50 protein-coding genes and 1 tRNA gene are annotated in these 56522 nt (G+C 64.9%); 32 read left to right on the forward strand and 19 right to left on the reverse strand.

The window, feature by feature from the left end:
• Nucleotides 1-1093, forward strand: a 1093-nt coding sequence (locus ACQRAG_RS06190) for a hypothetical protein (protein ID WP_427805289.1), incomplete at its 5' end; no start/stop codon positions are given.
• 282 nt (nucleotides 1094-1375) lie between these two features.
• Here ACQRAG_RS06190 and pyrE read toward each other — a convergent pair.
• From pyrE to ACQRAG_RS06205, 3 genes are read right to left on the reverse strand one after another with little or no spacing between them, the layout of a single operon-like run.
• A complete protein-coding gene (gene pyrE / locus ACQRAG_RS06195; RefSeq protein WP_040369879.1) occupies nucleotides 1376-1936 on the reverse strand; it encodes an orotate phosphoribosyltransferase in 561 nt (186 codons plus the stop codon).
• 21 nt (nucleotides 1937-1957) lie between these two features.
• Nucleotides 1958-3253: an adenylosuccinate lyase gene (purB, locus tag ACQRAG_RS06200; protein WP_168934734.1), complete on the reverse strand. Its 1296-nt coding sequence runs from the start codon at nucleotides 3251-3253 to the stop codon at nucleotides 1958-1960.
• Nucleotides 3254-3260: 7 nt separating this feature from the next.
• On the reverse strand, nucleotides 3261-3590 hold the full coding sequence (locus ACQRAG_RS06205) for an FmdB family zinc ribbon protein (RefSeq protein WP_168934733.1): 330 nt from the start codon (nucleotides 3588-3590) through the stop codon (nucleotides 3261-3263).
• A 720-nt stretch (nucleotides 3591-4310) separates the two neighbouring features.
• On the opposite strand from ACQRAG_RS06205, the gene rnhA reads away from it, so the two are divergent.
• Nucleotides 4311-4790: a ribonuclease HI gene (rnhA, locus tag ACQRAG_RS06210; RefSeq protein WP_168934732.1), complete on the forward strand. Its 480-nt coding sequence runs from the start codon at nucleotides 4311-4313 to the stop codon at nucleotides 4788-4790.
• A gap of 15 nt (nucleotides 4791-4805) precedes the next feature.
• The gene (locus ACQRAG_RS06215) at nucleotides 4806-5792 is read left to right on the forward strand and encodes a hypothetical protein (RefSeq protein ID WP_204625504.1); all 987 of its coding nucleotides are present in this window, start codon (nucleotides 4806-4808) and stop codon (nucleotides 5790-5792) included.
• 331 nt (nucleotides 5793-6123) lie between these two features.
• Here ACQRAG_RS06215 and ACQRAG_RS06220 read toward each other — a convergent pair whose 3' ends face one another.
• A complete protein-coding gene (locus ACQRAG_RS06220) occupies nucleotides 6124-6444 on the reverse strand; it encodes a hypothetical protein (RefSeq protein WP_006007205.1) in 321 nt (106 codons plus the stop codon).
• Between the two features lie 81 nt (nucleotides 6445-6525).
• Here ACQRAG_RS06220 and ACQRAG_RS06225 point away from each other — a divergent pair, with 81 nt between their 5' ends.
• The 3 genes from ACQRAG_RS06225 to ACQRAG_RS06235 are packed head-to-tail and all read left to right on the forward strand — an operon-like array spanning nucleotide 6526 to nucleotide 9468.
• The gene (locus ACQRAG_RS06225; RefSeq protein ID WP_204625503.1) at nucleotides 6526-7461 is read left to right on the forward strand and encodes an ABC transporter ATP-binding protein; all 936 of its coding nucleotides are present in this window, start codon (nucleotides 6526-6528) and stop codon (nucleotides 7459-7461) included.
• A gap of 4 nt (nucleotides 7462-7465) precedes the next feature.
• The gene (locus ACQRAG_RS06230; protein ID WP_427803793.1) at nucleotides 7466-8146 is read left to right on the forward strand and encodes a hypothetical protein; all 681 of its coding nucleotides are present in this window, start codon (nucleotides 7466-7468) and stop codon (nucleotides 8144-8146) included.
• Complete coding sequence (locus tag ACQRAG_RS06235; RefSeq protein ID WP_427803794.1) at nucleotides 8143-9468, forward strand: DUF4857 domain-containing protein; 1326 nt, start codon at nucleotides 8143-8145, stop codon at nucleotides 9466-9468. Before ACQRAG_RS06230 ends, ACQRAG_RS06235 begins: the two co-directional genes overlap by 4 nt.
• A 438-nt stretch (nucleotides 9469-9906) precedes the next feature.
• Here the strand turns inward: ACQRAG_RS06235 and ACQRAG_RS06240 are convergent, their stop codons facing one another.
• The 4 genes from ACQRAG_RS06240 to ACQRAG_RS06255 are packed head-to-tail and all read right to left on the reverse strand — an operon-like array spanning nucleotide 9907 to nucleotide 13842.
• On the reverse strand, nucleotides 9907-10734 hold the full coding sequence (locus ACQRAG_RS06240; RefSeq protein WP_006007198.1) for a DUF4198 domain-containing protein: 828 nt from the start codon (nucleotides 10732-10734) through the stop codon (nucleotides 9907-9909).
• Between the two features lie 36 nt (nucleotides 10735-10770).
• Nucleotides 10771-11088, reverse strand: coding sequence for a hypothetical protein (locus ACQRAG_RS06245; RefSeq protein ID WP_006007196.1), 318 nt, complete (start codon nucleotides 11086-11088; stop codon nucleotides 10771-10773).
• Between the two features lie 34 nt (nucleotides 11089-11122).
• Nucleotides 11123-13588, reverse strand: coding sequence for a ferrous iron transport protein B (gene feoB / locus ACQRAG_RS06250; protein WP_297158225.1), 2466 nt, complete (start codon nucleotides 13586-13588; stop codon nucleotides 11123-11125).
• Nucleotides 13589-13599: 11 nt separating this feature from the next.
• Complete coding sequence (locus ACQRAG_RS06255) at nucleotides 13600-13842, reverse strand: FeoA family protein (RefSeq protein WP_300705507.1); 243 nt, start codon at nucleotides 13840-13842, stop codon at nucleotides 13600-13602.
• Between the two features lie 402 nt (nucleotides 13843-14244).
• On the opposite strand from ACQRAG_RS06255, the gene ACQRAG_RS06260 reads away from it, so the two are divergent.
• The 7 genes from ACQRAG_RS06260 to ACQRAG_RS06290 all read left to right on the forward strand — a co-directional run bounded on the left by ACQRAG_RS06260 (nucleotide 14245) and on the right by ACQRAG_RS06290 (nucleotide 18416).
• Nucleotides 14245-14496: a hypothetical protein gene (locus ACQRAG_RS06260; RefSeq protein WP_050760298.1), complete on the forward strand. Its 252-nt coding sequence runs from the start codon at nucleotides 14245-14247 to the stop codon at nucleotides 14494-14496.
• A 17-nt stretch (nucleotides 14497-14513) separates the two neighbouring features.
• The gene (locus tag ACQRAG_RS06265) at nucleotides 14514-14915 is read left to right on the forward strand and encodes an MmcQ/YjbR family DNA-binding protein (protein ID WP_412625975.1); all 402 of its coding nucleotides are present in this window, start codon (nucleotides 14514-14516) and stop codon (nucleotides 14913-14915) included.
• 80 nt (nucleotides 14916-14995) lie between these two features.
• Nucleotides 14996-15658: a site-2 protease family protein gene (locus ACQRAG_RS06270; RefSeq protein ID WP_168936427.1), complete on the forward strand. Its 663-nt coding sequence runs from the start codon at nucleotides 14996-14998 to the stop codon at nucleotides 15656-15658.
• A gap of 28 nt (nucleotides 15659-15686) precedes the next feature.
• Nucleotides 15687-16679: a tryptophan--tRNA ligase gene (trpS, locus tag ACQRAG_RS06275; RefSeq protein WP_427803795.1), complete on the forward strand. Its 993-nt coding sequence runs from the start codon at nucleotides 15687-15689 to the stop codon at nucleotides 16677-16679.
• 5 nt (nucleotides 16680-16684) lie between these two features.
• A complete protein-coding gene (gene ruvX, locus ACQRAG_RS06280; RefSeq protein WP_006007180.1) occupies nucleotides 16685-17122 on the forward strand; it encodes a Holliday junction resolvase RuvX in 438 nt (145 codons plus the stop codon).
• Nucleotides 17119-18165, forward strand: a complete 1047-nt coding sequence (gene mltG, locus ACQRAG_RS06285; protein ID WP_427803796.1) for an endolytic transglycosylase MltG — start codon at nucleotides 17119-17121, stop codon at nucleotides 18163-18165. The genes ruvX and mltG overlap by 4 nt, the downstream gene beginning before the upstream one ends.
• Nucleotides 18166-18179: 14 nt before the next feature.
• On the forward strand, nucleotides 18180-18416 hold the full coding sequence (locus ACQRAG_RS06290) for a hypothetical protein (protein WP_006007176.1): 237 nt from the start codon (nucleotides 18180-18182) through the stop codon (nucleotides 18414-18416).
• Nucleotides 18417-18837: 421 nt separating this feature from the next.
• Here ACQRAG_RS06290 and ACQRAG_RS06295 read toward each other — a convergent pair whose 3' ends face one another.
• From ACQRAG_RS06295 to hisH, 3 genes are read right to left on the reverse strand one after another with little or no spacing between them, the layout of a single operon-like run.
• Complete coding sequence (locus tag ACQRAG_RS06295) at nucleotides 18838-19614, reverse strand: PP-loop family protein (protein ID WP_427803797.1); 777 nt, start codon at nucleotides 19612-19614, stop codon at nucleotides 18838-18840.
• Nucleotides 19608-20387, reverse strand: a complete 780-nt coding sequence (gene hisF / locus ACQRAG_RS06300) for an imidazole glycerol phosphate synthase subunit HisF (RefSeq protein ID WP_168936431.1) — start codon at nucleotides 20385-20387, stop codon at nucleotides 19608-19610. Before hisF ends, ACQRAG_RS06295 begins: the two co-directional genes overlap by 7 nt.
• Nucleotides 20380-21018, reverse strand: a complete 639-nt coding sequence (gene hisH, locus ACQRAG_RS06305; protein WP_006007168.1) for an imidazole glycerol phosphate synthase subunit HisH — start codon at nucleotides 21016-21018, stop codon at nucleotides 20380-20382. The genes hisF and hisH overlap by 8 nt, the downstream gene beginning before the upstream one ends.
• A 314-nt stretch (nucleotides 21019-21332) precedes the next feature.
• On the opposite strand from hisH, the gene ACQRAG_RS06310 reads away from it, so the two are divergent.
• The 5 genes from ACQRAG_RS06310 to ACQRAG_RS06330 all read left to right on the forward strand — a co-directional run bounded on the left by ACQRAG_RS06310 (nucleotide 21333) and on the right by ACQRAG_RS06330 (nucleotide 24886).
• Complete coding sequence (locus ACQRAG_RS06310) at nucleotides 21333-22211, forward strand: sulfite exporter TauE/SafE family protein (protein ID WP_297138788.1); 879 nt, start codon at nucleotides 21333-21335, stop codon at nucleotides 22209-22211.
• A 292-nt stretch (nucleotides 22212-22503) separates the two neighbouring features.
• Nucleotides 22504-23334: a glutamate racemase gene (gene murI / locus ACQRAG_RS06315; RefSeq protein WP_204625495.1), complete on the forward strand. Its 831-nt coding sequence runs from the start codon at nucleotides 22504-22506 to the stop codon at nucleotides 23332-23334.
• A gap of 189 nt (nucleotides 23335-23523) precedes the next feature.
• Nucleotides 23524-23799 (forward strand): HU family DNA-binding protein, encoded by a 276-nt coding sequence (locus ACQRAG_RS06320; RefSeq protein WP_006007160.1) that lies wholly within the window; start codon nucleotides 23524-23526, stop codon nucleotides 23797-23799.
• A 239-nt stretch (nucleotides 23800-24038) separates the two neighbouring features.
• Nucleotides 24039-24128, forward strand: a tRNA-Ser gene (locus tag ACQRAG_RS06325).
• Between the two features lie 137 nt (nucleotides 24129-24265).
• The gene (locus tag ACQRAG_RS06330) at nucleotides 24266-24886 is read left to right on the forward strand and encodes a DUF4125 family protein (protein ID WP_204626362.1); all 621 of its coding nucleotides are present in this window, start codon (nucleotides 24266-24268) and stop codon (nucleotides 24884-24886) included.
• A gap of 328 nt (nucleotides 24887-25214) precedes the next feature.
• On the opposite strand, the gene ACQRAG_RS06335 is transcribed toward ACQRAG_RS06330, so the two are convergent.
• Entirely contained in the window at nucleotides 25215-25586 is a 372-nt protein-coding gene (locus ACQRAG_RS06335) for a hypothetical protein (protein WP_168935577.1), read from the reverse strand.
• Between the two features lie 130 nt (nucleotides 25587-25716).
• Nucleotides 25717-26445 carry a DUF721 domain-containing protein gene (locus tag ACQRAG_RS06340; protein ID WP_297139432.1) on the reverse strand — a complete coding sequence of 243 codons (729 nt, stop codon included), beginning with the start codon at nucleotides 26443-26445 and terminating at the stop codon, nucleotides 25717-25719.
• 2065 nt (nucleotides 26446-28510) lie between these two features.
• On the opposite strand from ACQRAG_RS06340, the gene ACQRAG_RS06345 reads away from it, so the two are divergent.
• Both ACQRAG_RS06345 and ahcY read left to right on the forward strand, forming a co-directional pair.
• Entirely contained in the window at nucleotides 28511-29437 is a 927-nt protein-coding gene (locus ACQRAG_RS06345) for an ArsR/SmtB family transcription factor (RefSeq protein WP_204626364.1), read from the forward strand.
• 247 nt (nucleotides 29438-29684) lie between these two features.
• Complete coding sequence (ahcY, locus tag ACQRAG_RS06350; protein WP_427803798.1) at nucleotides 29685-31106, forward strand: adenosylhomocysteinase; 1422 nt, start codon at nucleotides 29685-29687, stop codon at nucleotides 31104-31106.
• Nucleotides 31107-31352: 246 nt separating this feature from the next.
• On the opposite strand, the gene ACQRAG_RS06355 is transcribed toward ahcY, so the two are convergent.
• The gene (locus tag ACQRAG_RS06355) at nucleotides 31353-32360 is read right to left on the reverse strand and encodes a hypothetical protein (protein WP_168935581.1); all 1008 of its coding nucleotides are present in this window, start codon (nucleotides 32358-32360) and stop codon (nucleotides 31353-31355) included.
• Between the two features lie 94 nt (nucleotides 32361-32454).
• On the opposite strand from ACQRAG_RS06355, the gene ACQRAG_RS06360 reads away from it, so the two are divergent.
• From ACQRAG_RS06360 to ACQRAG_RS06375, 4 genes are all read left to right on the forward strand, one after another.
• Nucleotides 32455-33462 carry an NAD-dependent epimerase gene (locus tag ACQRAG_RS06360; protein ID WP_204626365.1) on the forward strand — a complete coding sequence of 336 codons (1008 nt, stop codon included), beginning with the start codon at nucleotides 32455-32457 and terminating at the stop codon, nucleotides 33460-33462.
• Nucleotides 33459-35630 (forward strand): peptidase U32 family protein, encoded by a 2172-nt coding sequence (locus ACQRAG_RS06365; RefSeq protein WP_168935583.1) that lies wholly within the window; start codon nucleotides 33459-33461, stop codon nucleotides 35628-35630. Before ACQRAG_RS06360 ends, ACQRAG_RS06365 begins: the two co-directional genes overlap by 4 nt.
• Before the next feature lie 473 nt (nucleotides 35631-36103).
• Nucleotides 36104-37084, forward strand: a complete 981-nt coding sequence (locus ACQRAG_RS06370) for a methyltransferase (protein ID WP_427803799.1) — start codon at nucleotides 36104-36106, stop codon at nucleotides 37082-37084.
• Nucleotides 37085-37295: 211 nt separating this feature from the next.
• On the forward strand, nucleotides 37296-40889 hold the full coding sequence (locus ACQRAG_RS06375) for a UvrD-helicase domain-containing protein (RefSeq protein ID WP_427803800.1): 3594 nt from the start codon (nucleotides 37296-37298) through the stop codon (nucleotides 40887-40889).
• Between the two features lie 414 nt (nucleotides 40890-41303).
• On the opposite strand, the gene ACQRAG_RS06380 is transcribed toward ACQRAG_RS06375, so the two are convergent.
• From ACQRAG_RS06380 to ACQRAG_RS06390, 3 genes are read right to left on the reverse strand one after another with little or no spacing between them, the layout of a single operon-like run.
• Nucleotides 41304-42044 carry a septal ring lytic transglycosylase RlpA family protein gene (locus tag ACQRAG_RS06380; RefSeq protein ID WP_239465126.1) on the reverse strand — a complete coding sequence of 247 codons (741 nt, stop codon included), beginning with the start codon at nucleotides 42042-42044 and terminating at the stop codon, nucleotides 41304-41306.
• On the reverse strand, nucleotides 42041-42874 hold the full coding sequence (locus ACQRAG_RS06385) for a hypothetical protein (RefSeq protein ID WP_006007091.1): 834 nt from the start codon (nucleotides 42872-42874) through the stop codon (nucleotides 42041-42043). The genes ACQRAG_RS06380 and ACQRAG_RS06385 overlap by 4 nt, the downstream gene beginning before the upstream one ends.
• Nucleotides 42871-43140, reverse strand: a complete 270-nt coding sequence (locus tag ACQRAG_RS06390) for a hypothetical protein (RefSeq protein ID WP_168935309.1) — start codon at nucleotides 43138-43140, stop codon at nucleotides 42871-42873. The genes ACQRAG_RS06385 and ACQRAG_RS06390 overlap by 4 nt, the downstream gene beginning before the upstream one ends.
• Before the next feature lie 592 nt (nucleotides 43141-43732).
• Here ACQRAG_RS06390 and dsrA (ACQRAG_RS06395) point away from each other — a divergent pair.
• From dsrA (ACQRAG_RS06395) to amrA, 8 genes are all read left to right on the forward strand, one after another.
• Nucleotides 43733-45046, forward strand: a complete 1314-nt coding sequence (dsrA, locus tag ACQRAG_RS06395; protein ID WP_289615891.1) for a dissimilatory-type sulfite reductase subunit alpha — start codon at nucleotides 43733-43735, stop codon at nucleotides 45044-45046.
• A gap of 18 nt (nucleotides 45047-45064) precedes the next feature.
• Complete coding sequence (dsrB, locus tag ACQRAG_RS06400; protein ID WP_168935311.1) at nucleotides 45065-46210, forward strand: dissimilatory-type sulfite reductase subunit beta; 1146 nt, start codon at nucleotides 45065-45067, stop codon at nucleotides 46208-46210.
• A gap of 60 nt (nucleotides 46211-46270) precedes the next feature.
• On the forward strand, nucleotides 46271-46507 hold the full coding sequence (locus tag ACQRAG_RS06405; RefSeq protein WP_168935312.1) for a dissimilatory sulfite reductase D family protein: 237 nt from the start codon (nucleotides 46271-46273) through the stop codon (nucleotides 46505-46507).
• Between the two features lie 642 nt (nucleotides 46508-47149).
• Nucleotides 47150-48796 carry a sigma 54-interacting transcriptional regulator gene (locus tag ACQRAG_RS06410; protein ID WP_427803801.1) on the forward strand — a complete coding sequence of 549 codons (1647 nt, stop codon included), beginning with the start codon at nucleotides 47150-47152 and terminating at the stop codon, nucleotides 48794-48796.
• Between the two features lie 377 nt (nucleotides 48797-49173).
• Complete coding sequence (gene dsrA, locus ACQRAG_RS06415) at nucleotides 49174-50487, forward strand: dissimilatory-type sulfite reductase subunit alpha (protein ID WP_204674657.1); 1314 nt, start codon at nucleotides 49174-49176, stop codon at nucleotides 50485-50487.
• Nucleotides 50488-50504: 17 nt separating this feature from the next.
• On the forward strand, nucleotides 50505-51650 hold the full coding sequence (gene dsrB, locus ACQRAG_RS06420) for a dissimilatory-type sulfite reductase subunit beta (RefSeq protein WP_168935315.1): 1146 nt from the start codon (nucleotides 50505-50507) through the stop codon (nucleotides 51648-51650).
• Nucleotides 51651-51710: 60 nt separating this feature from the next.
• Nucleotides 51711-51947 (forward strand): dissimilatory sulfite reductase D family protein, encoded by a 237-nt coding sequence (locus ACQRAG_RS06425; RefSeq protein ID WP_006007064.1) that lies wholly within the window; start codon nucleotides 51711-51713, stop codon nucleotides 51945-51947.
• A 610-nt stretch (nucleotides 51948-52557) separates the two neighbouring features.
• Nucleotides 52558-53124, forward strand: a complete 567-nt coding sequence (amrA, locus tag ACQRAG_RS06430; protein WP_204625835.1) for an AmmeMemoRadiSam system protein A — start codon at nucleotides 52558-52560, stop codon at nucleotides 53122-53124.
• A 535-nt stretch (nucleotides 53125-53659) separates the two neighbouring features.
• Here amrA and ACQRAG_RS06435 read toward each other — a convergent pair.
• Nucleotides 53660-54235 (reverse strand): hypothetical protein, encoded by a 576-nt coding sequence (locus ACQRAG_RS06435; RefSeq protein ID WP_300706338.1) that lies wholly within the window; start codon nucleotides 54233-54235, stop codon nucleotides 53660-53662.
• 340 nt (nucleotides 54236-54575) lie between these two features.
• Nucleotides 54576-56483, reverse strand: coding sequence for a TIGR04326 family surface carbohydrate biosynthesis protein (locus ACQRAG_RS06440; RefSeq protein WP_297139736.1), 1908 nt, complete (start codon nucleotides 56481-56483; stop codon nucleotides 54576-54578).
• Nucleotides 56484-56522 lie beyond the last annotated feature (39 nt).

The raw sequence follows: 56522 nt of genomic DNA on the forward strand, positions 1-56522 counted from the left end.
TTATAATTACTTTCCAAATGGTTATGTATGGGGAGAAGTCTTTATCAAATATACTGACGGACTCGTACGCAGAGGGCTGACAGGTTACCTGCTGTATCATGTCGCGGATTTTTTGAATATCCATATCGTGTGGACAGCCTTCATATCGCTTGTGTATATCCTGTTTTTCATAAAGTCATATGCTTTCATCAGAAAAAATGTAAGCTATTTCTTTACGATAATTCTATTCTTCTCCCCAGCCCTGCTGGCATTCCTCGTTAAAGACCCTGACCTCTACGGCCGCAAGGACATCCTCTTTCTGACCCTGCTGGTCATCATCATGGCAAAGGCCGGTGCCATCATCATCTCGCCGGAAAAACAGGGGAAGGCTTGGCTGGCCATTACTTTGTGCTATCTTGTGGCCTTTCTTATCCACGAGATAACACTGTTCTTTTCCCTGCTGCCAGCCCTGCTCGTCCTGCGCGCCAATGAAAGACACAAGCTGCTTACGACGGCAACTATCGGCATCGTTTTTTTATTGAGCGTCCTTTTTGCCATCCATTTCCAAGGGACAGCCGCCATGCGCGAAGCCATGTTCCACGACTGGCAGACACTCATCCCGGATTTCACCACACAAGGGGGCATGCGCTTCATCGGCAAAGATCTTTCTTCCCATGCCACGCCCTTCCCCTGGCTCCAGAACCATAGCTTGCGCCATTCCTACATTATTGCCTGGCTGCTGGCTCTGCTCCCTCTGGGCCTACTCATGTACGTCTACCGCTTCCATACGGTCTGCACGGATGTCCTTGGCCGGAGCATGACCTGGCTTGCCTATGGATGCGCCATCTTCCCTGCCGTGATCCTGACCTTCATGATCAACGACTTTGGCCGAACGATCTCATACAGCTGTCTGATGTTCCTGTTCTTTGCCCTGCATATCCTGCGCATCTATCGTGACTGCCACGGGGATCTGCCGGTCCGCCCCTGTTTCACGCAGCTGCATTTTGCGAATGCGCCTGTCCTCATCGGCAGCCTGTATTACCTGCTTTGCTGGAAGCTCTATCATTATGTCCCGTTGAGCATGGAGCCCCGGATCATCTCCCTATCATTCTGATTATCTTCCCGGGAATCACGGGAAGGCGTACCACGCGACGACATTGCGGTATGGTAAAGGGAGGACTCTTCCCCGACATCCGGCATCCCCCCGAGCCAGGAGCGGATCTTTCTCCGAAAATCCCTGCCTACACAGGGAAAACATACAAAAAAGGGCAGCCCGAAGGCTGCCCTTTGACAATCAGTGTATCCCCGGTCCGGGACGAATCTGGAGCGGGAACCATGGTGGGCGTCATCCCCGCCATGCCCCGGATCATGCCGGGAACGCTCCAGCGAAAAAGCCCTAGGAGCGGGCCATCTCCACCAGTTCCTTGCGGGTGAAGAGGGAGTGCAGTTCGTAACCGGCTTCCTTCAGCTTTTCGCGGCCGCCTTCTTCACGGTCCAGGATGCAGCACACGGCCACGATGTCCAGACCGGCGGCGCGCACGCGGTCACAGGCCTTGAGCAGGGAGCCGCCGGTGGTCACCACGTCTTCCAGCATGGCCACTTTGTCGCCGGGTTTGAAGTTGCCCAGGCCTTCCACGAACTGGCCGGTGCCGTGGTCCTTGGCTTCCTTGCGCACCAGCAGGCCGTTGAGGGGACGACCCAGTTCATGCGAGATGGCGGTGGTGGCGGAGACCAGCGGGTCGGCGCCCATGGTCATGCCGCCCACGCCCACCACGGGCACGTCCTTGAGCAGGTCGTTGAACAGCGTACCGATGAGCCAGGAACCTTCGGCATGCAGGGCGGTCACGCGGCAATCGAAGTAATAGTCGCTGCGACGGCCGGAAGCCAGGACGAAGTCGCCTTCACGGTAGGACTTTTCCACCAGCAGGCGGGCCAGACGACGCTTGATCTCCAGGATGGACTGCTGCACGGGAGCCTCCTAATTGCCGAAGACGCGCTTGTAGATGACGTCTTCGTATTTAAGATAGTAGGTGGGATCGAAAAGTTCGGCCAGCTGGGCATCGCCCAGACGTTCATGCATGTCGGGATCGGCGCACACCAGCTCGGGGAAGGGCTTGCGGGTCTCCCAGCTCTGCATGGCCAGGCGCTGCACGGCCTCATAAGCCTTCTGGCGCGGCAGGCCGGTGGCGATGAGGGCGGTGAGCACGCGCTGGGAGAAGTACAGGCCGTAGGAACGCTCCATGTTCTCCTTCATGCGCTCGGGCTTGACCACCAGGCCGTCCAGCAGGCGGCACAGGCGGTTGAGCACGTAGTCGGCCAGGATGGTGGAGTCGGGCATGATGACGCGCTCCACGGACGAATGACTGATGTCGCGCTCGTGCCACAGGGCCTGGTTCTCCATGGAAGCCACGGCATTGCTGCGGATCAGGCGGGCAAGGCCGGCCATGTTCTCGGCGGAGATGGGGTTCTTCTTGTGCGGCATGGCCGAGGAGCCCTTCTGGCCCTTGGCGAAGCCTTCTTCCACTTCCAGCACCTCGGTGCGCTGCAGATGGCGCAGCTCCACGCACAGGCGTTCGATGCCGCCGGCCAGGATGGCCAGGGAGGTGAAGAAATGGGCATAGCGGTCACGCTGCACGATCTGGGTGGAGTGCGGGTCCACGGCCAGGCCCAGACGGGTCAGGGCCTTTTCCTCCAGTTCGGGAGAAAGGAAGGCGTAGGTGCCCACGGCGCCGGAGATCTTGCCCACGCGCACGCTCTCGATACCGGCCTTGACGCGCTCCAGATGGCGCTGGAACTCGGCGTGGAAGCCGGTCATCTTGAGGCCGAAGCTGGTGGGTTCGGCATGGATGCCGTGGGTGCGGCCCATGCAGAGCACGCCCTTGTGCTTGCGGGCCAGGGCTTCCAGAGAAGCCAGCACCTTTTCGATGTCTTCCACGATGAGCTTGCCGGCCTGCATGAACAGATAGCCGTTGGCGGTGTCCACGATGTCGGAAGACGTACAGCCCAGATGGATGTAGCGGGCGTCGGGGCCCACCTTTTCTTCCAGCGAAGTAAGGAAGGCGATGACGTCGTGACGGGTGGTCTGCTCGATCTCGAGGATGCGGTCCACGTCGATGTCGGCCTTTTCCCGGATGGTCTTCACGGCCTCGGCGGGCACGCGGCCCAGTTCGGCCCAGGCCTCGCACACGGCCACTTCCACAGCCAGCCAGGCGCGGTAACGGTTCTCCAGGGTCCAGATGCGGCCCATGGCGGGCCGGGTGTAGCGCTCAATCATAGGTACCTCACGCGGAAGGGGTCGACGAAGAGGAGGTGGAAGAACCCGAGCCTCCGGAAGTGCTGCTGGCAGTGCTGCCGGAAGAAGTGGAACTTGTCGACGAGGAGGCGGAAGAAGAAGGGGTGGACGTGCTGTTCTCGTCCTTGATGCCCTTGCGGTAGCCGTAATCGCTGACATACCAGCCGCCGCCCTTGAGCACGAAAGACGTGTGCGACATGACCCGCGGCGAGGGGGTGCCGCAATCAGGGCAGGGCTCCTGTGCCTGCATGTCGGTCACATGGGTCCATTCTTCAAAGACTTTCTGACAGTTGGGACACTGATATTCGTAGATGGGCATAGCTATAACGCAAGAACGGCCACGACAGCCCCTTTTTTTGTCCGGGGCCATCGGCCGTTGTGCTGAAATTCGCGGCTCCCCGCAGGGAACCGGCAATGAACTGTCCGCGGAAACTAGGCCTTGGCGGCCTTGGCTTCACGCACGCGCTGCTTCAGACGTTCAGCGCGACGATGACGGCGGCGATCCAGTTCCTTTTTACGCTCAATTTTCTTGTGAGCCATGATGTCCTCCACGGGGGTGATGCCCCCATTAATTTTTGGTAGAAAAGCATATCCCAAAGGTTCCGCAAAGTCCAGCCTGCAGAACGAAGACCACGGCCCCGCCCGCGCCATCCCTGCCTTGCTGCTCCCGCTGTGCGCGCGGGCACACCCGGGGAGGCCCCGTTGCCAGCGCCCCGCTTCTTTCCTACACTGCGCGGTCATGTTGCAATCCACAGTCGCCCCATCCGCCGAATGAGCTTTAGCCGTTGCGACGCAGGAAGCTACGGATAAAGACAGCAATGTGTTACGCGGCAAGACAGCCCATGAAAGCGCTGTCGCTATCCGTAAGCCCGCTGGTGCGGGCAACGGCTACCGCCTCCGCGACCGGCGGATAGGGGGCGTGCGGATCGCCCCTCCCTGAAGGGAGAAGTTACGGAAAAGGATTTCATCGGCTTCGCCGTCTTGTCAAATTCCCTTTTCCCCCTGAAGGGGGAGGTCTCAAACCACAAAGGAATTCTTGATGAAGAAAGTCATCATCTATACGGACGGTTCCTGCCTGGGCAATCCCGGCCGGGGCGGCTGGGCCGCCATCCTCTGCCTGGTGGGCAGCACGGCCCGCCGCGAGCTGGTGGGCGGCGCCCGCCTGACCACCAACAACCGCATGGAACTGGGCGGCGTCATCGCGGCCCTCTCCGCCCTGCGCGAAGCCTGCGAGGTGGACCTCTACACCGATTCCAAATACGTCTGTGACGCCGTGGAAAAAGGCTGGCTGGCCGGCTGGCAAAAGCGCAACTGGATCAAGAGCGACAAGAAGCCCGTGCTCAACGTGGACCTCTGGAAGCAGCTCCTGCCCCTGCTGCGCACCCACAAGGTCACCTTCCACTGGCTGCGCGGCCATGCCGGGCACCGCGAGAACGAACGCTGCGACGAACTGGCCCGCGCCTTCGCCGCCGGTCCCGACCTGCCCGAGGACACGGGCTTCACGGCCGCCCAGGCCTGATCCCGCGCCCTGCCCATGAACGATATCCTTTCCCCTGACACTCTGCATTCCCTGGCCCTGCTCTGGAAAGGCCTGCTCTGGCCCCTGCTGCGTCTGCTGCTGGGCCTGTGCGTGGGCCTGCTGCTGGCCAATCTGCTGGAGGCCCTGCGCTGGACGCGCCATCTGGCCCGTCTGGCCACCCCGCTGGCCCGGGCCGCCCATCTGCGCGACGTGGCGGGCGCGGCCTTCTCCCTGGCCTTCGTCTCCCCGGCAGCGGCCAACGGCCTGCTTTCCGAAAGCCACCAGAAAGGCGAGATCGACGGCCGGGAACTCATGCTGGCCAATCTGTTCAACAGCTTCCCGGCCTATCTGGTCCACACGCCCACCATCTTCCTGCTCACCTGGCCCGTGCTGGGCTGGCCCGCCGTGGTCTATGTGGGCCTGACCCTGCTGGCCGCCGTGGGCCGTACCGGCCTGACCATCGCCTTTTCCCGCCGCCTGCTGCCCGCACCGCCGCAGGGCTGCCTGGCCTGCACGGCCGCCGCCGACGGCGAGACCGGCTGGCGCGCCGCCGCCCGCAAGGCCTGGAAGCGCTTCCGCCGCCGAGTGCCCAAGCTGGTCTGCTTCACGGTGCCCGTCTACATCATCATGTATCTGTTGCAGCGCTACGGCCTGTTCACCGCCGCCGAGGAGTGGCTGGCCATGCACATGGAATGGCTGGCCTTCCTCAAGCCCCAGGCCATGGGCATCATCGTGCTGCATCTGGCCGCCGAGCTGGGCGCGGCCCTGGGCGCCGCAGGCAGCGTGCTCCAGACCGGCGGCCTCGAGGCCCGCGACGTGGTGCTTGCCCTGATGGTGGGCAACATATTGTCCACGCCCATGCGGGCCATCCGCCACCAGCTGCCCGCCTACGCCGGTTTCTACCGCCCGGCCCTGGCCCTGCGCCTGATCCTGGCCAACCAGGGCCTGCGCGCCGTCAGCATGGCCGTGGTCACCCTGCTGTACTGGTGGGTGGCGTTTTAGTAAGGAACAGACGAGGGGGAGAGGGAGAACCGTTTTGGAAAACGGTTCTCCCTCTCCCCCTCGCGCTCCCCCTTTCCCTTCCCAAAACTTTCAGCAGGGGCAAGAGAGGAGAAAGACAGCCTGCCTTTCCTTCATACCGAGACAGGTATTGTCTGCTCTCCGGGCTCCGGAAAGACACCAGCGCGCATATGACTCAAGGCATCGCCCGCCCGGCATTCTTTGCCATAGTGGCCGGACTGTGCCGCCAGGGGCTCTCGGTATGCCCTGTCCTTCCTGCCGTCCTTCACATCCTGCCTGCCGGAGAGCCGGATGACAGGGCGGAGTCCCCCTTCTAACGCACAAGAGAATCGCCGCGTACCTCTACGGAATGACCGGCCCCACCGTCGAACAATACCGAAAAATCCCCCTGTGGCCTGTTCAGGGTCACCTCACTGTTGGAGTCCAGACGGGCCTCTTGCAAAACAACGCCGCTGCTGTCCCGCACCACGATCCTGATACCCGTTGCCGACGAACCGTCCGAGTAACCGCCCTGGCAGGTGAACGTCCCATCAGCGTTGTCAAAACAGTTCAGCAGGGCACTGTGCGCTGCCGCAGGCGATGCCTGTGCCCCCAACAGGGCCGCTACTGCCAGAATGAAGAGAAGATTCTTCATTGTTCCTCCTCCTATGCTTGCATTATTGACATTGAATTTCTTTTTCATATAGACCTGTCAAAAAAAGAGCAAGGAGGAGGTATGCGATTTCCCCCGGTCTGCGTGGACCATCTCCGGCACGCCTATGGAAAGCACAAGGTCTATGAAGATCTGTCGCTCTCTTTTGAGATGGGCAAGATTTACGGTCTGCTGGGCAAGAACGGCGTCGGCAAAACGACGCTGATCAAGATAATCATGGGCTTTCTCAAGCCGCTGGGCGGCAGCTGCCGTATCTTCGGGGACCCCGCCCATGCCATACGGCCCGCTACCCGGGAGAGGGTAGGCCTGCTTTTTGAGCGCCACCTTGCCTATGATTTCTTCACCATTGCCCAGGTCGAACGCTTTATGGCGGCTTTTTATCCCCGCTGGAAAGCGGAACGTTATCATGCCCTTGTGGATGTCCTGGGCCTGCCCTCCACGCATCGCATCGCCCATATGAGCGAAGGGCAGCGCTCACAGGTCGTTTTGGGGCTCATGCTGGCCCAGGATCCGGACCTACTGGTACTGGACGACTACTCACTGGGCCTTGATGCCGGTTACCGGCGTCTCTTTGTGGACTGCCTGTGCGAATTTTTGCGTGACGGGCGGCATACGGTCATCCTTACGTCCCATGTCATCCAGGACATGGACCGATTTGTGGATGAAGCCATCTTTCTCCGGCGCGGCGGCGATGCCCTGAAACTGCCCCTTCGGGATTTCATGGACACGTTCCGCTGCTATCGCCTGCAGCACCGGGACGTTCCTGACGCCACTGCCCGTGACCGGCTGGACGCCCTGGCCTGCGGCAGGCATCCCCTGCCCGATGGTCTCATCAATGCAGAAGCCCACAGTGACCATTATGAACTGTTCGGCTTCGTCACGGCCTCCGGCATGGCCGAGGCCCTGGCCCGCACTGGCCTGTCCCTGTCCCCGGCAACCATGATCCCGACAGCCATGAACCTCGAAGATGCCTTCATCGGCTATACCGGCAGGAGGTAGCGGGATGATAGTTTTGCTGCGAAGCATCTTTTTCAAGGAATTTCTCAAGACCCGCGCGGGCATGGCCCTGCTGTGCGCGGGAAATCTGGCCTTCATGACCTGGCTTTGGCTGGCCATCCGCCGTCTTTTCCTGCAGGACCATCCCGAAATCGTCTGGTACAGGGTGCTGGACCTGGGTCAGATCCCCTACGCGCCTCTGGCCTACCTTCCCCTGTGCAGCGCCCTTGTCTTCTGCTGCTTCCAGTTCCTGCCGGAAATGCGTGACGAGCGCTTCCGCATCTCCCTGCATCTTCCCTGCGGCATGGCTCCCCTGATACTGGCCCATCTGCTGTTCGGGCTCCTTTTTCTGACGCTGCTCTATGGCCTCGATGCCCTCATTCTCGTCCTCCTCTGCCATAGTGCGTTCCCGCCTGAGGCGGCCCGCCTGGCCCTGCTGACGACTGCCCCCTGGTTCCTCGCGGGCCTGTATGCCTATCTGTGCCTTGCCTTCTGCCTTCTGGAACCCCAACGCAAGGCCCGGCTCCTCGGCGTGATGCTGGCGGCGGGCATCTGCCCTCTCCTGCTTGCCCGGGCAGCTCCCGGAGCCTTCGCCCCCAGCCTGCCCTTCTTCGCAGCGGGCCTGCCTGTCCTGGCCGCGGGCCTGCTGCTGCCCGCCCTGAACTACCGGCACAGGAGAATCGAATGATGCGTGCCGCAGCCCTGCTCTGCCTTACCCTAATGTCCGCTCTTATCCTGTCCTGGGGCCTGCCACAGCTCTATGACATGGCCCTGCTCAAATCGCTGGACAAAACACATGCCTTCTTCAGTCCCGTGCTGAAAAAATTCATTTATACGGAACAGGTCCACGGCGAGGACGAAAAAGCCGCCCAAAAATCCGACGGACACCATGCCGATATCGTCTACAAGGACGAAGACGGCGGTTACCATGACCGGCTGGAATTCGAGGCGGCCCTGCCCTTCATCTATTTCCGCAACATGGAGGCCCGCGGGCTGCTCCCCGTCCGCCTTGAAGGCAGGATCCTGCAACGTGAGGATATCGAGCGCTCACGACGGGTCCTGGAACTGCCCGCACGCCAGCTTGACGGCAAGGGGCCTGCACGGGAATATCTGCCCCTGCTGGAAGCCGATCCTGGACAGGTGGCGCTGGTCTACCCGGACGACCGCTTCCGCCTGACGGCAACAGGGATGCAGTTCCTCAACGCCGACAGCAACACACCGGACCAGGGCCTGAGCAGGCGTTTTACCGACGCTCTGCTCGCGGCGGGATTCCGTTTTCCCGCCCGACATGTAGGGGGGAACTTCACCACCTTCAAGCCATATGAGGGGGGCGTCTTTCTGGTGGACGGGACAGGGGCGCTCTTCCACCTGCTGCGATACCATGACCAGCCGCGAGTGACGGCCGTGCCATTACCGTCCGGCGTCACGCCCCGCCACGTTCTGGTATCCGAAAGCCGGGAACGTCGCTGGCTGGGACTGATGCTGGATGATGAGAAGACCGTCTGGCTCATGAAGGAGCGCGGAGCCGGACTGCCGCCGGCATTGCTGCCGCTGTCCATACCGCATTACGAGCCTGACAGCATGGATTGCAAGCTCATCTTCGATCCCCTCTACCTCACGGCCGTCGTATCGGACGCGACACACCTGCATGCCGCTGTCTACAGGCTGCCGCAGGCACTGACGGACACGCCGCTTCTCCCGTTACGGACCTTTTCGCACCACATGTCCCGTGCCCAACGCGTCTGGCAGCATCACCTTGCCGACACCATCTTCCCCTTCCGCCTGACGTTCACCCATGAAGACCGGGAGTCCTTCTCGCCCGAGATCACGCTCTCTCCCCGCTGGGCTTCCCTTGCCCTGCCGTTCTGCCTGGCACTGGCCCTGCTCCATGCCCTGCGTCTCGCACGGCGGCATGAACTCACGGGCAGCCGCTGGCTTGAGGTCGGCATGATCCTGGGGGGCGGCATCTTCAGCCTGATCCCTCTGCTGCTCCTTGACGAACGGAGCTGATGCCGGCAGGGGCCCCCTGTTCCTGAAAGGCGGGACAGCCTGGCTGTCCCGCCTTTCTTTTGCCGGCCGTAACGCCCCGTGGAAGCGTAAAGGCGGCACCTTCTATCTCTGCTTGCCGAACTGCCGGGCGCTCTGCCGCCCCGGGAGCCTGTCCCGGACGGTACCGGAGAGGCAGACGGACACCGCCTTCGTCGGATGCGCCGGGACTGCCGGACGGAACCACGGCCGCAAGACGGCGCGAACGCCCTCGCGCGCATCCGGGGCATCCGTCCGCCGGGGGCGGCCTTTCCTCCGCTGCAAGCTTCCGCCACGACGGCAAAAAAAGGGCCGGGGCAGGGATCCTGCTCCGGCCCTTTCGCTGAAGGAGGGCGCCGTAAGGCCGCAGTCGGGGCACGGACCACCCGTGCCCCTTGCGAATGAGTGCTGTGCTCGGATGAGCTACTTCATGTCGACGGCCTGTACCCAGATCACAGCATCCTGGGACAGTTCCTTGCCGTCGTGCTTCTTGTCGGGACCGACACCGAGGGCCGCAAAGCCCCACCAGCCGGCCTTGGGGATGCCGAAGGTGAAGACGCCGTTGGCATCCGTCATGATGGCCTGCGTCACCATGACGCCATTGGGATACTTGACGGAAGACTTGGCCGACAGGCCGTTCTTCTTGAGGTTCGGCTCATGGCTCATGTATTCCACTTCCACCTCGGCACCGGCCACGGGTTTGCCGTTGGAAAGCACCTGGCCCTGGAAGACGTTGCCCGTCCACAGGCCGTAGGGCTTGGCCAGGGGCACGATCTCGCACGGCAGGCCCGCCGGCGTGTTCCAGTTGCCGGGGATGCCGCCCACGTTCACCAGCAGCTTGGTGATCTGCTGCATATAGACGTCTTCTTCCTTCTCATAATAGTAGCCGGGCACCATGACGAACATGTAGTCACCCATGCTGCGCAGCTCCTTGCGCGGCACCAGGGCGGAGAAGGCCGGGGCGCTGGAGTCCGGGTTCTTCCAGGTGATCTCCTTCAACAGGGGTTTGAAGTCGATCTTTTTGGCCTCACCGTCACCGCGCTGGTGCAGGGCATAGAATTCCTTCACGCCCCCCATGTCCATCATGTGGCCGGCTTCGGCAGGGTGGGTGAAGACGATGCGGAAATCCAGATCGGCGGCTTTTTCCAGAGCGGTCTGCGGCGTATAGGCCATCATGAAATGGGCCTGGGCGGGGGCGGCAAGCAGCAGGGCGCCGGCAAGGCCCAGCGCGGCAAAGGACATTTTTTTCATAGCAACCTCGTTTATGTTTCTGTGGGACGATCCGGGCTACTGCACGATCTTCTTGCCGTCGAGCTCGATGGAATGGCCCTCACCGCCATCGAACATGACCTTGTAGTCCCCTTCGGGCTTCGGGAAGGAGACCTCGCTGTTGCTGTCCAGCTTGAGCTCCCGCAGCACGTCGCCCTTGGCGTCCTTGATCTTGATGCTCACGCCCGAAGCGGACGAGCCGTCAGAATATCCCCCCTGGCACGAAACGGTCCCGTCACCATTGTCGAAGCAGTCGAAAATGGCGCTGTGGGCAAAAGCCGCGCCGGGCAGGGCCACCGCAGCGGCCAGGGCCAGGGAAGCAAACAACCTGAACATAGATTTCCTCCTCATGCACAAACAGGGTTTGGGGTTATGGACGGGCGGGACCGGCAACGGGGCCGGGCTTTTGCTGTTCCTCCCCGGCCGGTACCAGTGCCAGGAGCAACAGCAGGACAAGGCAGAAGCCGTAGTAGGCCCACATGGCTTCAAAGCCGCTCAGGCCGAGCCAGGATCCGCCTGTGAACACCAGGGTGGCCACCATGAGGCCGACGGTCATCTGGAAAAGGATGGAAAAGAGCATCCAGCGCGTGGACAGCGTCTGTGTCTTCACCATGATGGCCGCAGGCACGCACGGCGGGTAAAGAGCCATGAACAGCATGAGCGCCAGGGCATGCAGGGGCGTGAAACCGCTCACCGAGGCCATGCCTTCGCCGATGCTCATCCCGTCCAGGCCATAGATGGCGCCCAGCGTCGCGGCACTGTTCTCCTTGGCAGCCAGGGCGGAAAGCAGGGCCACGTTGATGCGCCAGGTGAAGCCCGCTCCGGCAGTGACGCTTTCCAGCGCCTTGCCGGCACGTCCCAGGAAGCTGTCCTCGAAACGTTCCTGGCGGATCTCGCGCCGCAGGGTCTTGCGTTTGCCGTCGATCTTGCGCAATTCCCCGGCCAGCAGCTTGCCGTCCTTGCCCTGACGCAGGGCCACGGCGGCATAGACGGGGTTCTCTTCCAGGGCGGCCTGGTTGACGGCATTGGCCTCGGCCTGCGTCAGGCCGCGTTTCCGCTCGCGAAGATCCTCCTGATAGAGCAGGAGCGGTACGATGTCCGCGGCCTCAAGACGCCCCTTGAACGAGGTCTTGTCCACCGCTGCCAGGAAGGCCTGCTCAAGGGCCTTCTGCTGCCCCTCATAATGGGCGAGCCGTTCGGCCGGCAGATCGGGGAAATTGATGAGGGCGAAGATGATGACGGCCACGGCCACCACAACGGAACCGATCTTGCGCAGGAACATCCAGATGCGGTCCACGGTCTGGCGGATGACCCCGTAGACCGACGGCATGTGGTAGATGGGCAGCTCGATGATGAACGGGGCGGGGTTGTGCCCGCGCAGCAGGGTCAGGGAAAGGATCTTGGCCACGATGAGGCCCATGAGCAGCGTCACCGTCCCGATGAAGAACATGGCCCAGCCCGCGTGGCTGCTGAAAAAGGCCCCCACCAGCAGCAGATACAGCGGGACTTTGGCCAGACAGTTCATCATGGGCACGATGAGGATGGTGGCCATCCTGGCCCGCTCATCGGGGATGGCACGCGTGGCGATGACGCCGGGGATGGCGCAACCGCCCACATAGACACCGCCGAGGATCAGGGGCAGCGTGGACTGGCCGTGCAGGCCGAAACGGTGGAATATCCTGTCGAGGATGAAGGCGATGCGCGCCATGTAGCCGGAATCCTCAAGGATGGCCACCAGGGCGAACATGATGACGAAGATGGGCAGGTAGTTCAGCACTGCCGTGATGCTTTTGACGATCCACAACCCCAGCGCCGTCAGGACGGGATCTTCCAGAAAGCCCTGCTGCGGCAGGACGGCGGCGGCCCAGACCTCCAGCTTGCCCCAGACCGGCCAGACCTGGGCGGCCAGATAATTGCCCAGCGTGACGGAGGCCTGGTAAAAAACGAACAGTATCCCCAGCAGGATGAGCGGGCCCCAGAAACGGTGGCAGAGGACGGCATCCACCTTTTCCGTCACCGAGGTGACGAACTCCAGGCGTTCCGAGCAGCGTGCCGCGATGTCCCGCGCCTGGGCGAAACGGGCATGGGCGATGCTCCTGACCATATCCTCACCGTGCCGCGTCGCCCAGGACTCGCGGCATTGGCGGGTCAGGGCGGCGATGCGGCCGTCTTCCGTATCCACGGAAGCGAGCAGCCCCTCGGCAAGGCTGTCCTGCTCCAGCAGCTTGATGGCAAACCAGCGGGAAGGATAGCCCTTGACCCCTTGCCGGGGCAGCAGGCGCGAGATTTCCCGGATATCCGTTTCCAGCTCGCCGTAATCGACGATCTCCGCGCTGCCGGAACGGCCATGACGCGCGGCGATGGCGCTGTACAATTCCTGCTTCCCGATCCCCTTGCTGGCCTGGGCCCGGATGACCGGGATGCCCAGCGCCTGGGAAAGGGCATCGGCATCCACCCGTATCCCCCGCTTCGCCGCCACGTCCATCATGTTCAGCACGGCCAGGGTGGGCCGCCGCATCTCCAGAAGCTGCAGGCAAAGATACAGGCTTTTTTCCAGCGTCGAGGCATCGAGCACCGCCACGATCTGTGCCGGATCCTCTTCCACGATGAACTGCCGGGCGGCCATCTCCTCCGGCGACCAGGAAGCCAGGCTGTACGTCCCGGGCAGGTCCACCAGCTCGACGCGCGTGTCGCCGCACACGAAACTTCCCGCCTTTTTCTCGACGGTCACACCGGGGTAGTTGGCCACATACTGGCGGGCGCCGGTGAGCATGTTGAAGATGGTCGATTTGCCGCAATTGGGCTGCCCGGCCAGAACGGTAAGGATCTGTTCCATGACTTGGCTCCTTACCTTGCCGGGCACGGAGAGCAGGAATCCAGCTCTATATGCCTGGCCTCACCGCTGCGAAGTGCCACATGATAGGATCCGATCTGCACGTGGATAGGATCCTGGAGTGGTGCACGCCTTACAAACAGAAAGCAGATACCCGGACAAAATCCCATGTCACTGAGGCGTTGCCCCAGCATACCTTTTGCCGTGACCCGTTTTACCGTGCACCTGGACATGGAGTGGACGTCGTCAAGAGTCATACAAGATCCTCCTCAGCGGCAGGTAGGCCCCGCACGACTCAAGTATATGATGAAAATGAAATTCAATGTCAATATGGCCACGAGAGGAAAATTTATGATTTAATTATAACATTATGTATTTATTTATTTTTTTATTCCATAATCCGCAAGGCTGATTCCTGATTCCCTGAAAACTGCAAAAAGATCCGCTGCCTTACAGTATCCCTGACGCCCAGCGCATGTCCGGCACATGGACAAGACGGACAGAACAACGTATGTATGCTGAGCTTTCCTGTCCCCGGCCCCGCATCTTTCCCGGAAATCCATCCCGGGAGGGCTGCCCCGCCGCCCGGGACGTCACTGCAGAACGGCTTTGCCGGTGCGGCCACGAGGTCCCGGCAACAGGCCTCGAAGGAACTAGCCATGAGCGAGACTCCCCGCCACATCCACTGCGTCAAACCCGAACACACCGGCGCGCGCGTCACCGTGCGCCTCCAGCCCGAGGACCACTGGCTCTCCATCCCCCGCCCCAAGACCTCCCGCCAGCTGCTGACGGCCCTGGGGCTGGCCGAAGAATGCGCCCTGGTGGCCCGCGACGGCGAACTGCTCACCCCTGACCGCCAGATCTGGCCCAACGACGAGCTGCTGGTCCGCAAAGTCGCCAGCGTGGGCTAGGCCCGCGGAGACCGGTCATGCCCGCGCGTGGCGCCATCCTCGCCTACGTCAGGGAAAAGTTCGGCACGGAACCGGAATACCCCTGGGCCCGGTATCCGCACTATGCCGTCCTGCGCCACCAGCAGGGACGAAAGTGGTACGCCCTGATCATGGACGTGCCCCCGGACCGGCTGGGTCTGGCCGGAGACGGACCGGTGGAGATCATCAACCTGAAGTCCGACGGCGTCCTGGATCTGCTCATCAGCGGGACGCCGGGCATCCTGCCCGCCTACCATATGGACAAAAGGCACTGGGTCTCCATCCTTCTGGACGGGGGCATCACGCCCGAAGAGCTGTTCGCGCTCATCGACGCGAGCCACGCCCTGACCGGCGGCAGAGCCGGCGGCCCCCGCCGCCACAGGATGCCCCTTGCCAAATGACATCTACGGGGCCGGGGAGGCCCCCTGCCCTTCCCGCCCCTCATATCGACATTTGACCCGTTGCATGGTACTTGCGGCAGATGTTCGATTTTGCATTCAACGCACAGCGTTTCGCTGTCTACCTGATCCCCACCCTGCTCGGCATCATCATGCATGAAGTGGCCCACGGCTGGATGGCCTCCCGCAAGGGGGACCAGACCGCCCGCTTCATGGGCCGCCTGACCCTCAATCCCGTCTCGCATTTCGACGCACTGGGCGCGGCCGTGTTCCTGCTCACCAGTCTGGGCACGGGCTTCATCTTCGGCTGGGCCAAGCCGGTGCCGGTCAATGTGCGCAACCTGCGCGACCCCGCCCGCGACATGATGTGGGTGGCCCTGGCCGGGCCCGTGACCAACTTTTTGCTGGCCATCGGCTTTGCCCTTGTCCTGGGCGCCGTGGTGGCCATGCTGCCCAGCCCCGACATCTCGGACACCACGCGCTACTTCCTGCTCATGCTGGTGGCCGGGGTGAACATCAACCTCTGCCTCGCCTGGATCAACCTGCTGCCCATCCCGCCGCTGGACGGCAGCAAGATCGTGGCCTATTTCCTGCCGCCGCGCGCCGCCTGGGCCTACATGAGCGCCGGGCGCTACGGCTTCATCATCCTGGTGCTCCTGCTGGCCACGGGCCTGTTGGGGCACATCCTCGGGCCTCTTATCGGCGGGGGCAGCGACCTGCTGCTTTCGCTTGTCGGTATCAAGTAAGTAACGGAACTTCTAAAGGAATCTTGAAATGAGCACTGTTCGTCCGCGTACGGTTTCGGGCATGCGTCCCACCGGGCCGCTCCATCTGGGTCACTACTTCGGCGTCCTCAAGAACTGGGTGGAACTCCAGCACACCGAGGAAGCCTATTTCTTCGTGGCCGACTGGCACGCCCTGACCAGCGATTATGCCGACCCCTCCAACATCGCCACCAACGTGGAAGAGATGGTCAAGGACTGGGTGGCCGCCGGGCTGGATCCCGAAAAGTGCGTCATCTTCCGCCAGAGCGCGGTCAAGGAACACGCCGAGCTGAGCCTGCTGCTCTCCATGATCACCCCCGTCTCCTGGCTGGAACGCAACCCCACCTACAAGGAACAGCAGCAGCAGATCACCAACAAGGACCTGGGCAACGCGGGCTTCCTCTGCTACCCCGTGCTCATGGCCGCGGACATCCTCATGTACCGTCCCCACGGCGTGCCCGTGGGTGAAGACCAGCTGCCCCACATGGAGCTGACCCGCGAGATCGCCCGCCGCTTCAACTACCTTTATGGCGGCGACTTCTTCCCCGAGCCGCAGGCCATGCTCACCCCCGCGGCCAAGTGCCCCGGCCTGGACGGCCGCAAGATGTCCAAGAGCTACAACAACGGCATCTTCCTGCGTGACACCATGGCCGACATCGAGCCCAAGGTGCGCGGCATGTTCACCGACCCGGCCCGCCTGCGCAAGAGCGATCCCGGCAACCCGGACGTCTGCAACCTCTTCCCCTACCATGTGCTGCTGGCCAGCCCCGAAGAGCAGGCCGAGATCCGCACCGGCTGTACCGGCGCCAGCTTCGGCTGTGTGGAATGCAAGAAGCGCTTCCTGAAGAACCTGGAGGCCTTCCTGGCTCCCCTGCAGGAACGCCGCGCCGCCCTGTCGGCCCGTCCCGGTGCCGTGGCCGAGATCCTGGCCGCCGGCAACGAACGCGCCCGCGCCTTCGCCTCCGCCACGCTGGCCGAAGTGCGCGCCAAGATGGGGCTGTAAACGCCTTGAAATGGGTAGGTATTGATTACGGCCTGGCCCGCACGGGCCTGGCCGCCACCGACCCGGAAGGCATCATGGCCTATCCGCTGACCACCATCCGCCTGGCCGACTACGCCAACCGCAAGGAATTCCTGGCGGCGCTGGCCGGGCGGATACTCGAGGAGCGCCCCGACGCCGTGGTCATGGGCCTGCCCCTGCTCACCGACGGTACCGAGAGCATGACCACCCGGCAGGTGCGCAACGTCACCGAGCGCCTCAAGCGCCGCGTGCCCCTGCCCTTCTATTTCATGTCCGAGCTGCTCAGCTCCGAGGCCGCCGAGCGCGAACTGCGCGAGGTGGGCCGCACGGGCCGCCGCTGCAAGGCCGTGCTGGACCAGCAGGCCGCCGTGCGCATCCTGGAGTCCTTTCTTTCCCTCAGCCCTGACCAGCGGAGGCCGGCATGAAGACCGTACTGCGCATCGTGGCTGTCCTTGTCCTGCTGGCGGCGGCCGCTGCCGGCTGGGCGGGGTACGAGGCCTGGACCTTCCTCAAGACGCCCCCGGCCACACCGGGGCAGGAAGCCTTCTTCGACGTGGAACCCGGCGCCAATGTGCGCCGTGTGGCCGACAAGCTGGAAGAACGCGGCCTCATCACCGATGCGCGCAAGTTCCTGCTGCTGGCCCGCTACAAAAAGTGGGACAGCCGCCTGCAGGCCGGCCGCTTTGCCCTCAATACGGGCTGGCTGCCGGAACAGGTGCTGGATACCCTGGTCAACGGCCAGCCGGTGCTGTTCCGCGTCACCGTGCCCGAAGGCCTGACCTGGTGGCAGACCGCCAAGGTGCTGGAAGAGGCCGGGCTGGTGCGCTTTGAGGATTTCCGGGCCATCATCACGGACCCGGCCTTTTTGCGCCACTACGGCATCCCCTTCGATTCGGCCGAGGGTTTCCTCATGCCGGACACCTATCTGCTCAAGAAGGCCGACGTGCCCGACAAGGCCCAGGCCCGTGCCGTGGCCGGCCGCATGGTGGACAACTTCTGGCGCAAGGGCGACGCCCTCTGGCCCGACGGCAAACGCCCCTCCCGCGACGAGCTGCGCCGTCTGGTGATCCTGGCTTCCGTCGTGGAGAAGGAGACCGCCTTTGCCGACGAGCGGCCGCGCGTGGCCGGCGTCTATGCCAACCGTTTGCGCATCAACATGGCGCTCCAGGCCGACCCCACGGTCATCTACGGGCTGGGGCCCAACTTTGACGGCAACCTGCGCCGCCGCCATCTGGACGACGCCAACAACATCTACAACACCTACCAGCGTCCCGGCCTGCCGCCCGGCCCCATCTGCTCGTTCGGCGCCAGCGCCCTGGCCGCGGCCATCACGCCCGAAGAGCACAAGTACCTCTATTTCGTGGCCATCACCGACGGCGGCCGCCACGCTTTTTCCACCAACCTCGACGATCATAACCGCGCCGTGCGACAGTACCTCAAGAACCGTCGCGCCCAGCGCCAGCAATAACAGGAAGGCAGGTCATGAAGTATTTGATCATGGAAGATTTTTCCGGCCAGCCCGTGCCCTTCATCTTTCCCCGCCGCGTGGACCACGCCGACATGCGCGACCAGCTCCCCTACGGGCAGGTCATCTCCGCCGGTGTGGTGGAACACGGCCCCGAGGGCTTCGTCTGCCACGGCGGCAACGCCGAACTCAATGTCAAAGCCCGGCCGGAGGAAGACGCGGCCATCATCACCGAGGCCCTGCGCGTCCGGTAAGGCCATATCCGCGAAGGACGGGGAAGGATCTTTGAGGGGGGAACCCCTCATCTCTGCTGTCGATGCCCGTAGCTTCCTGCGTCGCAACGGACACGGCCCTGCGGGCCGCCATCCGGTCGCTGCTAGCGCGAGAGGGGTTCCCCCCTCAAACTCCCCCTTCCCCAGCGCGCTTTCATCACAGGACATCCCTCCTCCAGCTCATGGGAGGGCATATCCCTGTCAAAAACAAACGCGCCCGCGAGAACTCCGTCTCGCGGGCGCGTTTTATTTTTTCCGGGGAAAATATCCTCCCCCTTCATCGGGGCGCCGGGAAGGCCTTCGTATACCGGCAGCGACGGGAGGAGGCCCTACCCGTTGCACGATGCAGAAAGCTGCGGGCATCGACAGCAAAATGAGGGGATTCCCCCAAAAAACATCACGCTCAGCGGTCAAAAAAGCCGCTGACCGTCCCTTCCAGCATCCCGGCCCCGCCAAAACCGTGGGCGTCCAGCACCTGCATGACCCGCGGCCGCAGGCCGTCAGGCAGCACGGCCGCCTGCAGGACAGGCTCCGGCGTCAGGCGCAGGCGAAAATCCCCCAGGCCGGGCAAGGCGGCCAGATCGGCCTCGGCAGCGGCCAGACGGGCCAGCAGGGCCGGTTCCGGGCTCATGCCGTAGGCCAGCCGGGTCAGCAGACAAGGCCGGGCGGCCTGCTGCGGGTCGTCCAGGCCCCAGGACGCGCCCAGATCGCGCAACTCCTGTTTGTGGAGCCCGGCCAGCGCCAGGGGCGAGAGTACGCCCGCCTCGCGCACGGCCCGCTGCCCAGGCCGGAAGGCGGTCAGATCGTCGGCATTGCTGCCGTCACAGAGGATGCGGCAACCGCCCGCGGCGGCCAGGGCGTCACGCAGACGGCGCATGAGGGCCCGCTTGCAGGCATAGCAGCGCTCCCGGCTGTTCACCGCCACTTCGGGCAGGGAAAGGGGATCGTGCCGCACTTCCAGCAGGGGCAGCCCTTGCGCCCGGGCCCAGCGCCGCGCCGCCTCGCTCTCGGCCTGCGGCACATGCGGCCCCGTGGCGTGCAGGGCCAGCACGTCGCAGCCCGCACGCCGCAGGGCGAAACAGAGGAAACGGCTGTCCAGCCCGCCGGAAAAGGCCACGGCCAGCGGCCAGTGCCGCAGCACGGGCAGCAGGGCCTGCCAGCGGGCTTCGGGAGCTACCACGTCAGGCGGACCTTGGCGCCCTTCTCGGCCATGACTTCCTTGCACTGGCGGATGGTGTACTGCCCGTAGTGCACGATGGAAGCGATGAGCGCCGCCGAGGCGCCGCCCTTGCTCACGGCATCGTACATATGTTCGGGCGCGCCCGCGCCGCCGGAAGCGATGACCGGGATGGACACGGCGTCCACGATGGCCCGGGTCAGGGTCAGTTCGTAGCCGTCACGGGTGCCGTCGGCGTCGATGGAGTTGACGCAGAGCTCGCCCGCGCCCAGTTCCTGGCATTGGCGCGCCCACTCGATGGCGTCGATGCCCATGCGACGGCGGCCGCCCTGGATGACGATCTCGTAGCCGGAGGGGATGCTCTCGCTCACGGGCACGCGCAGCACGTCCATGCCCACCACGATGGCCTGCGAGCCGAAAGCCGCCGCGCCGTCGGCCACCAGATCGGGATTGCGCACGGCCGCGGAGTTGATGGAGACCTTTTCGGCCCCGGCGTTGAGCACGGCGCGCATGTCGGCCACGGACGAGATGCCGCCGCCCACGCTGAAGGGGATGAAGATCTGCGAGGCCACGCGCTCCACCACGTCCAGGAAGATGCCGCGTTCCTCGGCCGAGGCCGTGATGTCGTAAAAGACGATCTCGTCCGCACCTTCTTCATAGTAGCGGCGGGCGCTCTCCACGGGGTCGCCGATGTCCACGTTGCCCTGGAACTTGATGCCCTTGGTCAGGCGGCCGGCGCGCACGTCCAGGCAGGGGATGACTCGTTTGCTAAGCATGGCGCACCTCGTCGCAGTAATCGTAGAAATTGCGCAGCACGGTCAGGCCGGGACGGCCGCTCTTTTCCAGATGGCACTGCACGGCCCACAGGCCGTCGCGGCCGTAGACCGAGCAGAACTCCTTCCCGTAGACCGTGGTGGCCATGACCAGCTCGGGCGCGGGCTCCACATAATAGCTGTGGACGAAATAGAATTCCGCACCGGGCTCGATGCCGTGCAGCAGACGGCCCGGACGCACCACATCGAGGCTGTTCCAGCCCATATGCGGCACGGGGGCGGGGCTGCCGTCCTCTTCCTTCATATGATCGGGGAAGCGCACGCAGCGGCCGGGCACGATGCCCAGGGTGCGCACGTCGTTCTCTTCGCTGTGCTCCAGCAGGATCTGGCAGCCCAGGCAGATGCCCAGCAGGGGCTGGCCTTCGGCCACGGCACGGCGCAGCACGCTGTCCAGACCGGCGGAGGTCAGGGCCTCCATGGCCTGCCCGGCGGCGCCCACACCGGGAAAGATGATGCCCTGGGCCTGCTCCAGTTCCGCAGGATCGGCGGTGATGCGGCAGGGGATGCCCAGATGTTCCAGCGCACGGCGCACGCTGGTCTGGTTGCCTGCCTTGTATTCGAGAATGGCGAGCATGAAGAAATCCTTTGCTGCACGGTGATGGGAAAGCCTGAAATATACGCGTTTCGCCCGGCACAGGCAATGTGCCCCCGGGGGACGCGCTGCGTGACCGGGCCGCAGCCCCGGCCCTGCGGGGCCGGAGGGCCGCCGCATAGCCAAATTTATCACTATTTTATACAAAATAGTGATTAAAATACCCTGAAAAATCACGCTTATTTTATTTTTATCTCTTTATTTTCAATAGGTTAATAAAAAAATAAAACGTGACAAAAATATCCATATCAGTTTACTCTGCTTTTACCCCGTCGCACAACCTGTGGAGGTGGTCCATGTTCTTTCCCGTTTCCGGTATCGAGTGTCACCCCCTGGTGCCCGTCCTGGCGGCCATGGGCATCTCATTCGTCACGTCCATGGGCGGCCTGTCGGGAGCCTTCCTGCTCCTGCCTTTCCAGATGAGCTTTCTGGGCTACACCAGCCCCGGCGTCAGCGCCACCAACCATCTTTTCAACGTGCTGGCCTGTCCCGGCGGCATCGTGCGCTATGCCCGCGAAGGGCGCCTGCTCTGGCCGCTGGCCCTGACCGTGGCCGTGGGCACCCTGCCCGGCATCGTGCTGGGCTCGCTGATCCGCGTCTACTGGCTGCCGGACGAGAGCCGTTTCAAGGTCTTTGCCGGTCTGCTGCTGCTCTGGATCTTCTGGCGCATGTTCCGCGACCTGCGCAGGCCCGCCGCGCCCGCCCGCAAGGGGGGCGGCATGGCCCGGATCCATGTGGAGCGCTGGGACCGGTCCCGCCTGGTCTTCACGTTCGGTGAGGCGCGGCACTCCGTCAGCTGCCCGCGCCTGGCGGCCCTCAGCCTGGGCATCGGTCTGGCGGGCGGCATCTACGGCATCGGCGGCGGCGCCATCCTTTCCCCCTTCCTGGTCAGCATCTTCGGCCTGCCCGTCCATGCCATCGCCGGGGCCCTGCTGCTGGGCACCTTCCTGGCCTCGCTGGCCGGAGTGCTGGGTTATGGCTTCCTGGGCCTGTTCTCCTCGCTGGACGGCATCGGCGCCGATCCCCTGCTGGGCCTGCTGCTGGGCCTGGGCGGACTCATGGGCAGCTATCTGGGGGCGCGCTGCCAGCGCTTCGTGCCCGCGCGCCGCATCAAGTGGGGGCTGGCCCTAATCCTGCTCTTCACGTCCCTGCGCTATCTGTGGCAGGGATTCTAGCGGCCCGTACCGCCCGGCCGGCACGCCGGTATGACGCACCGGGACAGGAGAAGTGCGTCCCGTAAGCCTCCGGCGCCCGTTTTCCCTTGCCCTGCCGCCTGAAAAAAGCCATCCTTCCGCAGTCGGGACATGGATGCCCCTGACCGGATGCCGTCGCCCTCCTCGGGGCACGCCCGGAAAGGAGGCCGCGTCCCGCCCTACCGGCAGGCGGGGGCGCCTTGCGCCCTTCTGTCCCCACAACGTGCCAGCCCGGGGAGGCCCCACCGGAGCCGTCCCCCATCGAAGGAACGTCATGAATCCCTCAGCTTCCCTGCCCATCGGCATCTTTGATTCCGGCATGGGCGGCCTGACCGTGCTCAAAGCCATCTCCGGCCGCCTGCCCGGCGAGAACCTGCTCTACCTTGGTGATACGGCCCGCCTGCCCTACGGCACCAAAAGCCGCGACACCATCATCCGCTACACGCTCAAGGCTGCGGGACGCCTGGTGGACGAAGGCGTCAAGATGCTGGTGGTGGCCTGCAACACCGCCACCTCCGCCGCCCTGCCGGAACTGCGCGAACACTTCGCGCCCCTGCCCGTCCTCGGGGTCGTGCGCCCCGGTGCCGAGGCCGCCGTGGCCGCCAGCCGCAACAAGCGCATCGTGGTCATCGCCACCGAAGCCACCATCGCCGGCGGCGCCTACCAGCAGGCCATCGCCTCCCTGTGCCCCGAGGCCCGCGTCCAGGGCAGGGCCTGCACCCTTTTCGTGCCCCTGGCCGAGGAGGGCTGGATGGACGGCCCCATCGTCGAGGGCATCGCCAGCCGCTATCTGGGCGACCTGTTCTCCCCGGGACGGCCCGACAGGCCCGACACCCTGGTGCTGGGCTGCACGCACTTCCCCCTGTTCCGCGAAGCCCTGCGCCATGTGGTAGGCGATGACGTGCGCATCGTGGATTCGGCCGAGACCGCCGCTGTGGCGGTGGAGAACCGCCTGCGCGAGCTGGGTCTGCTGCGCGGGGAAGACGCCCCGGGCTCCCACCGCTTCATGACCACGGACAACGTGCTGCGCTTCATCCGCACCGGCAGCCTTTTCCTGGGGCACCCGCTCAAAAGCGCCGAAGTCAGCCTGGTGGACCTTTCCTGACCATCCGCTGATGCGTCCCGGGGCCGCCTCGCCCGAAAGCGATGCGAAAAGTATGCCCGAAAAGGCTCTGATGCCCGGAAAACTTTGATATATGGGCATTTTCCATTGACACGGGCCAAGCCCATAACGTATGGATGCCCTGTCTGGCCTACAGATTGAAACCCGAAACTCTTTTTTTGGAGTATAACTATGACCAAAGCTGAGCTTGTTGAAAAGATCCATGCCAAGGCCGGCCTGCCCACCAAAGCCAAGGCCGAAGAAGCCCTCGACGCCGTCGTGGCTGCTCTGCGCGAAGCCCTCGCTTCCGGCGAATCCGTGACCTTCACCGGTTTCGGCAGCTTCAAGGTGGTTGAGCGCGCCGCCCGCAAGGGTCGCAATCCCCGCACCGGCAAGGAAATCACCATCCCTGCCAGCAAGGTTGCCAAGTTCACCCCCGGCAAGGGCCTGAAGGACGCCATCAAGTAGTATTTCGCTCAGCGGATCCGGCGGCGTCCTCTTCTGGAGGGCGCCGCTTTTTTTATGGTCCGCCGGGCTCTCCGGCAGCTTGCCCTTTGCGCTCCGGGCCCAAAAGTGCTATATGCTTCTGGCTGTTCTGACGGGCAGGCCCTGCGCCGTGGCCCGACAGCCCGCAGACGAAGCACCGCCCAAAGCCATGGGCCCTGCACGCAGGGTTGGCGCAGGAGGCGGCGCGGTCTGCTCCGCACGGAGGGGTGGCAGAGCGGTTGATTGCGGCGGTCTTGAAAACCGCTGAAGGTTCACGCCTTCCGGGGGTTCAAATCCCTCCCCCTCCGCCACGTGCTGACACTAGGGCGTTCTGCTTCCGGCAGGGCGCCCTTTTTTCATATCTCCCGGCCATGCCGGGAAAACCTTTCTTGCCGAAGATGGCCGGACGGCCGCGGTTCCCGCGGCCCTTCCCGGCCAAGGAGACGCTATGGAACACAAGACCCTTGTAGATGCTGTGGTCACAGCCGAATGGGAAATGTTCAGCAACGTGCAGAACGTGGGCGGCAAGGCCTCCTGCCAGATGGATCCCAAGACCTTCCGCATCATGCGTTCCAGCCAGATGGACAACTGGGACGACGAACTGCTGGGCAGCTATCTGGAAGACCTGCTGAACGCCCGTCTGGAAGGGCGTAACCTGGTCACGGAAAAATACGCCCGCATGATGGAATCCACCTTCCCCGAGGAGTACGCCCAGCTGGCCGACAGCCTGCCGCCGCTGGACCCCGAAGCCATGGCCCAGGTGGACGACATCGTGGCCGCTCATGTGTCCTGGAAGGAAGACCTCGACAGCCGCTTCCCCTCGCTGGCCGACAGGGGCCGCCCCCTGCGCAGCCGTGACGACCGTCCGGGCTGGGTCTCCATGGAGACCTACCTGCGCGCGGAACTGCGCACCTATTCCCCCAAGACCATCGCCCTCTATCATCGGGCCACCATGGAACGTCTGCGCAAGGGCGAAAGCGAAGCCGAACAGAACCTGCTCCATCAGGTGCAGCAGTACGGCTTTGAGGACATCGAGAGCGCGGAAAAGCATTTCAGCGCCCGTCGCTGAGGCCACCGACAGCGCCTGGCGTCGCCCCGCCGGGAGCCGTCCCGACGATGCGCTTTCGGCAGGGGCACTGCCGCTCTTGAAAAGGCTGCGCCTTCAAAGCCCCGGGAGGAACAGGCTCCGGCCTCCCCCCTGGGGATGGGCATCTGCCCGGCGAACCTCTTGGACTTGCCGGGGCTCGCCATGAGGGCTGAAAATCAAAAGAGCCACCCGCAGGGGTGGCTCTTTTGATTTGTATGACCGGCACAGGAACAGAGGCCGCAAAAACGAAAAGGGATGCTTCCGAAGAAGCATCCCTTTCCTCTCTTTTCGGGGAAAAAACGGACGGCGGCTAGGCGTTGGCAGCCTTGAGCATTTCTTCCACCATGGCAAGGCTGGTCGCGTTCCGGGCATCCATGCCGCACAGACCGCGCACAGCCAGCATCAGCAGGGTAATGGGCATGCGCACTTCAGCTTTGCCGTTATGGATGATGCAGGTCTGGTCCTGCACCTTCAGGCGATAAGCCCGGCGGCTGTGTTCTTCCGCCCCGGTGCGCATGATGTAGTAGATCTGGTCCTTGTTCTCCGTCACATACAGCTTCTGGCGGCACAGCACGCCATGCTCCTCGTCATACCAGGAACACTCGGAGGAAAGGCTTCCACGAAAGCGCATGTCCTCGCCATTATCGTGCTTGAGGCTGATATTTTCCAGCGTATCCTGCATGGCACCCTCCCCTTGAGCTGCAGCGTGACGGCAGCCACAGCGACAAAGCAGCAAGGCCAGCACGACACCGGCTGACCCTAGCATCGCAAGAAAAGCTTTGTCAATCCCGCCTCCCGGCGGCTCCAGCCCGTCATTTGCGGGGATCGGGCAGCTCCATGCCCAGGAAGCGGGCATAGCAGCGGGCCACGGCCGATTCGGGATCCATGAGCCCCAGACTGGCCCCGGAAGGCGCGGGGACCTCTTCCTTCGGACGCCCGGCGGAGCGCTCCAGCACCGGGCTGGGCGCATCCAGATCCTGATGGTCCAGCATCAGGGAGACCTTCACCGCCGTGAAGAAATCCTCCTGCAGGAACTCATTGACCCGGCGCACGATCTCCGGCCCCATATAATAGAGCTCCTGCAGCAGCACGGCGTCTTCGGCGCCGATGAGCAGCTTGTCGTCATGGTGGCCCAGCGGACGGGCCAATGGCGCCAGATCCGGCCCCAGCACGGCATCCCAGCTGCGCCACAAGCGGCTCAGCTTCGCCTGCTCCGGGGACGCGCCCAGAGAGATGAAGACCTTTTCCAGCACGCTCCCTGTCCGTGCCGGGCCGTGCCATTCCTCGAAGCGGGCCTCGTGCCCGGGTTCGGTGCTGCGCCGCCGCGTGATCCACGTCCGCGGGCGCGGGGCCTCCGCTGCGTCGGCCTGTGCCTTCTTTGCTGTCCGGCGTTTCCTTCCGCCCGTATCCGTCGGCGGCGGCAGCACGACCAGCGAGTCTTTGCGCCGTGCCGCCCGGTCTTCCTCCGCTTCCAGCCCGGCATCGAAACGGGCCTGCATGTCCGCGGCCCACTGCCGGAACGCGGCCTCACGCCGCCCCATGCCTGTCCCGGAAGACGGTGCAGGACGAGGAGCCCCGGCCACAGGGGACGCTGCGGGCCGGACAGTCCCGTTTGCCTCCCCTTCTGCGCGGTGTCCGGCAGATGCGGAAGAAACAGCCCCCGGTACGGGAGCAGGGCTTCCCTCCGGCATACGCGCATCGCCGGGTGCGGCTGGTGACGCTCCTCCCTTCTCTCCGGCCAGCGGCACGGAAGCGTTCCCGCTGCCGGCTACCGGCGCTGCTGTCGTGCCGCCCCCACGGCGGCGCCTGGGTGAGCTTTTGCCCTCTGCAGGTGTGGCTTCGGGGGCGGGAGCAACAGGAGCCGCCGCAGCAAAGGGGGCCGCTGCCGGTACGGGCTCAGGAAAAGAAGCGGCCGGGACCGTCTCCGTACCACGGGCAGCCGTCCGGGCGGACGACGCTTCCCTATCCGGAGGAGCGGGAAAATCATCCCAGTCATCGTCCCCGGGCAGCACCACCAGACCGCCGCCCGATGACGACAGGCCGTATTCCGCAGCCAGACGATCCGCTTCGGCAGCCAGTGCCGCCGCATCCATGGGACGTTCCGCAGGCTGTCGCTCCGGTACCAACGCTGTGGTCGGACCGGCTTCCCCCGCGGATGCGGGAGTGGTCGCAACAGCCTTCTTGCGACCGCGCCCGCCGGAAGTGGAGGCACGCCCGGCACGGGAGACGGCTCTCCGCCCTGCGGCAGGCTGGGGCAGCCCCGCATCAGGCACAGCGGCCTCCGCATCAGCTGCATGCCGGACAGCGAAAGATCCCTCTGACGGTGGGGCCATCTGTGCGACAGCCTCGGCCACGGGAACCGGCCCGTCCTCGGCCACAGGCGCAGCCTTCGGACTGCCCGCACGACGACGTTTGGGGGAGCTTTTTGCCGCCGCAGGTGTGGCTTCGGGGGCGGGGGCAACAGGAGCCGCCGCAGCGAAGGGCGCCGCTGACGGTACGGATTCAGGAAAAGCAACGGCCGGGACCGTCTCCGTACCACGGGCCGCCGTCCGGGCGGACGACGCTTCCCTATCCGGAGGAGCGGGAAAATCATCCCAGTCGTCCCCGGGCAGCACCACCAGACCGCCGCCCGATGACGACAGGCCGTATTCCGCAGCCAGACGATCCGCTTCGGCAGCCAGTGCCGCCGCATCCATGGGACGTTCCGCAGGCTGTTGTTCCGGTACCGGCGCTGTGGTCGGACCGGCTTCCCCCGCGGATGCGGGAGCGGTCGCAGCAGCCTTCTTGCGGCCGCGCCCACCGGAAGTGGGGGCACGCCCGGCACGGGAGACGGCTCTACGCCGTGCGCCGGAGTGAGGCTGATCCTCTCCCGGTACGGATGCTGCCGCCTCCACAGCGGACTGGCCAGCAGAAGGCTTCACTACCGGTGGTGAAGCCTCCTGTGCGACAGACCCGAACGCGGGAGCCGGCTCGGTAGCGGGAACTGCCCCGGTATCGGTCACCGGCGCGGCCTTCGTGCCGCTCGCACGACGACGCCGGGCAGTCGTCTTTTTCGGAGGGATGGCAGGTCCCGGCGGTACCGTGGCCGCGGCCGTGTCGGCGGGCGGGATCACCGGAGGGATTTCCGGGAGCGCGGCTTTGGTGGCGGCAACGCCCTGCGATGCATCTTCCTGTAGGACGGCGTCCGCCGCTTCCCGGGGAGCCCTGTCCGGCGCAGATCTCTTTTTCCGCCCGCCGTTCCGCTCGCGGGAAGACGCCGAGCCTGCCGCCTGCCGTTCCTCAAGGCCATCCGCCGATGCCTTTTCGGCCGGCGGTTCTCCCTGCGTCGCCTTTTTCCCCTTCCCGGCCGTCTTTTCCGAGCGCGCCGGAGACGGCTCAAGACCACAGGCCTCCAGCAACGAGAGGGCCGTGGCCGTGATGACGGTCACCCGCTTGCGCGACAACCGTCTTTTTGTCTCCTCCCCGGCAGCGGAAGGCCGGTCGGGGGCAGCATCGGAAGGTGAGGACATGGAACTCCTTGACTATATCCAGATAGGCTGATATTTGCATCAAGCAAATTTGATACATAGATCGCAGGCGCGCCCGGCGCGCCGTACAGGGGCACGCATGGCACTGGTATATTTCAAGGCACTTTCAGACGAGACCCGTCTGCGACTGGTGCATATCTTGCTGCATTACGAACTCTCGGTCAACGAGCTGGTGCGCATCCTCGGCATGGGGCAGTCCCGCGTCTCGCGCCACCTCAAGATCCTGACCGAAGCGGGCCTGCTGACCTCGCGCCGGGACGGCCTGTGGGTCTTCTATGCCGCCACGCGCTGCGGCGAGGCCAGCGACTTTTTGCAGGCCATGGGGCCCTTTTTGCATACGGACACGGCCATGCGCGAGGATCTGGCCATGGCGGCCCAGATCCTGGAGGAACGCGCCCTCAAGACGCGCCAGTTCTTCAACGCCATCGCCGAGGACTGGGACGAGCTCAACCGCGAAGTGCTGGAAGATTTCGACCTGCCCGCCGCCGTGCTGGCCGCCGTGCCCGAGGGCTGCCGCGTGGCCGTGGACCTGGGCTGCGGCACCGGCGCGGTGCTGGAGCGCCTGCTGCCCGCCAGCCGGAGCCTCATCGGCGTGGACGGCTCGGCCCGCATGCTGGAGATGTGCCGCCGCCGCTTCAACCCCGTGGATCTGGCCAACGAGAACCGCATCTCCCTGCGCATCGGCGAGCTGGATCACCTGCCCCTGCGTGACCAGGAAGCGGACTTCGCCTGCATCAACCTTGTCCTGCACCACCTGTCCGACCCCGGCGAGGGCCTGCGCGAGATCCGCCGCAGCCTGACCACGGGCGGGCACCTGTTCGTGGCCGATTTCCTCCAGCACCACGACGAGACCATGCGCAGCCGCTACGGCGACCGCTGGCTGGGCTTCGACGAAGAGCGCCTGCAGGAACGCCTGCGCCAGGCCGGTTTCGAAGTCCTGTCCTGTACGCGGCAGGCCGTGGGCCGCGGCCTGTTTCTGCTGCTGGTGCAGGCACGCGCCTGTTAGGGATATTTTCGGGGGGAAGGCCCCCCGTGCCCCATCTTCCCCCAAACGTGCTCCATTCAGGAAAGCCTGCCCCCGATGGGGAGCGGCGCACCTGTCCCGGGGGGATATGGCCCGGAAAAGGCACACAAGATTTCCCGCGCGGCCTTACCGAAGGCTGCGCACCATCCCCGAACAGGGGACAACGACCATGCCGCAGACCGCCCTTTTGTGGAGCGGCCCAACATACTTCCTCAAGGAGAATGGAACGATGACCAAAGCCCTGGACCTTTCCCTGGCCTACAAAGTGGCCGACATGGCCCTGGCCGATTTCGGCAAGAAGGAAATGCAGCTCTCCGAGCGCGAGATGCCCGGCCTCATGGAGTGCATCCGCAAGTACGGTGACCAGAAGCCCCTCAAGGGCCTGCGCGTGACCGGCTCCCTGCACATGACCATCCAGACCGCCATGCTCATCAAGACCCTGCACGCCCTGGGCGCGGACATCCGCTGGGCCTCGTGCAACATCTTCTCCACCCAGGACCACGCCGCTGCCGCCATCGCCGAGCAGGGCATGGCCAAGGTCTTCGCCTGGAAGGGCGAGAGCCTGGAAGATTACTGGTGGTGCACCGAAATGGCCCTGACCTGGCCTGACGGCAAGGGGCCCGACCTGATCGTGGACGACGGCGGCGACGCCACCCTGATGATCCACAAGGGCGTGGAAGTGGAAAACGATCCCTCCCTGCTGGAAAAGACCTACGACAACAAGGAATTCCAGATCATCATGGATCGTCTGGCCCTGCGCTACAAGGAAGATTCCAACCACTGGCATGAAGTGGCCGCCAAGGTGAAGGGCGTCTCCGAAGAGACCACCACCGGCGTGCACCGCCTCTACCAGCTGGAAGCCGAAGGCAAGCTGCTCTTCCCGGCCATCAACGTCAACGACTCCGTGACCAAGTCTAAGTTCGACAACCTCTACGGCTGCCGTGAGTCCCTGGCCGACGGCATCAAGCGCGCCACCGACGTCATGGTGGCCGGCAAGGTCGTGGTCGTGGTGGGCTACGGCGACGTGGGCAAGGGCTGCGCCCAGTCCATGCGCGGCTTCGGCGCCCGCGTGCTGGTGACCGAGATCGACCCCATCTGCGCCCTGCAGGCCGCCATGGAAGGCTTTGAAGTCACCACCATGGAAGACGCCCTGGCCGAAGGCGACATCTACGTCACCTGCACCGGCAACCTGCGCGTCATCACCGGCGAACACATGGAAGGCATGAAGGACGAAGCCATCGTCTGCAACATCGGTCACTTCGACAACGAGATCGACATGCACTACCTGGAGTCCACCCCCGGCATCACCAAGCTGAACATCAAGCCCCAGGTGGACAAGTGGACCCTCAAGTCCGGCCGCAGCATCATCGTGCTGGCCGAAGGCCGCCTGGTGAACCTGGGCTGCGCCACCGGCCACGCCAGCTTCGTCATGTCCAACAGCTTCACCAACCAGACCCTGGCCCAGATCAAGCTGGCCAAGGGCGACCTGGAAAAGAAGGTCTACACCCTGCCCAAGGAACTGGACGAAGAAGTGGCCCGCCTGCACCTGGCCCGTCTGGGCGTCAAGCTGACCACCCTGACCCAGGAACAGGCCGACTACATCGGCGTGAAGGTCGAAGGCCCCTACAAGCCCGACCACTACCGCTACTAGGCCGCAGCGGGCCGTCGTCTTTGCCCGGGCCTCGCACCGGGACACGGACGGCAAGCAAAAATAAAAAAGGAGAGGCTCCTCAAGGAGCCTCTCCTTTTTGAAATAAAACGCGCCGGGAAGGGACGGGGCCGAAGGAGGCCGCACGCTCCCCGTTGCGATGGAAGCGATCACGGCAGCGGGAGCAGCCGCCTTTGAGGGAGGAGGAACTCCTTCGCTCAAAAATGCCGGTGCCTCAGGCCGTGTTGCTTAGGCCCTGGGCTTGCCATCCTCCACGACCACATCGGCGTCGGTCACGTCGTCCTTGCGGGGCGCGGCCGTATTCTTGGGCGCTTCGCCCAGGTCTTCGGGGTCCACGTCCACGATGTCCTCGGCAGGCGCGTCGCCCTTCTTTTCCCCGGCTTCGAGGGCCGCGGCATCGGCGGCGGCTTCCTCAGGCGTGTAGGCGGGGCCGGGCGGCAGGGCATAGCCGCCACCATCCACGGCCTGCAAGGGTTCGATGCCCCGGTTGAGGGGGATGCTGCCCTTGCTCACCAGCACGATGCCGGTCTTTTCCAGCACCTCGCGCCGGTAGGCGTATTCCTGCTCCATGCGGCGGTGGCGGTAGATGAGCAGCAGGCGCCCCAGATAACAGGCCGCCAGCAGGGCCGCGATGCTGCCCGCGATCCACGGGATGTAGGGCTTGAGTGCGGCACCAAAGGCCACCACGGCCGAGAACATGCCGTCCACGAAGACCAGGGCCGCGGCCAGCAGCAATATGCCCAGCAGGATGACCACAGTGGGCGCGTGTTGCACACAGGCGTAGAAATAGCGCAGCCGCTTGGGCACCATGCGTTCCGAGCCGGGCTTGCCGGGCTGGCGCTCCCGCTCCAGGGTGTTGGAGACCCAGAGGCCGGAAAGATGCACGATGAGCAGCAGCGCCACCGGAGCGGCCACAGCGCCGATGGCCCAGCCCAGGATGGGGAACTGGGCTTCGGGCGGGCCTCCGGCCAGCGACGGCTTGGCGTGCATGATGCCATAAAAGAAGGCGATACCGCCGATGATCAGCTCAAGGAAGAAGATCGCGATGAGCAGATAGATGATGGTGTCGCGATTCTCGCCCTTGTACCAGTGACGGATGGCCTCGTCCCTGCCGGCGTCGGCAGCGGCTCCGGTCTTGCCAGCGGCGGCACCGGCGGCTTTCTTGCCGGTCCCGGCGGCGCTGTTGCGCATTTCGGAAGCGTTGCTGGACGCAAAGGTGGATTCGTTATTTTTCATGTTCCCGAACATAGCCGGGCGGGGCAGCGGAGGCAAGAGCAAACCCTTGCCCCGGAAGCGCTTCTGGCTTAGTCTGCGCCAACAGGAGGACAGCATGCATATTCTCGTTACCGGAGCCGCGGGCTTCATCGGCTATCATCTCTGTGACCGTTTGCTGGCCCAGGGCCACACCGTGGTTGGCCTGGACAACCTCAACGACTACTACGACGTCCAGCTCAAGAAAGACCGTCTGGCTCAGCTGGAAGGCCGTCCCGGTTTCCGCTTCGTGCTGCAGGACATGGCCGAACGCGAAGCCATGAGCGCCCTGTTCGCGGCCGAAAAGTTCACCCATGTCATCAACATGGCGGCCCAGGCCGGTGTGCGCTACAGCCTCATCAATCCCATGGCCTATGTGGATTCCAACCTGGTGGGCTTTGCCAACCTGCTGGAAGGCTGCCGCCACAACGGCGTGCAGCACTTCGTCTTCGCGTCCTCCTCGTCGGTCTACGGGCTCAACACCAGCCAGCCCTTCTCGGAACACAACAACGTGGACCATCCCGTGAGCCTGTACGCGGCCACCAAGAAGAGCAACGAGCTCATGGCCCACTCCTACAGCCATCTGTACGGCCTGCCCTGCACGGGCCTGCGCTTCTTCACGGTCTACGGCCCCTGGGGCCGCCCGGACATGGCCCTGCAGCTCTTTGCCCACGCCATCATGAAGGACGAGCCCATCAAGGTGTTCAACGGCGGCCGCATGCGCCGCGACTTCACCTATATCGACGACATCGTGGAAGGCGTGGTGCGCCTGCTGCCCCTGGCGCCCAAGCCCGACCCGCAGTGGGATGCCGCCACCCCCGACCCGGCCACCAGTTCCGCGCCGTGGCGCATCTACAATATCGGCAACAACCAGACCGTGGAACTCAACGATTTCATCGCCGCCCTCGAAGAGGCGCTGGGCAAGAAGGCCATCCGTGACCTGCTGCCCATGCAGCCCGGCGATGTGGAAGCCACCTGGGCCAACATCGACGCTCTGTCGCAGGCCACGGGCTTTGCGCCCGTGACGCCCCTCAAGACCGGCATCGAGCGCTTTGTGGCCTGGTTCAAGGAATATTATTACGCATGAGTGACATCATCCTGCCCGCCCCTACCCCGGAACGCCCGGAGATCCTGGCCCCGGCCGGTGACGCCCAGTGCTTCACCGCGGCCCTGGCCGCCGGCGCCGACGCCGTGTACCTGGGCCTGAAGCACTTCTCGGCCCGTATGCAGGCCGAGAACTTCGGCCTTACCGACCTTTCGCGCCTCACCGACCTGGCCCACGAGGAACAGGCCCGCGTCTATGTGGCCATGAACGTGCTGGTCAAGCCGCAGGAGACCGCGGCGGCCTACCGTCTCATCCATCGTCTGGCCCGGCAGGTGCGCCCCGACGGCATCATCGTGCAGGATCTGGCCATGCTGGATCTGGCGCGGCAGGCCGGTTTCGAGGGCGAGATCAACCTCTCCACCCTGGCCAACATCACGCACCCGCAGGGCCTGCAGACCGCCAAGGACCTGGGCGCCAGCCGCGTCATCCTGCCGCGCGAGCTCTCCATCGACGAGATCCGCGCCATGGGCGAGGCCTGTCCCGAAGGGCTGGATCTGGAATGCTTCGTCCACGGCGCGCTGTGCTACTGCGTGTCGGGGCGCTGCTACTGGTCCAGCTACATGGGCGGCAAGAGCGGCCTGCGCGGCCGCTGCGTGCAGCCCTGCCGCCGCGTCTACCGTCAGGGCGGCGCCGCTGCCGCAGCCATGGCCAAACAGGCCGAACAGCAGGCCCGCGAACAGGGCCGCAACGGTCGTGACGGCGGCCGCGACATGCGCCGTCCCCGGCCCCAGCGCAGCAATCCCGGCAAGGGACGCGACGGCCGCTTCTTCTCCTGTCTTGACCTTTCGCTGGACGTGCTGGCCAAGACCCTGCTGCACATCCCGCATCTGGTCTCGTGGAAGATCGAAGGCCGCAAGAAAGGCCCGCACTACGTCTATCACGTGGTCACGGCCTATCGCATGCTGCGCGACAATCCCGGCGACCCGCAGGCCCGCAAGGACGCCGAGGCCATCCTCGAGATGGCGCTGGGCCGTCCCGGCAGCCGTGCCCGCTTCCTGCCGCACAAGGACAACCTCATCCCCACCGACCCGTCGGGGCAGACCAGCTCCGGCCTGCTGGCGGGCAAGATCAATGTGACGCCCGAAGGCCAGGTGCTGCTCAAGCCCCATTTCGAGCTGCTGCCGCAGGACTATCTGCGCGTGGGCGTGGAAGACGAACGCTGGCACGCCACCCTGCCCGTGACGCGCCGCACGCCCAAGGCGGGCACCCTGATGCTGCGCCTGCCCAAGCACAAGACGCCCAAGGCGGGCACGCCGGTCTTCCTCATCGACCGCCGCGAGCCCGAGCTGATGCAGATCCTCAGGGAGTGGCAGGCCCGGCTCGACCGCATGCCCACCCGGCCCAGCAAGGCCGTGGAGAGCGAGCCCCGTCTGCCCCGGCCCGTCAGGCCCGCGCCCCGGCCCGAGATGGTGGTGCGCGCCAGCATGCCGCAGGGCCGCGAGACCCGCGGCTGCCGCAGCCAGAACACCGGTCTGTGGCTCTCGCCGCGCACGGCCGAGATCTCGCGTACCATCGCTCCGCGCATCTGCTGGTGGCTGCCGCCCGTCATCTGGCCCGAAGAGGAAGAGGCCATCCGCCGCCGTCTGGCCCACTTGACCCGCGAAGGCGCGCGCCACTTCGTCTGCAACGCCCCCTGGCAGCGTGACCTGTTCCCGGCGGAACTGCTGGCCCGCATGAACGACGAGCCCGAGGATCCCAAGCACAGCGATGCCCTCGACCTGCTGGCCGGGCCCTTCTGCAACGTGGCCAATGCCGCCGCGCTGGGCGTGCTGGCCGACATGGGCTTCAAGGGCGCGTACATCAGCCCCGAACTGCCCGCCGACGACATCCTGGCCCTGCCCCGCCAGAGCCCGCTGCCGCTGGGCATGGTGCTGGGCGGCTTCTGGCCCGTGGGCATCAGCCGCTTCGGCCTGCTGGGCATCAAGCCCAACGAGCCGTTCATGAGCCCCAAGGGCGAGGTCTTCTGGGCCCGCCAGTACGGCGGCAATGTCTGGCTCTATCCCGGCTGGCCCCTGGATCTCACCGCCAAGCGGCAGGAGCTCCAGCAGGCAGGCTACAGCTTCTTCGCCCGCCTGGAAGAGAACCCGCCCTCCAGTCTGCCCGAGATGCGGCGCCAAGGCCTGTTCAACTGGGACGGCGCCCTGCTGTAACATATCAAAATAAACGGAAAAACGGGGGAGGGAGCCCCTTTATCCTTGCTATCGATGCCCGTCGCCAACGGGCACGGCCTGCGGCCGCCTTCGGTCGCTGCTGGCGGCAAAAAGGGGGTCCCTCCCCCGTACCCCCTTCTTCCCCAAACCCCGCACACAGGAAAGGCAAACGGCATTGCCCACGGGGATACCGTCTGTGCCCAAAAATATTCGATAATGCCAATGGAAATGGCTCCGGCACGTTTTCCGGTACTGTCTCCCGCGCAACCGTAAAGCATCACAGGGCCATGCCGCAGGCATGGCCCTGTTTTTTCATGTAACCGCCCTTTCAGGTGGGGAAGCTTTTCCATGTTTCGCGGAAATTCACCGGAAGGCAGTCCGCGAGCGCCATGTCCGTTGCAACAGGACGAACCGCGGCATCGCCCACAGCGCCCTCCTCCCCTCCAGCAAGCCGCCATCACCACCGTACGCCCATGAACGATACCGCCATCACGACCGCCCGTGCCCTCTTCCCCCGGGGCCTGCACCAGCCGCAGGACAGCTACCGTTTCGGCGCGGACGCCCTGCTGCTGGCGGCCTTCGCGGCGAAAAGCCTTGCCTCCCTGCCGGGAACGCCCCCCCGGAAGGTGGCGGAGCTTGGCAGCGGCTGCGGTGCGGCCCTGCTGGGCCTGTGCCTGTATCTCTCGTCCGGCACGGCGGAAATGCCGGAGCACTGCCATCAGGCAGACGCGCTGCCCCGCCAATGCCCCGGCACGCAGCCTTCAGAAGCACCATCCGCTGCCGCTGGCGGGCAGCCGGTGGGAGAAGGCCGCGGAGGACACAACGCCCCTCACCTGCACGCTCTGGGGCTGGAGCAGGACACGGCCTTATGCGCTGCGGCCACGGCAAACGCCCGCCTTCTGGGGCTGGAAGATGTGTGCCGCTTCCGGCAGGGCGACCTTGCCGACACGCATTTTTTGCGGGACTGCGGCGAAAATGCCTTCCATCTCGTCCTGGCCAACCCGCCCTATGCGCTGACGGGCAGCGGCCGACCCTCGGCCAATGCCCGGCGCGACGCCGCCCTGCGCGGCCCCGCCTCTCTGCACGACGGCCCGCACGCCCGCCAGCGGCGGCCCGCCCCCAAGCCTGGCGCGTCTGATCCGCTGGCCGTGTTCTGCCATGCGGCCCGGCGCCTGCTGCGCCATCACGGTCTGTTCTGCTGTATCTTCCCGGCGGAGGACCTGTCCCGCCTGCTCTCCACACTGGAGCGGGAGCGTCTGGGCTGCCGCCGCATCCTGCCCCTCTGCCCCCGCGCCGGAGAAGCCGCCAAACGGGTGCTGGTGCTGGCGCGCAAGGACGCTGCCGCCCAATGCCGGCTGGAAGCTCCCCTGCCCCTGCACGACGGACAGTGCTGGAGCCGCGGGGCCCTTGCCTTCTGCCCCTGGCTGGGCGCGGGCCACGAGGAAAAAAGATAGCGCCCTCCCATCCCTGAAAACAGGGAGCCACGACGGCCAGCGGCCCGGCGTCGCAATGGCAGCCACCCGGAAGTGCCTGCATCCCCCAAAGACGGTCCGAGCCCCTCACCGCAGCTGACAGGTGCGGTCGCGAGAATGCACCGCCCTTGCCTTGCGACCGGCTTTCCATAACAATATCGGTTTCCCCATCCTGACATCGCGGAGCCTGTCCATGAATTTCATCGCCGACCTGCACATCCATTCCCGCTTTTCCCGCGCCACCAGCAAACAGCTCTCGCCCCGGCATCTGGCTGCCTGGGCCCGCTGCAAGGGCATCAACGTGCTGGGCACCGGCGACTTCACCCATCCGCAATGGCGGGACGAGCTGCGCCAGCAGCTGGTACGCGACGAGGCCAGCGGCCTGTACCGCCTGTCCGGCCCGGCGGAGGAGCTGGACTTTTTGCAGGGGAAGACACCGCCGGATGCCGACGGGCCGCTCTTCCTGCTCCAGACCGAGATCAGCTCCATCTACAAGCGTCAGGGCAAGGTGCGCAAAGTCCACAACCTGATCTTCGTGCCCACGCTGGACGATGCCGACCGCCTTTCGCAGCGGCTGGAGCTGGTGGGCAACCTGCATTCCGACGGCCGTCCCATCCTGGGCCTGGACTCCCGCGACCTGCTGGAGATGACGCTGGATGTCTGCCCCGAGGCCGTGCTCATCCCGGCCCATGTCTGGACGCCGTGGTTCGCCCTGTTCGGCTCCAAGTCCGGTTTCGACCGGCTGGAGGACTGCTTCGACGACCTTTCCTCCCACATCTTCGCGCTGGAGACGGGCCTTTCCTCGGACCCGGGCATGAACCGCATGGTCAGCCAGCTGGACGGTTACGCGCTCATCTCCAATTCCGACGCCCACTCTGGGGCCAATCTGGGCCGCGAGGCCAACTTCTTTGCGGGCGCGCCCTCCTATGACGGCATCTTCGCCGCCCTGCGGGCCGCGGCCCGTCGCCTGCCGCCCGACCGGCAGCCCCAGGACTGCCGCTTCCTGGGCACCATGGAATTCTACCCCGAAGAGGGCAAATACCATCTGGACGGCCACCGGGCCTGCGGCGTGGTGCTGGAACCGCGCGAGGCCCTGGCCCTGGACAACATCTGCCCGGTCTGCGGCAAGCCCCTGACCATCGGCGTGCTGCACCGCGTCTGCGAGCTGGCCGACCGCGAAACGCCCGCCAGCCTGCTCCATGAGCCGGAGGCCCGGCCCCTGATCCCCCTGCCCGAGCTGGTGGGCGAGATCCTGGGCGTGGGCAGCGGCTCGCGCAAGGTGCAGGACAGGTACGCGGCCCTGCTGCGCGAGCTGGGGCCCGATCTGGACATCCTCTGCCGCATGGACGAGGAGCAGGTGCGCCGCCACTGGGAGCCGCTGGGCGAGGCCGTGGCCCGCATGCGCCGGGGCCAGGTCATCCGCAAGGGCGGCTATGACGGCGAATACGGCGTGGTGCGCGTCTTCAGCCCCGAAGAAGCCGCGGAATGGCAGGGGTCGACCCGCAGCCGCAGCCTGCTGGACGGTGCCGCGCCCCGCAAGCGCGGACGGCCCAAAAAGGGGGCGGACCCCGCCCCGCAGGCCCCGGAGCAGGAGACCGCCGCCACGGTGGCGGCCATCCGGGTGCGCCGCAAGAAGGACAGCGCCGCGCCTGCCGAAAGCGAACCCGAGCCCGCCACGCCCGACGGGCGCACGCTGGGCGGCTTTTCCCCGGCACAGGCCGAGGCCCTGACCGCCGGGCTGGAGACGGGCACGCCCGTGCTGGTGCTGGCCGGGCCCGGTGCGGGCAAGACGCGCGTGCTGGTGGGCCGTCTGCAATATCTGCTGGCCCATGACGTACCGGCCTCGCAGCTGCTGGCCGTGACCTTCACCCGACGCGCCGCGCAGGAGATGCGGCAACGCCTGCAGGCCCCGGCCGGAGACGGCGCTGTCCCCGCGGCCCTGCCCCGCTGCGATACCCTGCATGCCCTGGCCTGGAGCGTGGTGCAACGCGAGCTGCCCTCGGCGCTGCTCCTGCCCGAAGACGCGGCCAAGGCCCTGTTCGTGGATGCCGGGCACCCGGAGAGCCGCGAAGAACGGAAGACCCTGCGTCGCCTTTGGGAGCGTTTGCAGTGGTCTCGTGAACAGGGGCTGTCCGCCGACGAGCTCCCCGACGACCTGCGCGCCGCCGTGGCCGACTGGCAGGCCGCCCGTACCGTGCGCAGCCAGAGCCCGCTGCTGGATTACGCCGACCTGCTGGAATTCTTCCTTTTCCATCTGCGCGCCCGTCAGGGCGAGGACATCCGGCCCGATCTGGAGCACAGCCTGCTGCCGCCCGCCTGCCGGGCCCTGCTGGCTGCCGCCGTGACGGAACGGCACCATCCGGCCCAGACGTCTGCCCCTTCCCCCGCGACTTCCGCCGGGCCGGACACGACGCCCGAACATCATGAAGCCCCGCACAAAGGCCACGCCGTGCCGCGCCAGATGTCCCTGCTGGGCATGGTGGCCGCCACGGCAGCCCCCGCCCCGGTTCCTGCGCCCTCCCGCCGGGCTTCGGCCCTGCCCTGGCGGCATGTGCTGGTGGACGAGGTGCAGGACCTTTCCCCGGTGCAGCTGCGCCTGATCCGCGCCCTGTTGCCCGAGGACGGCAACGGCTTTTTCGGTATCGGCGACCCTGACCAGGCCATCTACGGCTTCCGTGGCGCCAGCGGCCAGAGCGAGGACAGCCTGCGCGCCCTCTGGCCCTCCCTGCGCGTCTGCCGTCTGGGCCAGAGCTACCGCGCCAGCCAAGGCGTGCTGGACATGGCCCAGAGCCTGCTGCAGGGCCGCGGGCATTGCGGGGCCCTGCAGGCCATGCGCCGGGAGCAGGCCCGCCTGCATCTTTTCTCCGCTCCCGACCAGCAGGCCGAGGCCCGCTGGATCGCGGGCCGCATCCGCCAGCTGCTGGGGGCCACGGCCCATACGCTCATGGACCAGATCGCGCAGGAAGACGAGCTGGCCGGGACCCTTTCTCCGGGCGACGTGGCCGTGCTGGTGCGCCTCAAGGCCCAGATACCGGTCATCCGCCGCGCGCTGGAGCAGGAGGGCATCCCCTGCGCCGCGCCCGCGCAGGAGGACTGCTGGCAAGATCCCCTTTGCGCCGCCGTGCTGCGTCTGGCCATCGCCCGCGGCCAGGGCGAGGCCCCTGTCCCTGTCAGCGACGACGCCGAGAGCGACGACCTGCTGCCCCTGCTGGAACAGGCGCTGGATCTGGCCCCGGACGCGCCCCTGCCCGATCCCCAGGCCCTGCAGGCCCGCCTTTCCGGGCACAGCCGCCTGCCCGCCCCGCTCTGGCAGGGCACGGCCTGGAAGCAGCTTTGCCGTGCATGGCAGGATTGCGGCCAGTGGGAGGCCCTTGTGCAGCAGCTGGGCCTGCAACATGAGGCGGAACTCATCCGCGCCCGCTCGGAACAGGTGCAGATCCTGACCCTGCACGCCTCCAAGGGTCTGGAATTCCAGGCCGTATTCCTGCCCGGACTGGAAGAGGGCCTGCTGCCCATGCGCCGGGATCTGCTGCTGGAAAACCCGGACGACGACATGTCGCCCGCCGCGCAGGCCGCCCGTCTGGAAGAAGAGCGCCGCCTGTTCTATGTGGGCCTGACCCGCGCCGCCCGCGCCCTGTATGTGAGCCACAGCGCCGGGCGCCGCCTCTTCGGCCGGGAACTGGCGCTGGAACCCTCCAGCTTCCTGCCGCTGGTGCGCGACTTCTGCCGCCAGAGTACCCTGGCCCGCCACACCAAGGCCGTGCGGGAACATCTGTCGCTGTTCTAGATGGAAAGGCTGTGTTGAGGGAGGGGGTCCCCCCTCCCTCAAACTCCCTCCCCCTTCCCCAGCGCGTGTCATTCGACAGTCATTCCCGCAGAACGATCCATCATCCTGTTTCCGTATGACCGTCATCCGTCCTGCCCTCACCGGGCAGGAAACAGCCGCCCTTGTCGCCCAACGGCGGGACCCGATGGAGCAGAGCAGCAAGCCTTGCGCGGTATCGTCCTTGCCGGACAACGACGGAGACCAGCCATGCCTCCAAAAGAAAAGTTTTAGGGAGGATGGGGGGAGTTTGAGGGGGGAAGGGAGACCCTTTTTCAAAAGGGGCCCCTTCCCCCCTCAAGCCGTCTCCATGCCATAAAAAACGGGCCGTTCCCCGCAGGGAACGGCCCGTTCGACATGTCAAAGGATGGCAACAAACTAGCTCGCGCCGCCGTCGCCCACCACGAAGGCGTGGGGGTACAGGGCACGCAGCACGCGCATCATCTCGTCGGCCTTGCGGGAGTCTTCCCACGGGCCCACCTGCACGTTCCAGAGGTTGTTGCTACCGAAGATCATGCGGCCCTTCTGGCCGCTGCGGGTAAGACGCTCGATGAGGCCCTGGGCGTTGTCCTTTTTGGAGAACGCGCCGATTTGGACGAAGAAGTTGCCGCGCACCACATCGCCGTCTTCCACCTGGGGCACGTCGCCCAGGCTCTGGATGCGCACCCGCGCCGTGCCCTTGCCGATAACGCCCAGCCGCTGGGCGGCTCCGCGCGAAAGGTCGATGACACGGTCGTCCACGAACGGCCCGCGATCATTGATGCGCAGGATGAGGGAACGGTGGTTCTCCAAATTGGTCACGCGCACTTCCGTGCCCAGGGGCAGGATCTTGTGCGCGGCGCTGATGTTGTACTGGTTGAAACGCTCGCCGCTGGCCGTCTTCTTGCCGTGGAAGCCGGGGCCGTACCAGGAGGCCACGCCCTCTTCCACGAAGCCGTGGGCCGACTTGAGCGGATAGTACGTCTTGCCGCGCACGGTATAGGGCTTGGAGCCCGGTACGCCGCCCTTGCGCCAGGAGGTGTCCCTGCTGCCGCAACCGGCCAGCAGCACGGCCGCCAGCAACAGGCAGGACAGGTTCACCAGCAGACGGGGGAAGGAAAACTGTCGCTCCGTCATCATCGTCCCTCTTCCTGCAGTTGTTCCAGCTGCCGCAACAGGGTCAGGCTCTCGGCATCCAGGCGCCCCATACGGGCGGCGCATTCCAGCATGCAGCGGGCCTCCTCGCTGCGACCGGCCTCCAGCAGGTCCCAGGCCGCCAGCATGTACAGGCGCTGGGGCCGGCTCCCGTACAGGGCGGAGAGCAGGTCGTCATACAGGTCGGCGAAGACCGCCCGGGCACGGGCCTCTTCCATGACCAGCCAGCGGGCCAGATGGGTGTTGTCCTCCTGCCCTTCCAGATAGCGCAGCAGCAGGAACAGACCATGCCGCAGCACATGCAGGATGCGCTGCAGCTCGCGCGCGGAGCTCTCGGCGGTCTGCTCGCCCAGCTGGCGCAAAGGATCGTAGAGCTCGGCCGTCACGCCCTGATGGCGTCCCAGCTGGGCCAGACGGTTGGCATAGTGCTGGCGCTGGAAGGCGTCCTCGCGCAGTTTGGCGCACTCGTGGAAGGCATAGCCCACGCACCAGTCGATGAGCGCCTCCACCGGCTGCTGGCTGACCAGGCCGTCGGGATGACGGCTGCCGGAATACTGCCAGAGCAGGATGGCGTCCTTATCCGGGGTCTGGGACTGGCTGTTGCGGAACAGGTGATGCGCCGTGTCCTTGAGGCGCCAGAACACGCCCTTGCGCATGGCCTCGCCCAGGAGGTCGCGGATGGACGAATAGGAAACGGCGCCTTCGTGATCGAAACGGCGGCGCTGCTCTTCCAGCCCCTCATAGACCTGGCAGTAGTCACGCACCAGGTCGCGCACTAAAAAGGCCTTGCGTTCCGGCGACCAGCGCCCGTTCACAGACCGGCCTCCTCCAGCAGGGCGCGGGCCACGGCCGCATCATAGAGCTTGAGGGGATCGGCATCGGCGTTGCGCTCCTCACGGTACAGGCGCGCCGCGTCTTCGATGACCTGCAGGTCCAGCCACTGGTGGCGGTCCCAGACCTCGGGATGGTCGGACTGCCAAAGGCGGAACTGCACGCCGCCGTCCTCACCGCGCCGCACGTACATGCGGGCCCTGTGGTCCGCGGCATTGGGGAAATAGTACAAACCACGCTCGTCTTTCATGCTTTTTTCCTTGCTGGGCCGCTCCCGGCGGCACTGTGAAATACTGCCCGAACCATAGCCGCTAATGTTTTTTTTGCCAAGGCGAGCACAGGGAGCGCTCCCGCACGGGACAGCGGAACGCTCTGCACAGGCTGCCCGGCAATGGACCGGTCCCGTGACTGCACCGTGTCTATCAGGGCGGCATAGCGTATATTTTTGGAGAAGTTGATATGACATTTTTTTCACATAGTTATCCGCACCATACAAACAACATGCCTGCGCAGCCCGCATTGTGTCTGTGCTGTGAAAAAGCGGTCAATCACAAGAAACAGCGGTTGTCATCGCCAAAGAAATACGCTAAAAGAAGCAGAACTGCATTGCAGCCCGCAGTGCCGGACGTCCAACAGCGTCTGCCGCTGCGCCTGCGATCCCCCGTCTGACTACGCCGGACAGGGAACAGCACCTGGGGCGGCACACATATGTGTGCAGGCCGCAAGACGAGGCCGCCCCGGCGGCGTTTTGTCGTGTGCGGTTCCGGGCTACTACGGCCCCAAGCGTCATGACGAAGGCACATCACGCGATGTGATACAACAAACCATGTGGAGGTATGGCAATGGCGAAACATGCAACCCCCCTGTTGGACCAGCTTGAAAGCGGCCCCTGGCCGAGCTTTGTGTCCGACATCAAACAGGAAGCCGCCGCCCGTGCGGCCAATCCGAAAGGGCTCGACTACCAGATTCCCGCTGATGCCCCTGAAGACCTGCTGGGCGTTCTGGAACTTTCCTACGAAGAAAAGGAAACCCACTGGAAGCACGGCGGTATCGTGGGCGTGTTCGGTTACGGTGGCGGCGTTATCGGCCGTTACTGCGACCAGCCCGAAAAATTCCCCGGCGTGGCCCACTTCCACACCATGCGTGTGGCCCAGCCCGCTGCCAAATACTACCACACCAAGTTCCTGCGTGACCTGTGCGACATCTGGGATCTGCGCGGTTCCGGTATGACCAACATGCACGGTTCCACCGGTGACATCGTGCTCCTGGGCACCCAGACCCCGCAGCTGGAAGAAATCTTCCACGACCTGACCCACAAGCTGAACGTCGACCTCGGTGGTTCCGGCTCCAACCTGCGTACCCCCGAAGCCTGCCTCGGTCAGTCCCGCTGCGAATATGCCTGCTACAACACCCAGGACATGTGCTACCAGCTGACCCAGGACTACCAGGACGAACTGCACCGTCCCGCCTTCCCCTACAAGTTCAAGTTCAAGTTCGACGGCTGCCCCAACGGCTGCGTGTGCGCCATGGCCCGTTCCGACTTCGCTGTGGTGGGTACCTGGAAGGACGACATCAAGATCGACCAGGATGCCGTGAAAGCCTACGTGGGCGGCGAATTCAAGCCCAACGCCGGTGCTCACGCCGGTCGTGACTGGGGCAAATTCGACATCCAGAAGGAAGTCATCGACCTCTGCCCCTCCAAGTGCATGAGCTGGGACGGCAACAAGCTGTCCATCAAGACCGCCGACTGCGTGCGCTGCATGCACTGCATCAACACCATGCCTCGCGCTCTGCACATCGGTGACGAACGCGGCGCCAGCATCCTCGTGGGTGCTAAGGCCCCCGTGGTGGACGGCGCCCAGATGGGTTCGCTGCTGGTGCCCTTCATCTCCTGTGAAGCTCCCTACGATGAAATCAAGGAAGTCATCGAAAAGATTTGGGACTGGTGGATGGAAGAAGGCAAGAACCGCGAACGCGTGGGCGAAACCATGAAGCGTCTTTCCTTCCAGAAGCTGCTCGAAGTCACCGACACCGAAGCCGCTCCTTACCACGTCACGGCTCCCCGCTCCAACCCGTACATCTTCTTCAAGGAAGAAGAAGTGCCCGGCGGCTGGACCCGCGACCTGGCTGAATTCCGCAAACGCCATCAACGCTAGTTTAAGGGGGAGAAGAACATGGCTTTTATTTCTTCCGGGTACAATCCCGCCAAACCGATGGAAGGCCGCATTACCGACATCGGCCCCCACAAGTACGACGAATACTTCCCGCCGGTCATCAAAAAGAATTTCGGCAAGTGGCTGTACCACGAAATTCTTGAGCCCGGCGTGCTGATGCACGTGGCCGAAGGTGGCGACAAGGTGTACACCGTCCGCGTGGGCGGCACCCGCACCATGTCCATCACCCACATCCGCGAACTGTGCGACATCGCCGACAAGTACTGCGGCGGTTACCTGCGCTGGACCACTCGTAACAACATCGAATTCATGGTGGAAGACGAAGAAACCATGAAGGCCCTGCGCGACGACCTGAACAGCCGCAAGTTCGACGGCGGTTCCTTCAAGTTCCCCGTGGGCGGCACCGGCGCTGGTATCAGCAACATGGTGCACACCCAGGGCTGGGTGCACTGCCACACCCCCGCCACCGACGCCTCCGGCCCGGTGAAGTGCGTGATGGACGCCATCTTTGATGACTTCAAGGACATGCGTCTGCCCGCTCCCGTGCGCATCGCCCTGGCCTGCTGCATCAACATGTGCGGCGCCGTGCACTGCTCCGACATCGGTCTGGTGGGTATCCACCGCAAACCGCCCATGATCGACCACGAATGGGCTGACCAGCTGTGCGAAATTCCTCTGGCCGTGGCCGCCTGCCCCACCGCTGCCGTTCGTCCCACCAAGGTTGAACACAACGGTCAGAAGGTGAACTCCATCGCCATCAAGGAAGACCGCTGCATGTACTGCGGTAACTGCTACACCATGTGCCCCGCCCTGCCCATCGCCGACCACGAAGGCGACGGTATCGCCATCATGGTGGGCGGCAAGGTGTCCAACCGCATCAGCATGCCCAAGTTCTCCAAGGTCGTCGTGGGTTACATCCCCAACGAACCTCCCCGTTGGCCCAGCCTGACCAAGACGGTGAAGCACATCGTCGAAGTCTACGCCGCCAACGCCAACAAGTACGAACGTCTGGGCGACTGGGCCGAGCGCATCGGTTGGGAAAGCTTCTTCAAGCTGACCGGCCTGCAGTTCACCCACCACCTGATCGACGACTTCCGCGATCCGGCTTACTACACCTGGCGTCAGAGCACCCAGTTCAAGTTCTAAGCCGAGCTTGAAAATACCCCGGCGGCGCTTTCCGGCGCCGCCGGGTTCAGGAGAAAAAAAATGGCTGACGAAAAAGACGTTGTTGTCGAGTTCCTGAAGAGCAAGTCCTCCTCCAAGTCCAAGTTCTACTTCAAGGACTTCACGGACCTGTTCCCCGAAAAGGGCCCCCGCGAAGTGAAGAAGATCCTCACCAAGCTGGTGAACGAAGAAGTTCTGGAATTCTGGTCTTCCGGCTCCACCACCATGTACGGCCTGAAGGGCGCTGGCAAGCAGGCCCACACCGAAGGCGAAGACTAGTCTTTTTGCCTTCGGCTTTTGAACGCCCCGACTGCAACGTCTGTGCGTTTACAAAGGCCATTGGAGCTTCGACTCCTTTCTCAAGAAACGCCACAACCTCTGTTGTGGCGTTTCTTGTTTTTGTCCTTGTAAAAATTTTCCGGGGCCTGCGGCATCTCCAGCTTCCGGCAGCGTCCTTCCATCCCCGCTACACCCTCCCTACCGGCGCCTGTAGCCCCTCAACGCGGCCGTGCGCAGAATCGGCCGCATCCCCCTCCCCACTCTTCTTTCCAGCCTTCCTTACGACCGTTCCGGCATCACACGCCCCTTCTGCAGCATATCCTTACCCAGTCCACCGGAGCACCGGCCGCCTTTTTTGCCGGGACAGTACGCCTTACGCCCGCTATCGGGCGGCGAAGCTCCGCCCGGACAGAGAGACTCGTCCCTCACCTCTGGCCATGAAGGAGCGCCCCCACGACCACGGGACGGTATCGTCGCCGCTCCAACTATTTTTCGTTGAAAAAGCCTGCCGTCACCAGTAGTCTGGGGCTGCGACATGCCCAAAAGAGCCTGCCCACCACTATTTGGCCGGGCGCAAAGAGCACGAGAGCGCCTTACCGCTCCCATCAGCTCTGGATACAGCAGCCATCAGACGGAGAGACCATGCACGACCACCATCCAGCTTTTCCCCGCACCGGAGCCACAGCGGACCTGCCTGCCGGACCCCCGGCCCCCGAACAGGACATGGGGCAGACCCGGGCCCTGCTTCTGGAGATGGCCCGCTGCCAGTCGCTGGACCAGATCTTCCGTCTGGTGGCGGAGACCTTCGCCGCCCGGCAGGACGTGGCCCTGTGCCGCATCTGGCTGCTGGAACAGACCGAGCCGAGCCTCTGCGCCAGCTGCCGCCATTTCTACGATTGCCGCGACCATCGCCAGTGCCTGCGGCTGGCGGCCAGCACCGGGCGTTCCCGCGTGGACGGGCATGCCTGGACCGCTCTGGATGGCGAGCACAGCCGTTTTTCCCTGGGGCTGGGCAAGGTGGGGCTCATCGCCCAGTCAGGCACCGCCTATCATGTGGATGCCGTCCGCCCGGATATGGACTGGGTGACCTCGCCCGACTGGATACGCCGGGAAGGCATCCGCACCTTCCTGGGCCAGCCGCTGGTGCACCGCGGCCGCGTGCTGGGGGTCTTCGCGGTCTTCAGCCGCGAAGTGCAGGATGCCCAGGCCATGGACCGCCTGCGCATGATCGCGGACTATCTGGCGGTCTCCATCGCCAATGCCCAGGCCTTTGAAGAGCTGACCCGCCTGAAGCGGCAGCTGGAGATCGAGAACGCCTACCTGAAGAACGATGCCCTTCCCCCGGCCGCCCTGGCGCTGACAGGGGACAGCCCCTGCATGCGCACGCTGAAGGAAAAGATCCGGCAGGTGGCTTGTACGGACGTGCCCGTCCTCATCACCGGCGAAGCCGGCAGCGGCAAGGAAGCCGTGGCCGCCGAGCTGCACCGGCAAAGTTTCGTGGCCGGCGGGCCGCTGGTGCGGGTCAACTGTGCCGCCATCGCGCCCGACAGCTTCGAAGACGAGTTCTTCGGCCATGCGGCCCGCATGGGCTTTCTGGAGGCCGCCTCGGGCGGGACGCTCTTCCTGGATACCGTGGACGAGCTCCCCCTGCCTCTGCAGGCCAGGCTCCTGCGCGTCCTGCAGGACAAGGAGTTCCACCGCGGCGGCGAGGACAGCGGACACCGGCTCAGCGTGCGCCTTGTGGCCGCCACCAGCCGCGACCTCTACGAGCTGGTGCGCGCGGGGCTTTTCCGCGAAGAGCTCTATTACCGCCTCAATGCCTTCCCCATCCGCATCGCTCCCCTGCGTGAGCGCCCGGAAGACATCCTGCCGCTGGCCCAGGCCTTTCTGGAACATGACCGGGCCCACCTGCAGCGGCCGGAACTGGCCTTTGCCGACGACGCTCCGGGACGCCTGCAGGCCTATGCCTGGCCCGGCAATGTCCGCGAACTGCAGGAATGCCTCCTGCGCGCGGCCGCAGGCAGCACGGACGGTCTCCTGCACCTGGAGGCCCTGCCGCCGTCCCCTCCCTCTGCCGCGCCCCGGCCCGTCCTGCCTGCCGACGACAACACCATCGTCTTTACCGAGGCGGAGATGCAGGCCCTGGAGCGGACCAATATCGCCAATGCCCTGCAACGGTGCCACGGCAAGATCTATGGTGAGGACGGGGCCGCGGCCCTGCTGGGCATCAGCCCCACCACGCTCTGCTCCCGCATCAAGAAGTTCGGCCTCCGCAAGCAGGACGCCTGATCCGGGCCGGAAGGCACGCCGCGCCGGGGAGCCCGGCCCGCGCCAGCCCTCACGGCCGCACGTCCTGCCATGCCCCACTCCAACACCGCAGGATGGCGGCGCATCTTCGCACGGTCCTGACCGTGCCGGAGCCCCGCGCCCTTTCCCCCTCCCCTTCTCAACGATTTTTCGTTAAAATAACACCACGAACATAAATTTTACTGTCTAAAAACGAAAATTCCTCTTTTTCTATTGCCAAGTGCAACGATTTTTTGTTACCAAGAAGCCATGCCGTGGCTGAAAAGGCCATCTTTACCCCCGAGGATGCGCCATTTTTCAGCATTTGGTAAAATATTCAACGATTTTTCGTTGAAATATGCACTCATGGAGGTATGGCAATGCCGAAACATGCGACTCCCCTGCTGGACCAGCTCGAAAGCGGCCCCTGGCCGAGCTTTGTGTCCGACATCAAACAGGAAGCCGCCGCCCGTGCGGCCAATCCCAAAGGACTCGACTATCAGATCCCCGCTGATGCCCCCGAAGACCTGCTGGGCGTCCTGGAACTTTCCTACGAAGAAAAGGAGACCCACTGGAAGCACGGCGGCATCGTGGGCGTGTTCGGTTACGGCGGCGGCGTCATCGGCCGTTACTGCGACCAGCCCGAAAAGTTCCCCGGCGTGGCCCACTTCCACACCATGCGTGTGGCCCAGCCCGCTGCCAAGTACTACAACACCAAATTCCTGCGCGACCTGTGCGACATCTGGGACCTGCGCGGTTCCGGCATCACCAACATGCACGGTTCCACCGGTGACATCGTGCTCCTGGGCACCCAGACCCCGCAGCTGGAAGAGATCTTCCACGATCTGACCCACAAGCTGCACAACGACCTCGGCGGTTCCGGCTCCAACCTGCGCACCCCAGAAGCCTGTCTCGGCCAGTCCCGCTGCGAATATGCCTGCTACAACACCCAGGACATGTGCTACCAGCTGACCCAGGACTACCAGGACGAACTGCACCGTCCCGCCTTCCCCTACAAGTTCAAGTTCAAGTTCGACGGCTGCCCCAACGGCTGCGTGTGCGCCATGGCCCGTTCCGACTTCGCTGTGGTGGGTACCTGGAAGGACGACATCAAGATCGACCAGGATGCCGTGAAAGCCTACGTGGGCGGCGAATTCAAGCCCAACGCCGGTGCTCACGCCGGTCGTGACTGGGGCAAGTTCGACATCCAGGCCGAAGTGGTGGACCGCTGCCCCTCCAAGTGCATGAGCTGGGACGGCAGCAAGCTGTCCATCAAGACCGCCGACTGCGTGCGCTGCATGCACTGCATCAACACCATGCCCCGCGCCCTGCACATCGGTGACGAACGCGGCGCCAGCATCCTGGTGGGCGCCAAGGCCCCCGTGGTGGACGGCGCCCAGATGGGTTCGCTGCTGGTGCCCTTCATCTCCTGTGAAGCGCCGTATACCGAGATCAAGGAAGTCATCGAAAAGATCTGGGACTGGTGGATGGAAGAAGGCAAGAACCGCGAACGCGTGGGCGAGACCATGAAGCGTCTTTCCTTCCAGAAGCTGCTCGAAGTCACCGACACCGAGGCCGCTCCGTACCACGTCACGGCTCCCCGCTCCAACCCGTACATCTTCTTCAAGGAAGAGGAAGTGCCCGGCGGCTGGAACCGCGACCTGGCCGAATTCCGCAAACGCCATCAACGCTAGTGTAAGGGAGAAAGACCATGGCTTTTATTTCTTCCGGCTACAATCCGGCCAAGCCCATGGAAGGGCGCATCACCGATATCGGTCCCCGCAAGTACGATGAGTTCTTCCCGCCGGTCATCAAAAAGAATTTCGGCAAGTGGCTGTACCACGAGATCCTCGAGCCCGGCGTGCTGATGCACGTGGCCGAGGGCGGCGACAAGGTGTACACCGTCCGCGTGGGCGGCACCCGCACCATGTCCATCACCCACATCCGCGAGCTGTGCGACATCGCCGACAAGTACTGCGGCGGCTACCTGCGCTGGACCACCCGCAGCAACATCGAGTTCATGGTGGAAGACGAAGACACCATGAAGGCCCTGCGCGACGAGCTCAACAGCCGCAAGTTCGACGGCGGCTCCTTCAAGTTCCCCGTGGGCGGCACCGGTGCCGGTGTCAGCAACATGGTGCACACCCAGGGCTGGGTGCACTGCCACACCCCCGCCACCGACGCTTCCGGCCCCGTGAAATGCGTCATGGACGCCATGTTCGAGGACTTCAAGAACATGCGCCTGCCCGCGCCCGTGCGCATCTCCCTGGCCTGCTGCATCAACATGTGCGGCGCCGTGCACTGCTCCGACATCGGCCTGGTGGGCATCCACCGCAAACCGCCCATGATCGACCACGAATGGGCCGACCAGCTGTGCGAGATCCCGCTGGCCGTGGCCGCCTGTCCCACCGCTGCCGTCCGTCCCACCAAGGTGGAACACAACGGTCAGAAGGTGAACTCCATCGCCATCAAGCAGGACCGCTGCATGTACTGCGGCAACTGCTACACCATGTGCCCCGCCCTGCCCATCGCCGACCACGAAGGCGACGGCATCGCCATCATGGTGGGCGGCAAGGTCTCCAACCGCATCAGCATGCCCAAGTTCTCCAAGGTGGTCGTGGGCTACATCCCCAACGAGCCGCCGCGCTGGCCCACCCTGACCAAGACGGTGAAGCACATCGTCGAAGTCTATGCCGCCAACGCCAACAAGTACGAACGTCTGGGCGACTGGGCCGAACGCATCGGCTGGGAAAGCTTCTTCAAGCTGACCGGCCTGAAGTTCACCCACCACCTGATCGACGACTTCCGCGACCCGGCGTACTACACCTGGCGCCAGAGCACCCAGTTCAAGTTCTAGGCCGGTCTTGAAAACGCCCCGGCGGCGCGCCGCAGTGTCGCCGGGGCCAGGAGAAAAAACATGGCTGACGAAAAAGACATCATCGTCGAATTCCTGAAGGGCAAGTCCGCTTCCAAGTCCAAATTCTACTTCAAGGACTTCACGGAGCTGTTCCCCGACAAGGGCCCCCGCGAAGTGAAGAAGATCCTCACCAAGCTGGTGAATGAGGAAGTGCTGGAATTCTGGTCTTCCGGTTCCACCACCATGTACGGCCTCAAGGGGGCCGGAAAGCAGGCCCACACCGAGGGCGAAGATTAAGCGACTGCCGGGCGGTCGTGCCTCCCGCACCGGCAACAGTCCGTCCCCACGCAGTCGGGACCGCAACGGACGCAAATATCATACGGTATGCCGCCAAATACCGTTCAGGAGCATGTGCTCTGCCTTACCCCACAGAAATGCCGCGAGCCATCGCGGCATTTCCGTTTTCCGCACGGATGCAACGCCTGTCCGGCGAAGGCAAGGGGCCCTGCCCCGCGTATCGTCCCCGGCGGTCTGCGGCGACAGCGCCCCCGGTGTTTCCCGTCCCGCTTTCCGGCGGCGGCAGGGATGGGCAAGGGCCTGCGCCAGTCCCTCCGCCTCCTGCCTGCGCCCGGGCAGCGCTTTTGTACTTGCCGGTCACCGGGCTGAGCGGCCCCCGTACGCGCGCAGGGAGAACGTTCCCTGTACCGGGCTGAGCGGTCCCTCCTCCCCATGCCGCCCCTCCTGCGCCCGCATCACATCCCGCCGGCTTGAATCCTCCGCCCGCCCCGCCTACACTGCGGCCATATGCCGCGACCTGCCGCCCCTCACAGCTTTCCGTGCGGGCATCAGGCGGCCGCGAGCCCTTCGGGATCGCGCACTTCCTGCGCGCCCGTTACGGAGGTCTGTCATGGGCGTCAGCTTTTCCCTCAATGACGAAGAACGGCAATGGCTCTCCCGGCTGGCCCGGGAAAGCATCACCACGGCCCTTGAGGGCCGGGAGGACGTCCCGCCGCCCCTGCCGTCCGCGCTGGCCGGAGGGACGCTGGCCCAGTCCCTGGGCTCCTTCGTGACCCTGAACAAGGACGGCGACCTGCGGGGCTGCATCGGCAACATGGTGGGCCGGGAGCCGCTCTGGCAGAACGTCTGGCGCATGGCCCGTGCCGCCGCCTTCGAGGATCCCCGCTTCCCTGCCCTGGATGCGGAGGAATGGCCGCACTGCCACCTGCACATCTCCGTGCTGGGCCCCCTGAGCCCCTGCCCGGACCCGGCGCGGATCGTCATCGGCCGTCACGGCCTGCTGCTGCGCCTGGGCATGCGCCAGGGCGTCTTCCTGCCGCAGGTGCCCGTGGAACAGGGCTGGGATCTGGGGCAATATCTGGAACATCTCTGCCGCAAGGCCGGTCTGCCCGCAGGCAGCTGGCGTGATCCGCAGGCCCTGCTCTTCTGGTTCGAAAGCCTGGTCTTCGAGGCCTGAACCAAAGAGCCCTGAGGAGGAAGTATCCCTGCCTGCCGCGCTGTCCGTGCCCCTCGCGGCAACAGGCGGAGGAGAAAATGGCCCGCTCACGCCAGCGCGAAGAGGCCCACCCCTCGCGCGCTTTCTCCAGAAAAGTGTCTCCACAAAGGACCGGAGGGACTGCCCTCTTGATTTTCTTCACGCCGGGGGCGGCATCCTGCCGCCGTGTCCGACAGCGGATGCCCCACGGCTGCGGCCTTCTCGAAGCCCGCGCGCCTCTATTCGTTTCCCCGGGCTATCGGCCCCACAGACGAAACGCCGCCTGAAACATCCCAGCCGCCATACGGGAAGGCTTGCAGTCCGCCGTCCGGAGCCCCGGACGAAAGTCCACAACAAAAGGGACGCTCCCTGTACGGGAGCGTCCCTTGTTCTTTTATCGGCTGTTTCCCGTCCCCTCGTTTCCAGCCTGCCGGAGCGACTGGGGAAAGATGGAGGCCGGAAGGGAAAGCCCCCTTTCTTGCGCCGGGCAAGGGGGGCTCCTTCGAGGATCTTTCTTCTACGACGTGGGCGGCACGATGGGATCGCCGTACATCTTCCAGGTCAGCGGGCGATAGATGGAGATCAGGGCCATGGCGAAGATGATGGCTACCTGGACCAGGCTGGCCCACAGTTCTTCCGGCAGGATACAGGAGCGCACGAAGCGCAAGGGCCAGTCCAGCCCCATGGGCGTGAGCCATTCGATGCAGCGGTCACCCACGGGCAGCCAGAAGAAGGTGCCCCAGAAACCGGCGCAGAAACTGATGATCCACTTGAAGGTGACCCAGGCGAATTTGAAAAAGCCCAGCGAGGTGAAGATGGAATAGAACAGGCCGGTGAGCACACAGCCGATGAGCCCGGGCATGACCACCCAGGAATCCACGATATAGCGGCAGTATTCCACCAGCTTCACGGTCGCCGGATCGTCCATGCCCAGTTTGAGGAAACCGAGGGCCTGCATGGAAAAGGCGCCGCCCGCCCAGGCCAGGGCCGCCAGCAGGTGCAGGGCCTTCATGCCCTTGATGATATGGTTGTCACGTGCGCTCACGCCCTTGCCGCGCGAGCCGTAATTCCTGACCCGTTCGCTGAACACCATGACATCCTCCCGCACGCCCCCTGCGGGGCCTGCTCTGCGACGCCCTTTCCCGGGGCAGCCGCTCTTTTGACGCTACCCAGCGGAGCCTGTTTTTTCAAGCCCCGCGGGATGGCTGCGAGGGACGCAGGCATCCCGCACGCTCCGGAGCCGTCCGTCCGCGTGCCATGCTCCCGGTCACAGGAAGCCCCATCTCTCCCTGCCGGGCCTTCGGGAAACGATCGGGCCGTATGGCAGGCCCCGGAAAGAAAAAGCCGCCCTGCGCCTCCATCAGGAACCGGGCGGCCTCCACGGCGCGGACAGCGCCCGGGAAACCCGTGGGACCAAGGCCCGTCCGCCTTCGTTACAATTCCAGCAAGGCCCGCCAGCGGGGCAGCTCGGGCTGCAATTCCAGATAGTCGTCCGGCAGGGCGGGCGGCGCGGCCTGGGCCAGGGCCCGCTTCACATCGTCCAGGCTGCCGGTACGCAGCAGGCCGGGGACGTCCTGCAAGGGGCACAGGTCGAAGCCGTCCGAGGGCAGCATGACCATGACGGGCAACTTTTTGAGGGCCGCTTCCAAGACCACGGTGGTGGAAGCGGACGACCAGACCACGGTACCGGGCACCAGATGGGTGGCGATGGGGCCGTCGGCAAAACGCAGGCGCCCGGCCTGGGCCCCCAGCTCGTGACGCAGGTCGGCCTCCACGGAAAGATAGGGATGCGGCTTGACCACGATCTCCCAGCCGTCCAGCAGGCCCGCGTGCACGGCCCGGGCCAGCAGACGCACATGGTCGGCGGTCTCGTCGGCAAAAAAGCCGGTCACCACCAGCAGGCGGTGGTGCGTCTGCCCTTCCTGCGGCGGCACGGCGGACTTGCGGGCATCGACGAGATACATGTAGCGCAGGGCCTCCACCAGCTCCAGACGCTCCTGCGGCACACCGGCGGCCTGCCACTGCCGCAGGGCCCCCTGCCCGTTGGCGCAGATGCGGTCGGGCTGGAAGGGCGCGCAGGCGCTGTCCGTGAAGGTGACCGGATCGTCGAAATAGCGGAAGTCCGTGGGCCGGATGGTGGAATGCTGCGCCCCGTACACGGGCCCGCCCGCGCCGGGCGTGGTGTGGGCGGCATGGGTCAGCATGCGTTCCCAAGGGCAGTTCTCCAGCGGGAAGGTGAACCAGCGCTGGGGCCCGGCGGCCTTCACGTAATTGTCGATGCCGCGCTGTTGCAGGCAGCGCTCCAGACAGCGCCAGCCCCGGAAGGTCTCGGCCCAGTCCTCGGCCATATAGGCCCAAAAGTTCAGGCGGGAGCCCTCGAAACGGCAAAGCTCGCGCATGGAGGCCTCCAGACGGCGGCTGGTCCAGGCCAGACGCAGATAGCGCTTCCAGGCGGCCCGCAGGTCGGCGGTCGTGAGGAATTCCTCCAGATAGTGGAAGCTCACGCCGTCCTGCCGTGCGGCCCGCAGACGATCCCGCATCCTGATGCAGCCGGCCAGATCCATCTGCGGCGACGGGAAGCGGATGAACAGCCAGCGCACGGGCGTCCTGGCCGCCGCCGCGCACAGGGCGTCGTGCAGGCCCTCCCAGTAACGGGAGCGGAAGCGGCCCGCTGCCGCGGCTTCCATGTCCACATTGGGGAAATAGGTGGCGATGGTGCCCGTGGTCACATGCGCGGGCGGCAGGGTGGGCAGGGCCCCGCCCCTGGGCCGGAGGGGCAGGCGCACCCGGAACCACCAGTGGAGGAAGCGCCCGGCCGCGCGCAGCAGGGAGGGGCAAGCCTCATAGATGCGGCGCAGCCGGCTGCGGTAGCGTCCGTCACGGCACTTGGGATCGTGATAGTCCGCGAACTGCCGCCCCGTGGCCTGGCAGAGCGCCAGCAGGGTCTCGCACAGCCGGTCGTCGCCGCCCACCAGACGCAGGGCCGTGAAGCCGCCCTCGTCCAGCAGATGCTCCAGGGTACGCAGCTTGTAGATCTCGTAAAGCAGGGGCGTCATCTTGGGATGGCGCTCGTAGAGCAGCGAACACCACCACATGGACAGCTTTTCCCCGGCCTGGAAATGCTCGTGCAGCAGCGCCCCCTCCACGGGCCTGAGGCCCGTCCGGCAGGCCCATGCGGCGTGCTCGCGCCGGATCTCCGTCAGCCGGGCATCGCACAGGGCAGGCAGCGAGATGTGGTCGCCGGGCACGTCCCGCAGGTTCCAGTGGGCCACGGCGGCGGACGTCTCCAGATGGAAGGCCAGCGGCGCTCTGCTGTCGGCCAGCAAGGTAAGTTCTTTCATGGGCGCTCCTTTCCGGACAGGGGAAGAAAAAACGGACGG

The organism is Desulfovibrio sp. SGI.230, assembly GCF_050313065.1.
In the GTDB taxonomy this organism is placed as follows: Bacteria; Desulfobacterota; Desulfovibrionia; order Desulfovibrionales; family Desulfovibrionaceae; genus Desulfovibrio.

Coding starts and splice junctions, on each gene's coding strand:
- dsrA (WP_289615891.1), top strand. CDS start 43,733: ATGGCGAAACATGCAACCCCCCTGTTGGACCAGCTTGAAAGCGGCCCC.
- mltG (WP_427803796.1), top strand. CDS start 17,119: ATGAAGACCGTACTGCGCATCGTGGCTGTCCTTGTCCTGCTGGCGGCG.
- ACQRAG_RS06270 (WP_168936427.1), top strand. CDS start 14,996: ATGTTCGATTTTGCATTCAACGCACAGCGTTTCGCTGTCTACCTGATC.
- ACQRAG_RS06355 (WP_168935581.1), bottom strand. CDS start 32,360: ATGAAAAATAACGAATCCACCTTTGCGTCCAGCAACGCTTCCGAAATG.
- ACQRAG_RS06340 (WP_297139432.1), bottom strand. CDS start 26,445: ATGGGGCGGCGTGAGGCCGCGTTCCGGCAGTGGGCCGCGGACATGCAG.
- ACQRAG_RS06365 (WP_168935583.1), top strand. CDS start 33,459: ATGAGTGACATCATCCTGCCCGCCCCTACCCCGGAACGCCCGGAGATC.
- ACQRAG_RS06425 (WP_006007064.1), top strand. CDS start 51,711: ATGGCTGACGAAAAAGACATCATCGTCGAATTCCTGAAGGGCAAGTCC.
- rnhA (WP_168934732.1), top strand. CDS start 4,311: ATGAAGAAAGTCATCATCTATACGGACGGTTCCTGCCTGGGCAATCCC.
- ACQRAG_RS06220 (WP_006007205.1), bottom strand. CDS start 6,444: ATGAAGAATCTTCTCTTCATTCTGGCAGTAGCGGCCCTGTTGGGGGCA.
- ACQRAG_RS06330 (WP_204626362.1), top strand. CDS start 24,266: ATGGAACACAAGACCCTTGTAGATGCTGTGGTCACAGCCGAATGGGAA.
- dsrB (WP_168935311.1), top strand. CDS start 45,065: ATGGCTTTTATTTCTTCCGGGTACAATCCCGCCAAACCGATGGAAGGC.
- dsrA (WP_204674657.1), top strand. CDS start 49,174: ATGCCGAAACATGCGACTCCCCTGCTGGACCAGCTCGAAAGCGGCCCC.
- purB (WP_168934734.1), bottom strand. CDS start 3,253: ATGATTGAGCGCTACACCCGGCCCGCCATGGGCCGCATCTGGACCCTG.
- ACQRAG_RS06235 (WP_427803794.1), top strand. CDS start 8,143: ATGATGCGTGCCGCAGCCCTGCTCTGCCTTACCCTAATGTCCGCTCTT.
- ACQRAG_RS06290 (WP_006007176.1), top strand. CDS start 18,180: ATGAAGTATTTGATCATGGAAGATTTTTCCGGCCAGCCCGTGCCCTTC.
- ACQRAG_RS06380 (WP_239465126.1), bottom strand. CDS start 42,044: ATGATGACGGAGCGACAGTTTTCCTTCCCCCGTCTGCTGGTGAACCTG.
- ACQRAG_RS06390 (WP_168935309.1), bottom strand. CDS start 43,140: ATGAAAGACGAGCGTGGTTTGTACTATTTCCCCAATGCCGCGGACCAC.
- ahcY (WP_427803798.1), top strand. CDS start 29,685: ATGACCAAAGCCCTGGACCTTTCCCTGGCCTACAAAGTGGCCGACATG.
- hisH (WP_006007168.1), bottom strand. CDS start 21,018: ATGCTCGCCATTCTCGAATACAAGGCAGGCAACCAGACCAGCGTGCGC.
- dsrB (WP_168935315.1), top strand. CDS start 50,505: ATGGCTTTTATTTCTTCCGGCTACAATCCGGCCAAGCCCATGGAAGGG.
- ACQRAG_RS06440 (WP_297139736.1), bottom strand. CDS start 56,483: ATGAAAGAACTTACCTTGCTGGCCGACAGCAGAGCGCCGCTGGCCTTC.
- feoB (WP_297158225.1), bottom strand. CDS start 13,588: ATGGAACAGATCCTTACCGTTCTGGCCGGGCAGCCCAATTGCGGCAAA.
- ACQRAG_RS06320 (WP_006007160.1), top strand. CDS start 23,524: ATGACCAAAGCTGAGCTTGTTGAAAAGATCCATGCCAAGGCCGGCCTG.
- ACQRAG_RS06405 (WP_168935312.1), top strand. CDS start 46,271: ATGGCTGACGAAAAAGACGTTGTTGTCGAGTTCCTGAAGAGCAAGTCC.
- ACQRAG_RS06255 (WP_300705507.1), bottom strand. CDS start 13,842: ATGACTCTTGACGACGTCCACTCCATGTCCAGGTGCACGGTAAAACGG.
- ACQRAG_RS06265 (WP_412625975.1), top strand. CDS start 14,514: ATGCCCGCGCGTGGCGCCATCCTCGCCTACGTCAGGGAAAAGTTCGGC.
- ACQRAG_RS06240 (WP_006007198.1), bottom strand. CDS start 10,734: ATGAAAAAAATGTCCTTTGCCGCGCTGGGCCTTGCCGGCGCCCTGCTG.
- ACQRAG_RS06435 (WP_300706338.1), bottom strand. CDS start 54,235: ATGGTGTTCAGCGAACGGGTCAGGAATTACGGCTCGCGCGGCAAGGGC.
- hisF (WP_168936431.1), bottom strand. CDS start 20,387: ATGCTTAGCAAACGAGTCATCCCCTGCCTGGACGTGCGCGCCGGCCGC.
- ACQRAG_RS06360 (WP_204626365.1), top strand. CDS start 32,455: ATGCATATTCTCGTTACCGGAGCCGCGGGCTTCATCGGCTATCATCTC.
- ACQRAG_RS06335 (WP_168935577.1), bottom strand. CDS start 25,586: ATGCAGGATACGCTGGAAAATATCAGCCTCAAGCACGATAATGGCGAG.
- ACQRAG_RS06310 (WP_297138788.1), top strand. CDS start 21,333: ATGTTCTTTCCCGTTTCCGGTATCGAGTGTCACCCCCTGGTGCCCGTC.
- ACQRAG_RS06245 (WP_006007196.1), bottom strand. CDS start 11,088: ATGTTCAGGTTGTTTGCTTCCCTGGCCCTGGCCGCTGCGGTGGCCCTG.
- ACQRAG_RS06205 (WP_168934733.1), bottom strand. CDS start 3,590: ATGCCCATCTACGAATATCAGTGTCCCAACTGTCAGAAAGTCTTTGAA.
- ACQRAG_RS06375 (WP_427803800.1), top strand. CDS start 37,296: ATGAATTTCATCGCCGACCTGCACATCCATTCCCGCTTTTCCCGCGCC.
- ACQRAG_RS06230 (WP_427803793.1), top strand. CDS start 7,466: ATGATAGTTTTGCTGCGAAGCATCTTTTTCAAGGAATTTCTCAAGACC.
- amrA (WP_204625835.1), top strand. CDS start 52,558: ATGGGCGTCAGCTTTTCCCTCAATGACGAAGAACGGCAATGGCTCTCC.
- ACQRAG_RS06215 (WP_204625504.1), top strand. CDS start 4,806: ATGAACGATATCCTTTCCCCTGACACTCTGCATTCCCTGGCCCTGCTC.
- murI (WP_204625495.1), top strand. CDS start 22,504: ATGAATCCCTCAGCTTCCCTGCCCATCGGCATCTTTGATTCCGGCATG.
- ACQRAG_RS06370 (WP_427803799.1), top strand. CDS start 36,104: ATGAACGATACCGCCATCACGACCGCCCGTGCCCTCTTCCCCCGGGGC.
- ACQRAG_RS06225 (WP_204625503.1), top strand. CDS start 6,526: ATGCGATTTCCCCCGGTCTGCGTGGACCATCTCCGGCACGCCTATGGA.
- ACQRAG_RS06410 (WP_427803801.1), top strand. CDS start 47,150: ATGCACGACCACCATCCAGCTTTTCCCCGCACCGGAGCCACAGCGGAC.
- ACQRAG_RS06260 (WP_050760298.1), top strand. CDS start 14,245: ATGAGCGAGACTCCCCGCCACATCCACTGCGTCAAACCCGAACACACC.
- trpS (WP_427803795.1), top strand. CDS start 15,687: ATGAGCACTGTTCGTCCGCGTACGGTTTCGGGCATGCGTCCCACCGGG.
- ACQRAG_RS06345 (WP_204626364.1), top strand. CDS start 28,511: ATGGCACTGGTATATTTCAAGGCACTTTCAGACGAGACCCGTCTGCGA.